The organism is Streptomyces bathyalis (genome assembly GCF_015910445.1).
Taxonomy (GTDB): domain Bacteria; phylum Actinomycetota; class Actinomycetes; order Streptomycetales; family Streptomycetaceae; genus Streptomyces; species Streptomyces bathyalis.
In genome coordinates this window covers 227091-282589 of the sequence record NZ_CP048882.1, presented here as the reverse complement: position 1 = coordinate 282589, position 55499 = coordinate 227091, and the positions used below count along the sequence as shown (strand labels likewise).

At 67.2% G+C, this 55499-nt stretch carries 55 protein-coding genes and 2 pseudogenes (1 of these 57 only partly in view); 33 read left to right on the top strand and 24 right to left on the bottom strand.

The features are described 5' to 3' along the window. Nucleotides 1–355: 355 nt before the first annotated feature. The 4 genes from G4Z16_RS01380 to G4Z16_RS01365 all read right to left on the bottom strand — a co-directional run bounded on the left by G4Z16_RS01380 (nt 356) and on the right by G4Z16_RS01365 (nt 2393). Nucleotides 356–586, bottom strand: a complete 231-nt coding sequence (locus G4Z16_RS01380) for a hypothetical protein (protein ID WP_246530610.1) — start codon at nt 584–586, stop codon at nt 356–358. Between the two features lie 319 nt (nt 587–905). Further along, nucleotides 906–1346, bottom strand: coding sequence for a DUF2267 domain-containing protein (locus tag G4Z16_RS01375; RefSeq protein ID WP_246530609.1), 441 nt, complete (start codon nt 1344–1346; stop codon nt 906–908). 57 nt (nt 1347–1403) lie between these two features. Further along, a complete protein-coding gene (locus tag G4Z16_RS01370) occupies nt 1404–1829 on the bottom strand; it encodes a DUF2267 domain-containing protein (RefSeq protein ID WP_246531192.1) in 426 nt (141 codons plus the stop codon). A gap of 126 nt (nt 1830–1955) precedes the next feature. Further along, nucleotides 1956–2393 (bottom strand): Hsp20/alpha crystallin family protein, encoded by a 438-nt coding sequence (locus G4Z16_RS01365; protein ID WP_197348763.1) that lies wholly within the window; start codon nt 2391–2393, stop codon nt 1956–1958. Between the two features lie 128 nt (nt 2394–2521). Between G4Z16_RS01365 and G4Z16_RS01360 the strand changes: the two genes are divergently transcribed. The 7 genes and pseudogenes from G4Z16_RS01360 to G4Z16_RS01330 all read left to right on the top strand — a co-directional run bounded on the left by G4Z16_RS01360 (nt 2522) and on the right by G4Z16_RS01330 (nt 8648). Next, nucleotides 2522–3178 carry a type III effector protein gene (locus tag G4Z16_RS01360; RefSeq protein WP_197348762.1) on the top strand — a complete coding sequence of 219 codons (657 nt, stop codon included), beginning with the start codon at nt 2522–2524 and terminating at the stop codon, nt 3176–3178. A gap of 1038 nt (nt 3179–4216) precedes the next feature. Then, nucleotides 4217–4351 carry a transposase gene (locus G4Z16_RS33190; protein WP_425508039.1) on the top strand — a complete coding sequence of 45 codons (135 nt, stop codon included), beginning with the start codon at nt 4217–4219 and terminating at the stop codon, nt 4349–4351. Nucleotides 4352–4493: 142 nt separating this feature from the next. After that, nucleotides 4494–4730, top strand: a complete 237-nt coding sequence (locus G4Z16_RS01350) for a P-loop NTPase fold protein (protein ID WP_197348760.1) — start codon at nt 4494–4496, stop codon at nt 4728–4730. Nucleotides 4731–4745: 15 nt separating this feature from the next. Further along, nucleotides 4746–5078: a hypothetical protein gene (locus G4Z16_RS01345; RefSeq protein WP_197348759.1), complete on the top strand. Its 333-nt coding sequence runs from the start codon at nt 4746–4748 to the stop codon at nt 5076–5078. A 717-nt stretch (nt 5079–5795) separates the two neighbouring features. Beyond that, on the top strand, nt 5796–6824 hold the full coding sequence (locus G4Z16_RS01340) for a YaaC family protein (protein WP_197348758.1): 1029 nt from the start codon (nt 5796–5798) through the stop codon (nt 6822–6824). 2 nt (nt 6825–6826) lie between these two features. Further along, nucleotides 6827–7108, top strand: a pseudogene (locus G4Z16_RS01335) (DUF5655 domain-containing protein); the annotation flags it as partial. Between the two features lie 574 nt (nt 7109–7682). Continuing rightward, complete coding sequence (locus G4Z16_RS01330; RefSeq protein ID WP_197348757.1) at nt 7683–8648, top strand: hypothetical protein; 966 nt, start codon at nt 7683–7685, stop codon at nt 8646–8648. A gap of 29 nt (nt 8649–8677) precedes the next feature. Here the strand turns inward: G4Z16_RS01330 and G4Z16_RS32870 are convergent, their stop codons facing one another. The 3 genes from G4Z16_RS32870 to G4Z16_RS01315 form a co-directional block, all read right to left on the bottom strand. Beyond that, nucleotides 8678–9133, bottom strand: coding sequence for a transposase (locus G4Z16_RS32870; RefSeq protein ID WP_197348756.1), 456 nt, complete (start codon nt 9131–9133; stop codon nt 8678–8680). A gap of 796 nt (nt 9134–9929) precedes the next feature. Then, nucleotides 9930–10787 carry a VOC family protein gene (locus tag G4Z16_RS01320; protein ID WP_197348755.1) on the bottom strand — a complete coding sequence of 286 codons (858 nt, stop codon included), beginning with the start codon at nt 10785–10787 and terminating at the stop codon, nt 9930–9932. Further along, complete coding sequence (locus G4Z16_RS01315) at nt 10784–11023, bottom strand: ferredoxin (protein ID WP_197348754.1); 240 nt, start codon at nt 11021–11023, stop codon at nt 10784–10786. The genes G4Z16_RS01320 and G4Z16_RS01315 overlap by 4 nt, the downstream gene beginning before the upstream one ends. Nucleotides 11024–11443: 420 nt before the next feature. Between G4Z16_RS01315 and G4Z16_RS01310 the strand changes: the two genes are divergently transcribed. Genes G4Z16_RS01310 through G4Z16_RS01270 form a run of 9 tightly spaced genes read left to right on the top strand, consistent with a single transcriptional unit; the run spans nt 11444 to nt 22065 of the window. Next, nucleotides 11444–12898, top strand: coding sequence for an aldehyde dehydrogenase family protein (locus G4Z16_RS01310; RefSeq protein WP_197354079.1), 1455 nt, complete (start codon nt 11444–11446; stop codon nt 12896–12898). Next, a complete protein-coding gene (locus G4Z16_RS01305; protein ID WP_197348753.1) occupies nt 12895–14238 on the top strand; it encodes an aromatic ring-hydroxylating oxygenase subunit alpha in 1344 nt (447 codons plus the stop codon). Before G4Z16_RS01310 ends, G4Z16_RS01305 begins: the two co-directional genes overlap by 4 nt. A 48-nt stretch (nt 14239–14286) precedes the next feature. Continuing rightward, complete coding sequence (locus G4Z16_RS01300; RefSeq protein WP_197348752.1) at nt 14287–14802, top strand: aromatic-ring-hydroxylating dioxygenase subunit beta; 516 nt, start codon at nt 14287–14289, stop codon at nt 14800–14802. A gap of 3 nt (nt 14803–14805) precedes the next feature. Then, a complete protein-coding gene (locus G4Z16_RS01295; RefSeq protein ID WP_197348751.1) occupies nt 14806–15078 on the top strand; it encodes a hypothetical protein in 273 nt (90 codons plus the stop codon). Next, the gene (locus G4Z16_RS01290) at nt 15075–15845 is read left to right on the top strand and encodes an SDR family NAD(P)-dependent oxidoreductase (RefSeq protein ID WP_197348750.1); all 771 of its coding nucleotides are present in this window, start codon (nt 15075–15077) and stop codon (nt 15843–15845) included. Before G4Z16_RS01295 ends, G4Z16_RS01290 begins: the two co-directional genes overlap by 4 nt. Nucleotides 15846–15905: 60 nt before the next feature. Then, the gene (locus tag G4Z16_RS01285) at nt 15906–17381 is read left to right on the top strand and encodes an aldehyde dehydrogenase family protein (RefSeq protein ID WP_197348749.1); all 1476 of its coding nucleotides are present in this window, start codon (nt 15906–15908) and stop codon (nt 17379–17381) included. Nucleotides 17382–17412: 31 nt separating this feature from the next. Then, nucleotides 17413–20148 carry a branched-chain amino acid ABC transporter permease/ATP-binding protein gene (locus G4Z16_RS01280; RefSeq protein ID WP_197348748.1) on the top strand — a complete coding sequence of 912 codons (2736 nt, stop codon included), beginning with the start codon at nt 17413–17415 and terminating at the stop codon, nt 20146–20148. After that, nucleotides 20129–20905, top strand: coding sequence for an ABC transporter ATP-binding protein (locus G4Z16_RS01275; protein WP_197348747.1), 777 nt, complete (start codon nt 20129–20131; stop codon nt 20903–20905). The genes G4Z16_RS01280 and G4Z16_RS01275 overlap by 20 nt, the downstream gene beginning before the upstream one ends. Beyond that, complete coding sequence (locus G4Z16_RS01270; protein WP_197348746.1) at nt 20902–22065, top strand: ABC transporter substrate-binding protein; 1164 nt, start codon at nt 20902–20904, stop codon at nt 22063–22065. Before G4Z16_RS01275 ends, G4Z16_RS01270 begins: the two co-directional genes overlap by 4 nt. 93 nt (nt 22066–22158) lie before the next feature. On the opposite strand, the gene G4Z16_RS01265 is transcribed toward G4Z16_RS01270, so the two are convergent. Both G4Z16_RS01265 and G4Z16_RS01260 read right to left on the bottom strand, forming a co-directional pair. Beyond that, nucleotides 22159–23136 carry a dihydrodipicolinate synthase family protein gene (locus G4Z16_RS01265; protein ID WP_197348745.1) on the bottom strand — a complete coding sequence of 326 codons (978 nt, stop codon included), beginning with the start codon at nt 23134–23136 and terminating at the stop codon, nt 22159–22161. After that, the gene (locus tag G4Z16_RS01260; protein WP_197348744.1) at nt 23133–24320 is read right to left on the bottom strand and encodes an NAD(P)/FAD-dependent oxidoreductase; all 1188 of its coding nucleotides are present in this window, start codon (nt 24318–24320) and stop codon (nt 23133–23135) included. The genes G4Z16_RS01265 and G4Z16_RS01260 overlap by 4 nt, the downstream gene beginning before the upstream one ends. A gap of 92 nt (nt 24321–24412) precedes the next feature. On the opposite strand from G4Z16_RS01260, the gene G4Z16_RS01255 reads away from it, so the two are divergent. After that, a complete protein-coding gene (locus G4Z16_RS01255) occupies nt 24413–25105 on the top strand; it encodes a class II aldolase/adducin family protein (protein WP_197348743.1) in 693 nt (230 codons plus the stop codon). Nucleotides 25106–25233: 128 nt separating this feature from the next. Here G4Z16_RS01255 and G4Z16_RS01250 read toward each other — a convergent pair whose 3' ends face one another. The 5 genes from G4Z16_RS01250 to G4Z16_RS01230 are packed head-to-tail and all read right to left on the bottom strand — an operon-like array spanning nt 25234 to nt 28174. Next, a complete protein-coding gene (locus tag G4Z16_RS01250) occupies nt 25234–25434 on the bottom strand; it encodes a Dabb family protein (protein ID WP_197348742.1) in 201 nt (66 codons plus the stop codon). Beyond that, the gene (locus G4Z16_RS01245) at nt 25431–26213 is read right to left on the bottom strand and encodes an SDR family NAD(P)-dependent oxidoreductase (protein WP_197348741.1); all 783 of its coding nucleotides are present in this window, start codon (nt 26211–26213) and stop codon (nt 25431–25433) included. The genes G4Z16_RS01250 and G4Z16_RS01245 overlap by 4 nt, the downstream gene beginning before the upstream one ends. Before the next feature lie 29 nt (nt 26214–26242). Continuing rightward, complete coding sequence (locus G4Z16_RS01240) at nt 26243–26425, bottom strand: hypothetical protein (RefSeq protein ID WP_197348740.1); 183 nt, start codon at nt 26423–26425, stop codon at nt 26243–26245. A gap of 13 nt (nt 26426–26438) precedes the next feature. Next, on the bottom strand, nt 26439–26930 hold the full coding sequence (locus G4Z16_RS01235) for an aromatic-ring-hydroxylating dioxygenase subunit beta (protein WP_197348739.1): 492 nt from the start codon (nt 26928–26930) through the stop codon (nt 26439–26441). Next, the gene (locus tag G4Z16_RS01230; RefSeq protein ID WP_197348738.1) at nt 26927–28174 is read right to left on the bottom strand and encodes an aromatic ring-hydroxylating oxygenase subunit alpha; all 1248 of its coding nucleotides are present in this window, start codon (nt 28172–28174) and stop codon (nt 26927–26929) included. Before G4Z16_RS01230 ends, G4Z16_RS01235 begins: the two co-directional genes overlap by 4 nt. A 271-nt stretch (nt 28175–28445) precedes the next feature. Here G4Z16_RS01230 and G4Z16_RS01225 point away from each other — a divergent pair, with 271 nt between their 5' ends. From G4Z16_RS01225 to G4Z16_RS01210, 4 genes are all read left to right on the top strand, one after another. Then, nucleotides 28446–29351 (top strand): MarR family winged helix-turn-helix transcriptional regulator, encoded by a 906-nt coding sequence (locus tag G4Z16_RS01225; RefSeq protein WP_197348737.1) that lies wholly within the window; start codon nt 28446–28448, stop codon nt 29349–29351. Between the two features lie 500 nt (nt 29352–29851). Further along, nucleotides 29852–30925 (top strand): cupin domain-containing protein, encoded by a 1074-nt coding sequence (locus tag G4Z16_RS01220; RefSeq protein ID WP_197348736.1) that lies wholly within the window; start codon nt 29852–29854, stop codon nt 30923–30925. After that, the gene (locus G4Z16_RS01215; protein ID WP_197348735.1) at nt 30922–32118 is read left to right on the top strand and encodes an FAD-dependent monooxygenase; all 1197 of its coding nucleotides are present in this window, start codon (nt 30922–30924) and stop codon (nt 32116–32118) included. Before G4Z16_RS01220 ends, G4Z16_RS01215 begins: the two co-directional genes overlap by 4 nt. Continuing rightward, entirely contained in the window at nt 32096–33013 is a 918-nt protein-coding gene (locus tag G4Z16_RS01210) for a fumarylacetoacetate hydrolase family protein (protein ID WP_246530608.1), read from the top strand. The genes G4Z16_RS01215 and G4Z16_RS01210 overlap by 23 nt, the downstream gene beginning before the upstream one ends. 64 nt (nt 33014–33077) lie before the next feature. Here the strand turns inward: G4Z16_RS01210 and G4Z16_RS01205 are convergent. Together G4Z16_RS01205 and G4Z16_RS01200 are read right to left on the bottom strand one after the other, a co-directional pair. After that, nucleotides 33078–33451 (bottom strand): annotated as a pseudogene (locus tag G4Z16_RS01205) (transposase); the annotation flags it as partial. Between the two features lie 138 nt (nt 33452–33589). After that, nucleotides 33590–34195, bottom strand: a complete 606-nt coding sequence (locus G4Z16_RS01200; RefSeq protein WP_197348734.1) for a TetR/AcrR family transcriptional regulator — start codon at nt 34193–34195, stop codon at nt 33590–33592. Nucleotides 34196–34279: 84 nt separating this feature from the next. Between G4Z16_RS01200 and G4Z16_RS01195 the strand changes: the two genes are divergently transcribed. Then, nucleotides 34280–34651 (top strand): hypothetical protein, encoded by a 372-nt coding sequence (locus G4Z16_RS01195; RefSeq protein ID WP_197348733.1) that lies wholly within the window; start codon nt 34280–34282, stop codon nt 34649–34651. A gap of 1094 nt (nt 34652–35745) precedes the next feature. On the opposite strand, the gene G4Z16_RS01190 is transcribed toward G4Z16_RS01195, so the two are convergent. After that, complete coding sequence (locus G4Z16_RS01190; RefSeq protein ID WP_197348732.1) at nt 35746–36534, bottom strand: IclR family transcriptional regulator; 789 nt, start codon at nt 36532–36534, stop codon at nt 35746–35748. 230 nt (nt 36535–36764) lie between these two features. Between G4Z16_RS01190 and G4Z16_RS01185 the strand changes: the two genes are divergently transcribed. From G4Z16_RS01185 to G4Z16_RS01175, 3 genes are read left to right on the top strand one after another with little or no spacing between them, the layout of a single operon-like run. Then, nucleotides 36765–37856 (top strand): Ldh family oxidoreductase, encoded by a 1092-nt coding sequence (locus G4Z16_RS01185; protein ID WP_246531191.1) that lies wholly within the window; start codon nt 36765–36767, stop codon nt 37854–37856. Nucleotides 37857–37866: 10 nt separating this feature from the next. Next, nucleotides 37867–39279: an MFS transporter gene (locus tag G4Z16_RS01180; RefSeq protein WP_197348730.1), complete on the top strand. Its 1413-nt coding sequence runs from the start codon at nt 37867–37869 to the stop codon at nt 39277–39279. Nucleotides 39280–39319: 40 nt separating this feature from the next. Continuing rightward, nucleotides 39320–40084 carry an SDR family NAD(P)-dependent oxidoreductase gene (locus tag G4Z16_RS01175; protein ID WP_197348729.1) on the top strand — a complete coding sequence of 255 codons (765 nt, stop codon included), beginning with the start codon at nt 39320–39322 and terminating at the stop codon, nt 40082–40084. Nucleotides 40085–41168: 1084 nt separating this feature from the next. Here the strand turns inward: G4Z16_RS01175 and G4Z16_RS01170 are convergent. The 3 genes from G4Z16_RS01170 to G4Z16_RS01160 are packed head-to-tail and all read right to left on the bottom strand — an operon-like array spanning nt 41169 to nt 43780. Beyond that, nucleotides 41169–42140, bottom strand: coding sequence for a sugar kinase (locus G4Z16_RS01170; protein WP_197348728.1), 972 nt, complete (start codon nt 42138–42140; stop codon nt 41169–41171). Beyond that, the gene (locus tag G4Z16_RS01165; protein WP_197348727.1) at nt 42137–42286 is read right to left on the bottom strand and encodes a hypothetical protein; all 150 of its coding nucleotides are present in this window, start codon (nt 42284–42286) and stop codon (nt 42137–42139) included. The genes G4Z16_RS01170 and G4Z16_RS01165 overlap by 4 nt, the downstream gene beginning before the upstream one ends. An 18-nt stretch (nt 42287–42304) precedes the next feature. Beyond that, nucleotides 42305–43780 carry a mannitol dehydrogenase family protein gene (locus G4Z16_RS01160; RefSeq protein WP_207794540.1) on the bottom strand — a complete coding sequence of 492 codons (1476 nt, stop codon included), beginning with the start codon at nt 43778–43780 and terminating at the stop codon, nt 42305–42307. A 114-nt stretch (nt 43781–43894) separates the two neighbouring features. Here G4Z16_RS01160 and G4Z16_RS01155 point away from each other — a divergent pair, with 114 nt between their 5' ends. From G4Z16_RS01155 to G4Z16_RS01145, 3 genes are all read left to right on the top strand, one after another. After that, nucleotides 43895–44686 carry an IclR family transcriptional regulator gene (locus G4Z16_RS01155; RefSeq protein ID WP_197348725.1) on the top strand — a complete coding sequence of 264 codons (792 nt, stop codon included), beginning with the start codon at nt 43895–43897 and terminating at the stop codon, nt 44684–44686. A gap of 502 nt (nt 44687–45188) precedes the next feature. Beyond that, nucleotides 45189–45347, top strand: a complete 159-nt coding sequence (locus G4Z16_RS01150) for a hypothetical protein (protein ID WP_197348724.1) — start codon at nt 45189–45191, stop codon at nt 45345–45347. 3 nt (nt 45348–45350) lie between these two features. Next, the gene (locus tag G4Z16_RS01145; protein WP_246530607.1) at nt 45351–45674 is read left to right on the top strand and encodes a DUF4190 domain-containing protein; all 324 of its coding nucleotides are present in this window, start codon (nt 45351–45353) and stop codon (nt 45672–45674) included. Between the two features lie 132 nt (nt 45675–45806). On the opposite strand, the gene G4Z16_RS01140 is transcribed toward G4Z16_RS01145, so the two are convergent. Both G4Z16_RS01140 and G4Z16_RS01135 read right to left on the bottom strand, forming a co-directional pair. Further along, the gene (locus tag G4Z16_RS01140; RefSeq protein ID WP_197348723.1) at nt 45807–46514 is read right to left on the bottom strand and encodes a GAF and ANTAR domain-containing protein; all 708 of its coding nucleotides are present in this window, start codon (nt 46512–46514) and stop codon (nt 45807–45809) included. 314 nt (nt 46515–46828) lie between these two features. After that, nucleotides 46829–47530 carry a FadR/GntR family transcriptional regulator gene (locus G4Z16_RS01135; protein WP_197348722.1) on the bottom strand — a complete coding sequence of 234 codons (702 nt, stop codon included), beginning with the start codon at nt 47528–47530 and terminating at the stop codon, nt 46829–46831. Between the two features lie 102 nt (nt 47531–47632). On the opposite strand from G4Z16_RS01135, the gene G4Z16_RS01130 reads away from it, so the two are divergent. The 4 genes from G4Z16_RS01130 (at nt 47633) to G4Z16_RS01115 (ending at nt 52740) form a co-directional block, all read left to right on the top strand. Further along, nucleotides 47633–48421, top strand: coding sequence for an enoyl-CoA hydratase/isomerase family protein (locus G4Z16_RS01130; protein WP_197348721.1), 789 nt, complete (start codon nt 47633–47635; stop codon nt 48419–48421). Beyond that, complete coding sequence (locus tag G4Z16_RS01125) at nt 48418–49983, top strand: acyl CoA:acetate/3-ketoacid CoA transferase (protein WP_197348720.1); 1566 nt, start codon at nt 48418–48420, stop codon at nt 49981–49983. The genes G4Z16_RS01130 and G4Z16_RS01125 overlap by 4 nt, the downstream gene beginning before the upstream one ends. A 35-nt stretch (nt 49984–50018) precedes the next feature. Further along, nucleotides 50019–51383: an MFS transporter gene (locus G4Z16_RS01120; protein WP_197348719.1), complete on the top strand. Its 1365-nt coding sequence runs from the start codon at nt 50019–50021 to the stop codon at nt 51381–51383. A 223-nt stretch (nt 51384–51606) separates the two neighbouring features. Further along, complete coding sequence (locus tag G4Z16_RS01115) at nt 51607–52740, top strand: glycoside hydrolase family 88 protein (protein ID WP_197348718.1); 1134 nt, start codon at nt 51607–51609, stop codon at nt 52738–52740. A 273-nt stretch (nt 52741–53013) separates the two neighbouring features. On the opposite strand, the gene G4Z16_RS01110 is transcribed toward G4Z16_RS01115, so the two are convergent. Next, the gene (locus G4Z16_RS01110) at nt 53014–53436 is read right to left on the bottom strand and encodes an SgcJ/EcaC family oxidoreductase (protein WP_197348717.1); all 423 of its coding nucleotides are present in this window, start codon (nt 53434–53436) and stop codon (nt 53014–53016) included. 68 nt (nt 53437–53504) lie between these two features. On the opposite strand from G4Z16_RS01110, the gene G4Z16_RS01105 reads away from it, so the two are divergent. Continuing rightward, a complete protein-coding gene (locus G4Z16_RS01105) occupies nt 53505–53975 on the top strand; it encodes a transposase (RefSeq protein ID WP_425508143.1) in 471 nt (156 codons plus the stop codon). A 316-nt stretch (nt 53976–54291) separates the two neighbouring features. Here the strand turns inward: G4Z16_RS01105 and G4Z16_RS01100 are convergent, their stop codons facing one another. Further along, nucleotides 54292–55499 carry the 3' portion of a right-handed parallel beta-helix repeat-containing protein gene (locus tag G4Z16_RS01100; RefSeq protein WP_197348716.1) on the bottom strand. Its footprint extends 1 nt past the window's final position, so only the last 1208 of its 1209 coding nucleotides appear in the window; the start codon is cut by the window's right edge — 2 of its three bases fall inside, at nt 55498–55499; it ends in the stop codon at nt 54292–54294.

Below are 55499 nucleotides of genomic sequence, written 5' to 3'. Positions count from 1 at the left end.
GCCGCGCTCGAACGTACAAGAAATAGGAGAATCGCCGGTGCCAAAGATCGGCATGCGAGTCATGCTCGCATTCACTGCTGCTGCATTTATCGCGCTTTCTGCCGGGGTGTGCATCCCCTATCTTGCCCAAAGCGAGGCCGCAGTACACGAAGTGTCGGCGTAGCCGAATCGTACCGGAGTGGAGGAAGATCCACTCCGGTACGCGCATTGCCCTGCGACGAATTCCTTCACTGGTTCTTCAAGTTCCATAGCAGTCGGTCACGCAACTTGTCGATGCCGCCGTTACTGTGAACCGTAATAGCCTTCCGTGAGCAGGTGCGTCATCGATGCTCTCCTCATTGCGCGTCGCCGTGGGTCAGTGGAGCCAGCCGACGTCGCGTACTTCGATGGCCCCGTCGCGGGGCTGGTAGTGGAGCCAGTAGAAGGGGCCGAAAGCTTCCCGGACTTCTTCGATGGCGCCGGGGTCACGGACATCGGGGAAAGCATCGGGCCGGTCGCCCCGTACTGGTCCCACCAGATCCATCACCTCGTCCCGGGCATCGTCGTCGGAGAGTCCGGCCATCACCTCGGTCGCGAGGTCTCCCATCACCAGACCGTGCATCGCTGCCCCGTTGTTGCCGTTCAGGGAACGGTAGGTAGGCAGGACGCCGAGCAGCTACGGGTGTGGATAACCGTCCGGAGGGTCGTAGGACTCGTTCTTGCCGGGCGCCTCGCCCAAACCGACGGCCAGCTGTACTTGCGCGCGGGCCCCGCACCGTGTGCCTCGGCGTGCGGCCCGTCGGGGCAGCGGACGACAGCTCGGCGTGGGGCCGGTCGGGGCAGCGGACGACAGCTCGGCGTGGGGCCGGTCGGGGCAGCGGACGACAGGGAGCCGCCGGATCCCCGGAAGCGTCGTGGACTTCTGCTCAGGCTGCCTGAATGAGTTCGGCGCGGCCGAAGAGGATCGCGTAACCGGAGGGAAGCCGGGCGAGTACGCGGTCGAGTAGCTCCGGGCCCGCCAGTTGGCCCACGACGCCCAGTACGGAACCGACATCCCAGCGGGTGGTGGCAAGGGTGCCGCCGGTGCGCACCGCCAGATCTTTGACGAACGCCCACCCTGTCAGCTGGTCGGATTCGGGTGCCCGGGAGGTGAGCACTGCGGCAGCCTCATGGGGCAGGCGGGCGGCGAGCTCCGCCCTTTCCTCTCCGGTGAGTCGGCGTCCCAGTGCGGCCAGGACGGCGCGGAGCGTTTCCTCCGCCCGCTCCCGGGTGGGGTAGGCGCCGTCGTAGCGCACGCGCTCCAGCATCTGCGCGTACGACATGGCCGGCGTGACGGCGGTCGTCGAGTGTCCCGATGTGGGCGGCATGGGTTGTGCTGCACCTTTCTGGTTGTGGGATCGGCTGGTGTCAGTGGGCCGGTGAGCTCACCGGTTCTGCGGACTGTGTTCGTGGGACGTGGTGTCCTGGGGGCGGCCGAAGAGCAGGTCGTAGCCAGGGGGCAGCTGGAGCAGGACGCGGCGGGTCAGATCCTCGCCTGCGGCGTCGGCGGCCACGCTGAGTACGGCGCCCACGTCCCAGGCTGCCGTCTGCTCGGTTGCTCCCTCGATCCACGCCGCGGTGGCGCGCACGAACCGTTCGGCGGAGAGCGGTTCGGCCGCCTGGAGGGGATTGAGCAGGATCAGCGCGAAGGTCTCCGGGAGCCGGGCGGCCAGCTCGGCCCGTACGTCGCCGACCAAGTGCGCCCCGAGCAGGGCGAGTACGGTGCGTGCCGCCCGGTCGGCGTCCGCACTGGTCGGGTACTCACCGCGTTCCTGCACCTGGTCGAGGAACGCCTCCCACCGCATGGCCACCATGATTGCCCCCTTCCCGTTTCGGCCTCCGTTTTTCAGTTCGTGAGCGGAGGACGGCAGCGGCGGAGGACGGGAGTTGGGGGGAGAGAGCAGTCCGCCCTGCGCCGCTGCCGGTGAGGCTGTGCCTCAGGCCCGGATCTCCTTGCGCCCCGGGGTCGCGCCGATGGCGATCTTGCGCGGCTTGGCACGCTCGATGATCGGGACTCTCACCGTGAGAACCCCTGCGTCGTAGTCGGCGCTGATGTGCTCGGTGTCCAGCGTGTCGGCCAGCACAAGCTGGCGCGAGAAGACACCCAGCGGCCGCTCCGAGAGTTCCACCTTGGTCTCGTCGGTCTTGCTGAGCGGCCGGCGTTCGGCCTGGACCGTCAGCATGTTCCGCTCGACGTTGATGTCGATGGCATCCGGGTCGACGCCGGGGAGGTCGAGAGCGATGACGTACTCGTCGCCCTCACGGTAGGCGTCCATCGGCATCGACGCGGGGCGCGACCAGGTGCCGGATGTGTTGCCGAAGAACTGCTGGGTGAGCCGGTCGAGTTCACGGAAGGGATCGGTGCGCATCAGCATCGTGAAAACACCTCCAATTCAGGTAGTCCATGCCCATGCGCTGGTACCTGTCTCTCTTGTAGCATGTCAACGAGACGATGACAAGCAAGCTCGTCATCTGACGGTTGACGATGGTGGAAGGTGATCGCATGACCGCAGACGATCAGGGATCCGCTTCCTCGCCCGCCTCCTTCCTCGCCGCCACAGCGGCGCTGGAGACCATCGAGGAAGCCGTCCGCAGCGCGCAGACCCGGCGGCGCGCGGAGACGCCCGGCCCTGAAACCAGGTCCGAGCAGGCTCTGGCCGCCCTTCTGCTTCTGCGCGAACTGCGCGACCAGCTCGCCGGGTGGGAGCCCGGGCTGATCGAAACCGCCCGCGAGGCCGGCGCCAGTTGGGCCGACCTCGCCCATCCGCTCGGCGTCGCAAGCCGGCAGGCCGCCGAACGCCGCTATCTGCGGCTGCGTCCCGGTGCTCCCGGGGCCAACGGTGAGGAGCGCATCCGAGCCGTCCGCGACCGCCGCGCGGCCGACCGCAGCGTCAGCACGTGGGCCCGCGGCAACGCCGCCGACCTCCGCCAGCTCGCCGGGCAGGTCACCGCCCTCGCCGACCTACCCGCCGAGGCCCGGGCGCCCCTTGCGCAGGCTCTCGGCAGCAGCGATCCCGCCGCCCTCCTCGGGCCCCTGAACAGCGCCCGTCGTCACCTCACCGGCAGCCATGACGACCTGGCCGCTCAAGTCGACGCCCTCACCCGTCACACCGACGCGCTCCGGCAGGCGAGCGGCGAGGAGCGCCGCCCGGCCACCTGACCCGGCGACCGGACGAGGGTGCGAACCGGCCGGGCCCACCCGCGCGCGGTACGTGCGGCAACCGCCGGGCCGGAAAGCGCTCCGTGTCCTTCAACTGCCATGGAGAGGCCCCGAATTGCCGGTTGCCTTTGGACGGCAGCGGTCAGCAGTGGCGGCGGGTTGGTGAACGTCACGGGAAGGCGATTTCACTCTACGCTGACAGCCGTGAAGGTCCGTGCCCCAAGCAACTCAGTTCAGGGTCGTCGGAGTTGCGGGCACATCGATGGCTGCAGGCAGACGCCGCACAGTGTCGGCTTGGTCGGTCGCGTGTACTGTCGTCATGCCCATCGCGCCAGCCGGTGGCAGGTTGAGCTGATTGTCGTCCACGAACACGTGACGTGGAGAATGAACGTCCAGGCCACATCGCGTCGGTGGTCGCGACTGGCTGCTTCCAGCGCCAGTCGGATCACGCCTCCCGGTCCGGGCTGAGTAACATCGTCCCCGTTGGTTACGGGATTGGTCACGAGACATGGCGACAGAGAGAAAGCCCCACATCAGCCGGTGTCGCGAGGGGACTTGAAGCTGCTGCCCCGGCGTTCGTGGGAGGCACCTCCTGGCTCCACCGCGGACATGACGCATCTGCTGGCGATCAGCGGCGCCAACCTAAGCCCGAGAGATGGGTACCAAGCTGAACGGCGAGAGAAGTGATGACTGCAGGGGCTTTGGCCGAGGTCCCGTAGTCGTCACCTACGCGGGAGCTCCAACCGTGTGCGTGTGACGCGTCGGCTCCGGCAGTGCCGGGAAAGGTTTCGAGTGGTGCCCATTTTCGCTCAAATCGGTTGTGACGCTTGTCACTTGAGGCCTTGGCATTGTGGACTGACTCGTCCAGTAGATCGCATCTGTCCTTTTTGTAGCGCCATTGTGGGCAATATGGCGACGTTGTCGTCGGGATCGGTCGGGGTGATGCGCGTTGGGCGTCTTCTACATGGGCGGTCAGGGAAGCGCTACGCCGACGAGACCTAGGCCGTTTCGTTCGGATCATAGATCATTGGTCTGGGCGTGCCGTTAACCGACGTGCGGTGGGGGCGGATTGAGCCGTTGCTTCCGGACCGGACGCCGAAGCGTGGTGGCCGCTGGCGGGACCACCGCGAGGTGATCGACGCGATCGCCTGGAAGTTCCAGACCGGATCGTAGTGGGTGCACCTGCCGGCTCATCGCGAGTGGTCGTGTTCTCCCGCGTTCGCGGCAACTCGCTCGAGATACTGATGAGTGACATGAACCTCTGACATTGGGCGAGTTCGCGCAGCCGAGCCATCGCCAGAGAGCAAGGCAGGCAATGGCCGCGAAACCTCCGCCGATCCGGCTCTGGGACGACAACCCCAGCACGTTGGACCTCCTCGGGTTCGACGCCGTGGTCGAGCCGATCGTCGCCGCAGTCCGCGAACGCAACATCCACCCGCTGACGCTGTCAGTGCAGAGCCCATGGGGCGGCGGGAAGTCCACGATCTTGAAGTTGATCGAGACAGAGTTCAAGGACGATGACACCTGCTTCGTCGTCTCAACCAACCCGTGAGCCTACGACGACCAGGTGGACGTCAAGGGCACGCTGATCTCTGAGATTCTGCACGGCATCGAGAGTCAGATCCCCGATCCAGGCCTCAAGGCCAAGGTCGCCGAGAAGGCGAAGGAGTTGCTGGGACGCATCAGTTGGAGCCGCGCTGCGGTTGCCATCGCCAAGGGAGCGCTGACCTTCCAGGTCGACCCGCAGCAGATAGCTGACATCTTCCAGCCCAAGGACCCGGGCGGGCCGGACTCGATGGCGAGCTTCAACGATGCCTACAAGGAACTGCTCGCGCTGATACCGAACGTCGAGCGCGTGGTCGTCCTGGTCGACGACCTCGATCGCTGCCGCGGTCGCTGAACTGTCCGGCCCAGTCCTCGCGCATCGGGCCTTCGTCGAATCCGGTGAGTTCTTCGAGCTCGGGTCAGTCCCCGGCTATGTGCAGGCGTCGCACGCCGGACCACATCGCTGCGCCGTAACACATCACGCACGTCCGCCAGTTGACGACGAGTTCGAGGTCCGGGGGCCGCCCTCGGTGCCGAGGTCCCAGGCCCCGAGTCGGGTCTGGGCGAGGGGGAGGGCAACGACCTCCGCGTGGGTCGAGGAGAGCCCGGATGACCGGCAAGGTGGTCTCCACCGGGGTCAACCTCGTCCTGGCGAGCCGGTTGACGAGTCGGATCCGGTCCTCGTCGGTGGGCAGGACGCCCGGAACGTCGGCGAGTTCGGCCGACACCCAGTCGGGTAGCCCGGGCGCCGAAGGAGGTCGCAAAGGCGGAGGTGTCCATGGTGGCCTCGGTCAAGTCGGTGAGGCAACGGGGGCCATGGCGACACTAGCCCGCATGTACGCGGCGGCTGCGTTCGGGCTGCGTGGCCGCGGCCTTGGACGTGTCTGCCAACGCCGTTGCCCGACAAATGTCGTTGACGTCACGTCTAGTCCTCGATTGCTCTCCTCGTCCGGCTGCGCCGAGCCGGGCACTTTTCCAGGCAGGAATCCACGTCGGTCTGGGTGACAACCACCGCCTACGCGAGGGAGGAATCTCCGCGGGGACTGTCTGACGACGGGTAGCGTCTCGGGCCATGTACATCGATGTGGACGCTGATGAGGCGTGGGAGCGGCTACGGGCCAGCCGCTGGAAGCCACCGGGTAAGGCCGGAACCGGCGCCCGCCGCAAGACCTACTCGGCGGCCTTGGAACAGACCGAGCAGATGTTCCGAGCTGCATCTGTCGTGGGTCCCGCGACGCGTCCTCTGCAGGTCTTCTACGGCCTCAGCCAGGCCGGCCGGGCCATCGCGGCCGCCGCGGTGGCACTCAAGGGCGAGGACTGGCGGCTCATCACCCACGGGATTAAGGCCTCGGGGTTCGACAAGCACTTCCCCGACATCGAGATCCGCACCGACCCGCCCGGCACCCACGGCAGCTTCGTTCGGGTGAGCGAGGTGCTCGTCTCACCGGTGTGGGAGAAGGACGCGGTGCGCCTGGAAGACGTGTGGGACTTGCTGCCGCTGAACCTCGGTTACCCGCTCACAGGGCGAGAGCGGCCCACCCCGCTCTTCGCGGCCGCCAGCAGCATCCACTACCAGGACCACCCTTTGCTGAGCATCCCCGTGTGCGACATCCCCGACCGGGTCATCGACGCCGGTACCCGCGACGCGCTGGCCGACTTCCTCACCTCGTACCCCGCCGTCGCTCGGCACGAGAGCTACGAAACTACCTGTGCCCTCAGCCTCGGATCCGAGGCGACACCCGAATACACCCGCTATGACCACGGCGGTGGCGAACTGGTGGTCAACTGGGAGATGCCCCAGGGCTCGGCAACCTCAGCCGAACGCCTCGAGTATCTGCTGACCATGACACGCCCCTACGCGGGCCAGAGGTACTTCCTGCCCGTCCTCACCCCGATGTCCAGCGAACTGCACCCGCTGATGGCCTGGTGGGCCACCCTGTACGCCCTGTCGATGCTCGCCCGCTACGAACCCGCGAGCTGGGTGACCAACATCAGCGTCGACAGCAGCCAGCACGCCGTCTCGATCGAACGTCTCCTGGAACGCGCCATCATCCATCTGCCCGTCCTGATCGCGGACACCATTACCGAGGTGAGTACATGAGGGTCCTGGCCGGCCTGGGCGACGACGTGAAGCGGATCGAGAACCAGACCTACCGGGCCTACCGCAGAACGCAGCACTTCGCGTGCGTCTGCCCTCCGCAGGAGACCAAGCTGCTCGTCTACCTCAAGGCCAACCCGAAGAAGGTCGATCTCGTCCCGGACTTCACCCGGGATGTGACCGGGCGAGGTCACCATGGCACGGGCAATCTTGAGGTTGCGCTGCGTACGGAGCGGGACCTGGAGCGCGCCGGCGATCTGTTCCGCCTGAGCTACGACGTGTCGTAGCCCGTGGGCAGAACTCGTGCTCAAGGGAAATCGCGCGCTTGCGCGAGGAGTTGTGGGCTGTGGGGGTATAGGCGGCCTTTCGACGTGCGGACAGTGGGTGGCGGTGGACCTCCATGATGCGGCGGTTCCCCGGTTTAGCTAACCGGGGAACCGCGGCTATGTTCCGCCGCTTGTCTCGGCCGCTGCCTCGCGGCCGTCGCCGAGAAGTGCGGGCGTTGTGAACGTGCCCACCTCGCAGGGCGATTGAGGACCATGCGGGACCAGCTGCGCCACCTGCTCTACCTCACGTTGCTACCCCTCGCAGGGGATCATGGTCACCCTCACCTCTCTTCTGCTGCACGCCTGGCGGTACCCGCGTTGCCTACGAGCTGACCAGTGCGGGGAGACGCTGCGGGGGTGCGGCCGCCGTCACAACCAGCGTCTGTACGTGGGGGGGCGTCGGTCCCGTTCCGGCGGCCTGGCAGCCTCCGTATACTCCGCTGGGACGGGCACGGCGTGAACTGAGGTCATAGCGCCGGACTTTGGCCGGTCAAAGGGAATCCGCGACCCGGACCCGCGCCACTGGAGGTGGCCGTTGCGAGAGCTGCTCCCGCACCGCCGAAGAGGGTACGCGGCCCTCGCGATCGGCCTTGCCGTCTCGTACCTCCCGCTCGCGACCCTGACCGCGATGGTTCTGTACACCTTCGGCATACGTGAGGGATTCGAGAGCGCAGATTCCCTGTCCCTCTCCGAGATTCCGACGGTGATCGCATTCCTGATGGTCGCCGCGCTGGTCGCCCGGGTGCGCGCCTTCGTCGGCGGCGATGGTCCCGTGACCGGCGCCCGGGCTCGTGCGCAGGCCGGCATGATGGCGGCCGAATGCCTGGGCGTCGCACTCCTGGCGGCATTGACAGGAGACGGCCTCATCGACGCGTCACTCGTCGGGGCCGGGGCGTCGAGCCTGATCACCGCAGTACGGGTGACCGGCTGGGTCCGCACTCTGCCGCCGCCGCCCGCGCCCGACCCGTCCCAGTCGTCGCCCCCACCGCGGCGGGGGCGACCCACGCGCAAGAAGCCGTCACCCAAGTCGCCTCCGTCCACTCCCGGCCCGTCGCGGTCCACCGCTTCGCCGCCGCGCGGGAGGACTGCGCCGGGCCCGGCACGTCCGCGGGGCAGGTTCACTCCTCCCCGCCCAGGCCGTACGGCCTCGCAGGCACCGCCCCGCCATCTGTTCGACGGCCGTACGCCGCCCGCACCCGGCGACATCTGGTTCGCGACGGTCCCGTTCGATGACGACGCGGGGGCGAAGGACCGCCCATGTCTCGTCGTGCGCACGCTCGACCGCCACGCCGAGGTACTGAAGATCACCAGCGTGGACAAGAGCGAACACCACAACTACGCCCGCATACCGACCGCCTCATGGGACGCCAAGGCGGAGCACGACAGTTGGCTCGAACGGTCTCCGCTGCGCCAGGTCTCCTACTGGGAGTTCCGGCGCTTCATCGCGAAGTGCGACGCCCGAGTCTGGCGAGAGGTGCAGGAGGAAAACGGCGTGCCGTGACCTCGAACGCGAGCCAATTGATTACGAGCTCAACATCTTCGTGATAGCGGGTTCCACCTCACGCTTGCAGGGCAAGTGACTGCCCTCGCAGGCCGTTCCACCTCCCTCTCCACCACCTGGCCACGGAAGCGCCGAGCCGGGCACCAGCACGGACGTCTTACGACGCTTGACCCCGCTGCTGACCAGTACGCCAGGACCCCCACCTGCTGGGCGGCCAAGTCAGGCTCCGCCACCAAGAGAAATCGGCGCAAGGAGTCGCTCGTCGGCTCGGCCATTCCTCTCCGCGCGACCGCCGCGCGCGCTGAGGTGTGGTGTCGCGGCATCAAGTCCCATCTCGTAGGGCTGTGCACCGACGGTGATGCGCAGGGCAACCGCTGCCACGTACATCCCGAGATGGCCACGAACACAATCGCAGCGAGGACTTCACGGTGACCGTGCCGACGCCGCCCGCCGCCTTGAGGCCGTGACGGCGACGCCGGCACCACCCGCTGGAACTACTCCCGCAGCTCATCCGGCACCAGCCGCTCAACCATCCCTACACATGCAGACTATCCAGCAGACCAAATGAGATGAGCTGTAAGGGTGCGACGCACTGGTTGGATCTCCTTCGCCTGGCCGCGGGCTCGATGGGCGTGGCGCTGTGGGCGGCGCACCGGTTCCATCTCGAGACAGAGGCAACTGCTGTTAACCGCCCTACTGGCGCTGAGGCCCCTGTATCAGTCGTGGGTTCCTAACGGGCTGATCGGGAAGATGCATTCTCAATACCAGCGTTGGAACAGCGGGCTGAAGCCTTGGCCCAGGCAGTACGTAGGCAGTGGGAGGACGAGGCGAGCCTGCGGCGTCTGAATGCGCCGTACTCAATGCCGGTGTCCTGGCAGGCGGCGTCGGGCGAACTCGTGGAGTCCTGGTCCAAGCTGCGGGCGGTGGCAATGAGATGGCCCTGAGGGCCGCCGACCGATCCCACGGAGTGGGCTGCCGATGACCACGCTCTTGCGGGAACGGAGGGTCAAATCGGTGGCCTGGTATCGAGCATGGTGCCCACTCGGCGCGTGGTGATCCTTGGTGAGCCAGGTTCGGGGGAGACGATGCTGCTTGTGCGCCTTGTGCTGGACCTTCGTTCGGCGTGAGCGGAGCGACGGAGACAGAGTGGTCCCCGTTCTGTTTCCGATGGCTTCCTGGAATCCGAGAATGGGGCCGATCCGGGCCGGCCCCAGCTTGCGCTCGGTCCGCAGAGCGCAGATGCGGGAGTCGGTGGGAGGTCCTGTTCCGGGCCCTCGCCGGTCAGCGCATCGCGGCAGGCATCGGGGTCCCCCATTGTTCGGGTCGTCCTGGCGGCCACACGCGCGGCACCCAGGTCGAGTCGTCGACCCGCAGGACCTCGCAGGTGTATTCGACGATGTGCTGGTCGGGGTCGAAGAAGTACGAGAAGAGGTTGTTTCCCGGACCGTGCCGGCCTGGGCCCCACACCCGCGAGACGCCTGCGTCTCCCAGCACCTTCACCCCGTTCGCCAACGCTGCCCAGTCCTCGACTGTGAAGGCGGTGTGATGCATGGACGGTGCCGGGTTCTCGGACCGGATGAGCGCGAGCGAATGATGGTTGGCGTTGCAGCGCATGAACGCCATGAGGTTCTCGGTCTCGTCGGAGAGACGGAATCCAAGGACGTTCTCGTAGAACTCCCTGCTGGCGTCGTAGTCGGGGACCCTGAGCACGACATGGTCCAGGCCCAGGGGCTTCACGTCGCGGGTGCCGTATCCGTCCGTCCGCACTTCGAGGTCGGTGACCAGCTCCACGAGCACCCCGCTCGGGTCCCGGAACCGCAGCGCCGCTCCGACGCCGGGTTCCAGGTCGCGGGTGGGCGGGACCTCGACTGGGAGCCCGCGCATGCCGAGCGCCTCCTCGGCTCGTCCGAGGTCATCGGAGCTTTCGACGACGAAGGCGATGTGGTCGAGATCCGGTGCGCCCTCACTGAGCACGACGGCGTGGCTGTCGGGCGAGTCCGCCCGGAAGTACCGGTGGCCCTCGTGTTCCTCGGCAAGATCGAGGCCCCACCGATCAGCGTAGAACTCACTGGATCGATCGACGTTGTCGACGCGAAGCCCGACGTGCGCGAGCCGGACGACGTTGATCGAGGTGTTCATGGCAACTCCCGTTGCGTGGTGGACGCTGGGGCCTCACTTGTCGCGGACACGATGGCAAGGGCCGCAGCGGGACACTCGGCGACAGCGTGCTCGACCATCGGGCGGTCTCCGTCGGCGATCTCGTCCTGGAGCACCTTGACCGAGCCGTCGCTGCCGATGTCGAAGTACGCCGGGGCGGCGAACACGCAGTTGCCGTACCCGTCGCACGCCTCGGCGCTGGCAGAAATGAAGCTCATGGCTGACCCCCTCGCGACTGATGCGTATACGGAATATTGCTATCAGAGCCTCGCGTCAGGCGGCTGTCAAGCCCGCGGGCCGGCCCCAGACCCGGCGCAGCTGATCATCGTCGACGCTCCGACGAGGCAGTGGCATCGACTGTGACCTCGCAAATAATGCGCTGCTCGGCCCAAATCGAGGAACGAAGGACCCTTGGCCCCGCCGGCCTTGTCATCGGCTCCGGCGAATCGTTGACACTGGGATTTGGCTGTGCCTAGGATCACAACAACAAGAAACAACGTATACGGACTATCCCTTCCTAGGAGGCTCCTGTGGCGCTATCAACGGCGGATCCGGCGCACGCGTCCCTGAAGCCTGACGGGGGCGGTCTTTCGGCCAACGAGGCTCGAGCACGCGAGGTGCTGAACCGCGACTGGCGCATGCTGGTCGGGGGTGAACTCCGCTCGGCTCAGAGTGGCGCCACCTTCCCGGTGACTGGTCCGTATACCGAGGAACGGATCGCGCTGGTGCCGGACGGAGGGCAGGCCGACGTCGACGCAGCGGTGGCCTGCGCCAAGGAGGCATACACGGCCTGGTCGGCGTGGACAGCGGCCGATCGCGCGAACCTGGTCCTACGCCTCGCCGAGGCCGTGGAGCGCCGGGGCGGCGATCTGGCTCTGCTCGACGCCGTCGACAGCGGTGCGCCGATCGCCGTGATGGCCAACGACGTGGCGTTCGCCGTTCAGACGCTGCGGTACTTCGCAGGGCTCGCGCTCGAGCTGAAGGGCACCACCACGCCGGCCAGCGAGAACCTGCACTTCACGGAGCGCCATCCCTACGGCGTCGTGGCAAAGATCATTCCCTTCAACCACCCTGCGCTCTTCGCGATCAGTAAGGTGGCTGCGCCTCTCGTGGCCGGCAACAGCGTCGTCCTGAAGCCGGCAGAGGCGACTCCGCTGTCGGCACTCCTGTTCGGCGAGATCTGCCGCGACATCCTCCCGCCCGGCCTCGTCAACGTGGTGGTCGGCGACGGACCACGCGTGCCGGACGCTCTCGTTCGGCACCGGGACGTGCACCGCATCGGATTCACCGGAAGCGAAGCCACTGGGCGAGCGATCCAGCGCGCAGCAGCTGAGGTGGCGGTCAAAGAGGTAACGCTCGAGCTGGGCGGCAAGAACGCCCTGATCGCATTCCCGGACGCCGACCCGGATGAGGTCGCCGATGGTGCCGTTCGAGGCATGAACTTCACCTGGTCGGGACAGTCCTGCGGATCCACTTCACGACTGCTCGTGCACTCCGCCATTGCCGACGACGTGATCCGGCGAATCGCGGAGCTCCTCGCTGACCGCGTGTACGAGTCGCCCCTGTCACCCACCGCGGTCCAGGGCACCATCGTGAACCGCTCGCAGTACCAACGGATATTGGACTTCATAGAAGCAGCGGTCGCGGAAGGTGCCGAGATAGTCGTCGGCGGTGGGCCCCCCGGTGGCGATGGTCCGGGCCTGTTCATCGAGCCGACGGTGCTCGATCAGGTTCGACGGGATCACCGGGTGGCAAATGAAGAAGTCTTCGGTCCGGTGCTCTCGGTGATTCGATGGACCGACGAGCAAGAGGCCATCGAGATCGCCAACAGCGTTCGGTACGGGCTGACGGGCAGCGTGTACACGAACGACATCCGTAGGGGTCACCGCGTGACGCGGGCACTCGAGACCGGCTACGTGTGGGTCAACGGGGCGAGTCAGCACTTCATGGGGATGCCTTTCGGCGGGTGGAAGAACTCTGGCACGGGATATGAGGAAGCGCTCGAGGAGTTGTTGAGCTACTCGCGGCTCAAGTCCGTGAACGTGATGCTGCACGTCCCGGCCACCTTGACGGAGAGGGCGAAGAACTCGTGAGCACACCGATCTCTCCGCGCGCCTTGGAACTGCTCGAGGACATGCGCGACAACTTCGAACAGGGCCTGGTCCCGCTCTCCGTCTACAACGACCCAGAGCTGAGCGAGGTCGAGCTCGACCGCGTCTTCAACCGCAACTGGGTGTTCCTCGCCCACGAGTCCGAGATCCCTGAGCCTGGCGACTACGTTCTGCGGACGATCGGTGAGGATCCGTGGATCGTCGTGCGTGACGAGAGCGGTACGATTCGAGTCCTCCTCGACAGCTGTCGGCACCGGGGCGCTCAAGTGTGCCGCGCCGACAAGGGCAACACGTCCCACTTCCGCTGTCCCTACCACGGTTGGACCTACAAGAACTCCGGCGACCTGGCCGGTGTGCCTCACCGCGTGGAGTCCTACCGAGAGCTCGACCTCAAGCAATGGGGCCTCGTCAAGGCTCCTCACGTCGACACTCACCGCGGCCTGGTCTTTGCCTGCCTGGCCGCTGACCCTCCAGAGCTGAGCGAGTATCTCGGCGGCATCGCCTGGTACCTGGACGTGCACCTGGCACTGACCGAGTTCGAGGTGCTGGGGGATCCTCACCGCTGGGTGGTGGGAGCCAACTGGAAGATCGGTGCGGAGAACTTCGCCGGCGACAGCTATCACACGGAGTCGGTCCATCGCTCGGTCGTCGAGGTGAGCCTGTTCCCCAGCATCCTCCTCAAGCACGGGGTCGCGGCACAGGGCAAGCGGCACATCAGCGGGCTGGGCGGTCACGCCGCGAACCTCAATCATGACGTGGGTGCCCCTGAGGAAGCACAGTTCTGGGGCTATCCCTCCGAGGTCACCGAGCAGTTCGATGCCGAAGGGATGGACCCTGCCCAGTACGAGCTCGCCAAGTGGAGCAAGCTCAGCACCGGAACCGTCTTTCCCAACCTCTCCTACCTTTGCTCCGCCTTCGTCGACGCGCCCGGCAGGCCGCCGGGCACCGTGCTGATGCTGCGGCAGTGGCAACCACGCGGTCCCGCGGCCATGGAGCTGTGGAGCTGGATCCTGGTTCCGAAGGGCGCGAGCGATGAGTACAAGGACCGCGTCGCACGGGTCGCCACGGCGTCGTTCAGTCCCTCTGGGAACTTCGAGGAGGACGACACGGCGATCTGGTCGACGATCGCCCGAACCGCTGGGAGCCGCTATGCGCGCAGCGAGAACCTGAAGCTGAACTACCAGATGGGGATGCCGGGCATGGCGGAGATCGAGCGGGACGAGAACTGGCGTGGCCCCGGGGTGGCCTTGATGTCGGATCTGGAGGACGGAGGACAGCGGACGGTACAGCGTCGCTGGATCGAGGAGATGCTTCGCCCATGACCTGCGCAGATGCCGCCGTAAGCTCGCCGGGGCAGGAAGGAGCGGGCAGTGAATGACGTGCTCCTCCAGTGGGAGGCCCGCCAGCACGCGATGGACTTCCTTCACCGTGAGGCTGACCTTCTCGACGGTCGTCGGCTTCCCCAGTGGCTGGAGCTGCTTCACGCAGACCTTGACTACCGGATCCCCGTGCGCACGACTCGGGAGCGCTCCGCGGCGACGACATTCAGCGCTGCGGCTTTCCACATGATCGAGGACCGGTCCACGTGCCAGGCGAGGGTCGACAGACTCGCTTCCGAGTTCGCCTGGGCGGAGGACCCGCCGTCCCGTACCCGCCGGTTCGTCTCCAACATCCAGGCCGTCTACACCGACGAGGACCGCGAAACCATTGACGTACGGAGCAACCTGCTCGTCTTCCGCGCACGCAGCGAAGATGCCGCGATCCACCTGAGCGGCGAGCGACAGGACGTGCTCAGCCGCGTCCTGGAGGGCTGGCAGCTTCGCAGCCGCACGGTCCTGCTCGACCACACGGCACTGCCCACCTTGAACCTCGCGATCTTTCTCTGACCCATGAACCCGGACGAGAGCGCAGGCGAGTGCCACAAAGCGGAGCAGGACATCGTCATCGCCAACGAGTTCGCCTACGTCGTCGTCCGAAAGGTCTCCACCCGGAACGGTGACCGTCTGGAGATCGTCTCGCCGCGTCTTCACTACTCGATCCGGCTCGACGCGTTGATCCTCGAAAGCCTGACCTGGCAGCAGCCAGATGCACTCTCCACTTTTCTGGAGGACCCCCACGGTCCAACCGGCAGCCACGACACCACCGAAGGAACCTCGACATGAGCAAGACCATTTCCCTGGACGGATCCGTTGCCGTCGTTACCGGTGGTGCCGTCGGTATCGGCGCTGTGTACGTCGAAGGCATGGCCCGTGCGGGGGCGTCGGTGCTGGCGACCGACATCGACGAGGTGGCGGCGATCGCGCTGGCCAAGCGCTTGCAGGCCGATGGCCTCCAGGTCGAGAGCATGCGGATGGACGTGACCGACCCCGCGCAGATCGACGAAGCGCTGCGGTTCGCACAGGCGACGTTCGGTGGTGTCGACATCCTCGTGAACAACGCCGCCCTCTTCACGACGCTGCTGCCCATGCGTCCCTTCACCGAGATCGAGTCCGAGGACTGGGCTCGCGTGATGAAGGTGAACGTGGAGGCTCCGTTCCTCTGCGCCAAGGCGGCCCTGCCGTATCTGCGGCAGTCCGGCCGCGGGCGCATCATCAACATCTCCTCGACGACGGCCTTGACGGGGGCACCGACCCTGCTCCACTACATCACCTCGAAGGGAGCGGTGATCGCCTTGACGCGAGCCTTGGCCCGCGAGGTCGGCGGCGATGCCATCACGGTGAACAACATCGCTCCTGGTCTCACCTCCAGCCCGACCGCACTGTCGACCGTCGATGCGGAGCGGTTCGACGCCGCCGCAGCCACCCGCGCGGTGAAGCGGCACCAGCAACCTGAGGACTTGGTCGGAACCCTGTTGTTCCTCGCCTCGGAGGCGTCTTCGTTCGTCACGGGCCAGACCCATGTCGTGGATGGCGGCGCTTTCCTGCAGTAGCCGTCCCCCAACTCCTCACGTTCACCCCCACCTTCGTCTCTCACGGAAGGTCATCGGCGCATGCCCACTTCAGCGACCCCGCGTTCGGCCATCGAAGTCTGTAGCTTCGCCGGTCACACAGCCCTCGGGGGCGAGCGCTACGCGATCCACGATCCCGGTCGCCCGGAGGTCGTCGTCGGGTACGCCCTGGCCGCGTCGGCTGCCGAGGTCGACGAGGTGGTCTCCGCCGCCGTCCGCGTCGCCCCGCGATGGGCTGCGGCATCCCTGGACGAGCGCATCGAAGTGCTGCGGTCGGCCACGCAGCAACTCATCGAGGCCTCGCAGTCGAACGGGTGGGAGGAGCTGCTGACCTCGGAGCAGGGCAAGGTTCGCTCCGAGAGCGCCGGTGAGATCCTTCGCTCCACCCGCCTGTTCGAGATCTTCGCCGAGCAGGCAGATGCGGCGCTGCGTGTGCAGGTGCTCGAGGACGAGCGGGGCCGACGGGAGGTCGACTATCCGCCAATCGGTCCCGTGGCAGCCATCACTCCCTGGAACTGGCCGGTCCTGCTGAGCTTCAACAAGATCCTGCCGGCGCTGCTGGCCGGGAACCCGGTCATCCTCAAGCCGGCACCGAACACGCCCCTGACTGTCACGGCCATGGCTGCCGTACTGGCGCGAGCACTGCCCGACGGGGTTCTCAGCGTACTGGTGGGTGGGGGCGGAGTCGGCGCTGCGCTCGTCTCGCACGCCGACATCCGCAAGGTGGTCTTCACCGGAAGCATCGCCAACGGCCGGCGCGTCTACGCCGCTGCCGCCGACGGGATCCGCAGCGTCACCCTCGAGCTGGGAGGAAACGATCCTGCAATCGTGCTTGAGGACGCCGATCTCGATGCGGCCCAGATCTCCCGGATCGCGGCCTCCACCTTCATCACCAGCGGTCAGGTGTGCTGGGCGATCAAGCGGATCTACGTCCACGAACGTCGCATGGATGAGTTCGTCGAGGCATTCAAAGCAGCAACGGCATCGATCCGCGTAGGCCATGGCTCGGATCCCGAGGCGACGCTCGGCCCGCTCAACAATGCGATGCAGCTCGCGCACGTCACCCGGGTGACGACGGAAGCCGTCGCCGGCGGCGCCCGGACCATCCCACTCGGATCGCTGCTGGCGAGTGCAGGCCCCGAGACCGGAGGCTACTTCCTCCAACCGCAGCTCGTATCAGGGGTGGATGAGCCCTCCGAGCTGGTGCGCGCCGAACAGTTCGGCCCCGTGGTACCGGTGCTCGGATTCCGCGAGAGCGACGAGGTCGTCGCCTGCGCCAACGACACCAGCTACGGCTTGTGTGCATCGGTGTGGTCGGCGGACCGCGACCACGGGTTCGCCGTCGCTCGCCGCCTCGCGGCCGGGCAGGTCTTCGTGAACGCGCACGCGGGCCCCGCGTTCGACTATGCCGCCGGGATCGGCGGCATCAAGCACAGCGGTGTCGGCCGCGCCTTCGGCACCGCAGGCCTGCGCTCCTACACCGAGCCCCGCGTGCTCTCGGATCGGATCCTGCGGTGAGCGCCGTGGCCCCGGGCAGGGAGAGCGCCCCATGATGCAGGCTTTGCTGGGCGGACTGGCGACCGGCTCCGTCTACGCCCTGTTGGGGCTCGGGATCGTTCTGGTCTTCTCCGTCTCCCGGAACGTGAACCTCGCTCAGGGCGAGTTCTACGTGTACGGCGCGCTCATCGCGAGCACCTTGGTCGGCCTCGGGATACCGATACTCCTCGCCGCCGTGATCGCTGTGGTGGCCGTCGCCGCCATCGCCGCGCTGCTCCAGGTCGTCGTGGTCGCGCGGATGGAATCCGCGCCGCACGCGACCCAGCTTCTCGGCAGTATCGGCATCGCGCTGATGATGTCCGGTGTCGCACGCTTGCTCTGGGACACCGACGACCGAAGCCTGCCTGGTCTCTTCGACCGCGACGAACCCTTCGACGTGTGGGGTCTGTCGATCACCCCGCAGACGATCGTTCTGTTCACCGCGCTCGTGGTGACCTGTGCGCTCCTGTGGTTCCTGCTGACCAGGACGATGATCGGTGCGCAGATGAGCGCGGCGGCGGCCCTGTCATCGCGGGCCGGCCTGCTCGGGATCCGAACGAACTCAATGGCGAGGCTGACCTACGCAGTTGCCGGGGGAGTGGGCGCGCTGGCTGGCATCGTCGTCACGCCACTGGTGTTCGTGTCCTACCACGCTGGGCTCGGACTGACGATCTCCGGCTTCATCGCCGCCGCGTTCGGCGGCCTGCGTTCGGTCCGTGGCGCCGTTGCCGGTGGGCTGCTGCTCGGGGTGCTGGAGGCCGTGGCGGTGCACGTCGGGCAGTCCACCATGAAGACGCCGCTCGCGCTTGCGCTACTGATCATCGTGCTGCTTGCCAGATCGGAGTCGGAGACTTCAGGGCGCCGCTGGCGGACGTGGAGACTGTGGAGGGCTCGTCGTAGTGCCGTTCCGTCCCTGCACGCTGTCGTTGGTCGAGCACGTCCACTGGCGTCCGCGGGCCGCAGGGGACGATTCTCGGCGCTGGCCGCCGTCGCGGCCTTCGGTCTCGCCGGGCCCCATCTGCTCGCTCCCTACTGGATGTCGGTGTGGACGTTCGTCGGAGTGCTCGTCGTCGTGGGCGTGGGACTCGACCTGCTCCTGGGCTACACCAAGCAGCTGTCACTGGGCCAGACGACCTTCATGGGGGCTTCGGCGTACCTGGTCGCCCTGGCCGCCAAGTGGTGGGACGCGAGCCCCTTGCTCGCCGTGGTGGTCGCGATGGTGGGAAGCGTGGCCATGGCCGCGCTGGTCGGCGCCGTCGTCCTGCGGCTTCGCGGTTACTTCTTCACGCTGGCAACGCTCGCCGTCGCCATGGGCCTGGAAGCCTTGGTCAACGGCCTGCCGGAGCAGCTGGGTGGCCCCTCTGGCCTGCCGATCCTGACGACACTGGGCATCGGCTCCTTCACTCTCGACACTCCTGAGAAGCTGTTCGCCGCGACGTGGTTCACGGCCGCCCTCGGCATGGCGATCGCGGCCAGGCTGGTGCGAAGCCGCTTCGGTTACGCGATGCGCACCGTCGGCCACGACGAGGCGCTTGCCTCGGCTGTCGGTGCCTCCCCCTTCTCGATCAAGCTGCGAGTTTTCTGCCTGTCGGCTGCGTACGCCGCAGTAGCCGGGGTCTTGACCGCGCACTCGTATCTCTCCGTCTCGCCGTCCGTGCTCGGCTTTCTCGGTGGAATCGACGCGATTCTGGGAGTGCTGCTCGGGGGTCTTGGGACGGTGTTCGGCGCGGTGCTCGGCATCCCCTTGGTGCGGCTGCTGCCCGAGGCCGGTGAGAGTGTCACGTCGTATCAGCTCGTCATCCAAGGCTTCGCGATCGTCGCGATCGTTGTGCTGATGCCTCGAGGACTGATGGGCGGGTTGCGATTCGTCCTTGAGTCTTTGCGGCCACGCAGCAACGCCGAAGCCAGGCCACACTCCCGTGGGGTCGCGGCCGCGGGCGGCCTGGTCGCAAGGGCCGCCGCCTCGGCGGAGGCAGTCACGCGAGAGCCGCAGTCCGCATCCGGTCTGCGACTGACGGCCAGTGATGTCGAGGTGCGGTTCGGCGGAATCGTGGCCCTCTCGGGGGTCGACCTCGAAGCCGCCCCCGGCTTGATCACCGGGCTGATCGGGCCGAACGGTGCGGGCAAGAGCACCCTGCTCGCCGTCCTGGCCGGCAGTCGGCGGCCGACCGCCGGCACCGTCCGGCTCGGCGAACGCGATCTCACGGGCATCGGCGCCGGCACCTGTGCGCAGCTCGGCATCGCCCGGGCGTTCCAGCTCCCCAGGATCCCCTCTCACATGACGGTGCTGGAGGTTGCGATGCTGGGCACGTTCCGCCGCGGCCGCGGCGGCATGCTGTGGTCATGGTGGCGAGGGCAACGTGAGCTCGCCGCGATGGAGGCGACGGCCTACGCACAGCTGCGCCGGGTCGGGATCGCCCACCTGGCCCGGGTCGAGGCGAGCACGCTGTCGACGAGCGATCAGAAGCTGCTCGAGATTGCGCGCGCCCTGGCGTCGGCCCCCGACGTGCTCTTGCTGGACGAACCGGCCGGCGGTCTGTTCGAGGAGGACCTCCCGCGCCTGGCAGGACTCTTGAGGGCTCTGGCCGCAGAGGGGCTGGCGGTCGTGCTCGTCGAGCACGAGATGAGTCTGGTCATGGAGGTGTCCGACCGCATCGTCGTCCTCAACGAGGGATGCGTCATCGCGGATGGCCCGGCAGAGGTCGTCCGCTCCTCACCGGAGGTGATCGATGCCTACCTCGGAGTCTGAGCTCGCGCTCGAGCTCGTCGACGTGACCGCCGGCTATGGCCGACTACGTGTCGTGCACGGAGTGGACCTCCAAGTGCGCCGAGGCGAATGCGTTGCCCTCTTGGGCGCCAACGGGGTAGGCAAGACCACGCTGCTGCGCGCAGTCGTGGGCATGGCGACCCTGAGCAGGGGCACCGTGCGCCTCTTCGGCCGGGACGTGAGCCGATGGTCGACGCACGAGATCGCGCGCGCCGGCGTGGCCGTCGTTCCCGAAGGCCGAGCGCTGATCCCGGAGCTCTCGGTCAGGGACAACCTCCTGCTGGGCACCCGAGTGTGGAACAAGCGCTTCCGGTCGCAGGCGGTGGACGACGCGCTGGAGCAGATCTACCAAGACTTCCCGATCCTCAGCGAGCGTCGGCTCCAGTCCGCCGGTCAGATGTCCGGCGGGCAGCAGCAGATGCTCGCCATCGGGCGCGCCCTGGTCGCACGTCCCCAGGTGCTGATCCTTGACGAGCCGTCACTCGGTCTCGCGCCGCGAGTGGTGTCCGAGGTCTTCGACCGGCTGCACGCCGTCAGCGCTACGGGCGTGAGCGTGCTCGTGGCCGAGCAGAACGCGCGCGCCGCGATGCGTGTAGCCGGTCGCTCCTTCGTCCTGACGGGGGGCCAGATCGCCCCAGGCCCCGAACCAGGCACCGACCTGTCCGATGACTTGTCCACCATCTACCTCGGTCTCGGTCGAGACCGTCCTGGGCTTGGCAGAAGGGAATCATTGTCATGAGAACACACCTTAGACATGCCGGGGTGGGGGTGACCTGCCTGATCCTCGTGGCGGGAATATCTGCCTGCGCGGACGACGGGCGAAGCAGCGGCGATGGCGCCGGCGACGGTCCACGCGTCGGAGTCATCCTGTCCCGCTCAGGGCCGGCCGCTGCCCTGGGCGAAGACATCGAGGCGGCCCTGGACGCCTTCAAGGAGATCGATCCGACGACTGCGGATCTCGACATCGAGTACGTCACCTGCGATGACAAGTCGACACCCGAGGGGGCATCGGCCTGCGCCAGGAAGTTCGCTCAAGAGGACCCGGTCGACATGATCTTCGGCCCCGTCATCGGTGCGATCCATGCCAAGGCGGCACCCATCCTGAAGACGGGTCCGCCCTCGATCACGCCATCGCCGTACGTGATCCCGACTCCGGACAGCCCGATCTTCTCCGTCTACGGCAGTGCCGCAGACATGAACCACACGATCGTGCAGCACGCGGCCGACCGTGGCTACGAGCGGATGGCGCTGCTCGCCACGACGGACGAGACGGGCACCATCGCCGTCAAGAACGTCGAGAAGTCGGCCAAGGAGCTGGGAGTGGAGGTTGCCGTCGAACGCTTCGCCGCCGATGACGTCGACGCCACAGCACAGCTCAACAGACTCCGCGACACCGACCCGGACTACGTCTACGTCGCGGCGTCGGGAGCTGCCGCGGGTGTGGCGTTGAAGGGTCTGAAGCAGCTCGATGCCGATCTCCCCACAGCGCTCGCCGGCTCCAACACCTCTGCGGACTTCTTCGCCGCCGCCGCGAAAGTCCTTCCGAAAGAGACACTGTTCGCCGTGACACCGTCGTGGCTGCCGGACGACCTCGACGATGCCAAGCGTGCAGACCAGGTTCGCGAGTTCCAGAAGGCGTTCGAGAAGGCGTCGGACGCACCACCGAGCTTCGTCGTGCAGAGCGTCTACGACTCCTTCCAGGTGATCGCTCAGGCCCTCGACAAGGCGGGGACCGATCGCGAGGACATCGTCAACTACATGGAAGGTCTTGACGACTCCCAGGGCCTGAACTGGAAGATCTCGTTCTCCAAGAGCAAGCACAACGTCTCGACGCGCGGCAACTGGACGATCGCCCGCTATGACGCGGCTGCTCAGCAGAAATGGAGTCTCGCTGAATGAGCCAAGGAACGCGCTCTCCGGCCGGCCGCTCGGGCCGGCCGGATGTGCGTGTGAAACCCGGCCCCTGGTCCGGCAGGGAAGAGGTCTCCACGCTCAGCTGAAGTGGTCAACGAGGGTGCGCCACCGGCGCGCCGACTCCAGGGCCACCGCTGCGATCTCGTCGGGCACCTGCGAGTACGGCGGACGGATGGGGCCACTGCGGCAGTAGCCGGCGGCGTTGATCCGGGTCCGCTCGAGCTGCAGGTTGTAGGACGCGAACAGCTCGTCGTCCTTGGCCAGTTCAACAAAGGGCTCCGTTGCCCACAGGATGCGCGAGCTGACCTCCTCGAGTGAGGTTTCGTCGCCGGCCGCCAGCGCGTCACGCAGCGCCAGGCAGGGTTGCGGACCCATCGCCGCGGCGGTCGCCCAGAACGCCGTCGTCTCCTCGGCGCCAAGGGCTCGGAACCGGGTGAGCACCATGTCACTGGGGAGGAAGTTGACCCGGTGCCCGGTCACGCGCCGGTTCTCGGACAGGGCGCCTGGACGGGAGCATTTGGCCGCCACGACCGTCGGGGCCGAGGCCGCCACGCCCCGCCAGAAGTCAGTGGCATCGGCGAACGGGAAGCGGAATGCGCGTTGGTTCGCGTAGACCATGACCGCCAGGTCGGGGAAGTAGTGGGACGCCTGCGCGAAGTAGTCGACGGCGCCGCGCTCGGTCAGCGGTTGCCACATGGGCAGTCCCAACAGGGTGCCGTCGACGCCGGCGCGACGCAGGACGTCCATGCGGGCATACGTGTCATAGGCGCCGGTGGTCGTGGCACCGACGAAGAGGGGGACGCGGCCGTCGACTGTTTCGACGAGGCACCGCACCAGGACTTCGTACTCACCCGCGGGGAGGGTGGGGCATTCACCGGTCGTGCCCAGGGCGATCACGCCGTCCACGCCGTCCGTCAGCAGGGCCTCGACCGTCCGCGAGGTCTCGGCGAGATCCACCGTGGTATGCGCGTCCCAGTGGCGTGCATCCGGGAGGGCGGGGGTGGGGATGATCGCGAGCAGGCCCGTGAGGTCGCCGGCCGACACCGTGGGCGTCATGCGTCGATCGTCCCGTGTGCGGCGACGAGCTGCCGTCGGTGGGCGATGAACTCCCGGTTCATGCCCATTCCGACCACGCCGGTCAGTCGCCCGTCCGTCAGGTGCTGGGTGACGAACCTGGGGGAGTCGGGATTGCCTTCCCAGCGATGCTCGGCTGAGTCGTCGAGCTCGCCGGCGGTCTGGAGTCGCAGGCCGTACTGGTCGGACCAGACGTAGGGAACCGGGGTGTAGGGGACCGCGCCGTCGGGGCCGGTCAACAGATTTGCGGCGGCGCGGGAGGCTTGCTCGGTGGCGTTGGTCCAGTGCTCGTGACGGGTGAGGCGTCCCGAGCGCGGGTCGTGCCAGCGTGCGACGTCGCCGGCGGCGACCACTCGCGGAGCTGCGAAGCATGCGCGGTCACACACCACGCCGTCCTCCAGGCGAAGTCCCGATCCCGCCAGCCAGTGGACGGCCGGTGTGGCGCCGATCCCGACTACGACCGCGTCCGCGTTGAGTGTGGAACCGTCCGTGAGGTGCACCGACTCGACCCGGCCGGAACCGCGAACCCCGCTGACCCCGACCCCCAGCCGGAATTCCACTCCGTGTTCGCGGTGCAGGCCCTCCACCATCTCCCCGGCCTGGCGGTCCTCGACCCGGGCCAGTAGGCGGTCGGCCGCTTCCACGACGGTGACGTGGATGTCCATGGACCGCGCCGCGGCAGCTACTTCGAGTCCGATGAAGCCTCCGCCGATGATGACCAGTCGCGCACCGTCGCGAGCGAGGAGGGACTGTCGCAGCTCAACTGCGTCGTCGAGGGTTCGAAGTACGTTGACGCCGGCGAGTGCCTCGGCCCGCAGTGTCCGCGGAGTGGCTCCCGTCGCTATGACCAGGCCGTCGAACAGGATTTCGCGGCCGTCGGCGAGGTTCACTCGCCCTGATTGCAGGTCGACGCCCGTGGCTGCCATGCCCAGGCGCAGGTCGACCTCGAGGTCGTCGTAGTGACTCCGGGGACGCAGTGGCAGGCGGTCAGCGGACCAGTCGCCCGTGAGGAACTGCTTGGAGAGCGGGGGCCGGTCATAGGGAAGGTGGCTCTCTGCGCCGATCAGGACGATGTCTCCGTGGAAGCCCTGTGCACGCAACGTTTCCGTGGCGCGTACGCCGGCGAGTGAGGCTCCGACGACGACGACACGACGAATGGTTTCCACGACGTCCCCTCATGGCGCTTGACCTGACCTGACCTGGCTGGAATCCTACCCGGAAATCCTCCGTATACATACTAATTTGCAAAGGCGTCGCGATGACTGACGGGGTTGACCAGCTCGTGGAGGCCTATCACGCACTCGGCAATGCGGGTCACGGGGACCTGGTGTGGGGGCACATCGCGTTGCGAGACGGATCCACCGGCGGATTTTGGATGAAGGCCGCCGGATGGGGCTTCGAAGAGGTCACTCGGGATCGTCTGGTCCTGCTGTCGAGCGAGGGATCCGTGCTGGCCGGAAAGGGACCACGCCACGTCGAGTGGCCGATCCATGCGGAGATCCTCCGGGCCCGACCCGAGGTGTCGGCCGTGGTCCACACGCACGCCGGCGCGGCCGTCGTCTTCGCCTCCCTCGCGACGCCGCTCAGGGCGATCTCTCACGACGGTGTCCCCTTCGCGACGCCGGACGTGCCGCGCTTCACCGACACCGCAGACCTCATCCGAAGCAGCGATCTCGGAGCCGGGCTCGCCGCGACCCTTGCCGACGCGAATGGCGTGCTCATCCCCGGGCACGGGCTGGTGACGGCTTCGGCGACGCTCGCGGAGGCGGCGATGTACGCCGTGCTCCTGGACCGGGCGTGCGCGAATCAGCTTCGCGCGCTTCAGGCGGGCGGCCCGCTGCTGTGGAGTGACGCCTCGGAGGTGGCGGCGAAACAGGCGATGTGGACGCCCGCGAGCCTCGCGTCGGGCTTCGACTATCTGGTGCGACGCGCACACGAGAGTCGCCGGTGAGTGCTGTCGATGCCTTCGCTAGGGCGCGGCCGGGTCCGAGATCTCCATCACGACCCCGGCGCGCTCGGCAAGGTAGGGCGTCACCGCCGTACGGATCGTCTCCCAGTGGCGCTCGTCCTCGCGGAAGGTCAGGTAGTCCTGGAGCGTGGCGAAGTCTGCCGTGTAGCCGAGTCGTAGTTGTCCGGACGCACGCGCAGGTCCTCGCCCACGCGCATGTCCTTGATCTGCGAGAACTCCGTGCCCAGGGCCAGCAGCGCCGCTGTCATCTTCGGTACGGCGTCCGGCGGAGCGTTGGGCAGCAGCCGCACCAGCACGATTTGGCGGATCACGGGACCGGGCCGCCGGGCGGGCGGATCCCGTAACCGAGCACTCCGCCGTTGACCACCAGGGTCTCGCCTGTCACGAACGAGGCCTGGTCGGACAGCAGGAACGCCACCGCGGCCACTGCCTCCTCCGCCCGTGCGAGGCGTCCGAGGGGGATGTGGTCGATGATCGCTCCTCGCTCGGCGTCTCGGACCGCGGAGCCCTCGTGGTCGCCTTCACGCTCGATGGCCGTGGGTGACATGGCGTTGACTGTGACGCCGTGGGGTGCGAGTTCGACGGCCATGGTGCGGGTCAGGTGCACCACCCCTGCCTTGGCTGCGTGGTAGTGCGGGCCCTGCCACGGCACGTAGCTGAAGGCCGCCTGCGACGCGATGTTGACGATGCGTCCGGACTGCCGCTGGACCATGTGGGGAGCCGCGGCGCGCGAGCACAAGAAGGTCGTGGTGAGGGTCAACCGGAGGATGCGCTCCCACTCCTCGGGATCGGTCTCCCAGAAGGAGCCGGCGTGGCGCACGTACGAGGCCACGTTGTTGACGAGCCAGTCGATGCGGCCCTCGCGGTCGATGACGTGTCCGACGAGCTCGTCGACCGACACGGACGACGAGACGTCGCCCGTGAGCGCGATCGCCTCACCGCCCCTCTCCTCGATCTCGGAGACGGTGCGCGCGGCCAGGTCGCGGTCGATGTCGTTGACGAACACCCGGGCGCCACCGTCGGCCAGGGAACGGGCGATGCTCGCACCCAGCCCACGCCCGGCGCCGGTCACCATGGCAACCTTCCGCACGAATCTCTGCCTTCCTCGCGGGTCGACAGTCAGTCGACGGGGGGCGGGACGAAGTCCTGGAACACGTCGCCCATCCGGGTGATGCTCTCGACTTCGAGGGGGTCCAGCAGGATCTCCCGGCCGCTGTTGAGATCGCGGATCAGCAACCGCGGGCCGTTCGCCGACTGGTCGATCAGCAGTTCTACGCACGCGAACTCGCTCCGCAGGTGCACGGCTGCCCCCTGCCTAGATGATGATCGAGACGTTGAACAAAGGCAGCACGCTGTTTTGCAGCAGCGCCGTCCGGCCCGCGACCTTCCAACCGTCGGCGCCGGGCCTCATGCGATGCAGGTACTGGCCGACGAAGGATCGCTCTTGGCCCTTGCGGATCTCGTGGACAAGGAAGTTCGAGGTGACGAGCACGTCGTCCACGGCCCCAGTGACACGGACGTTGGAGATCAACCGGCGGGTGGTCGAGCGGGGGATCTGAGCGTGGGCGGGGCCGGTGATGAGCCTCCAGACCCGCTCCTCCAGACGTGCGCGGTTGTCGTTGATCAACGCCGCCCGGACAGCGGAGCGCGAGTCGTCGATGCCGTCCGGTACGCGATAGGTGGCGTCCTCGGTGAACAGCTCGAGCCAGTCGTGCAATCGCCACTGATCCAACAGCTCTGCTTCGTGGTATAGCCAGTCCTCGGCGTCGCTGCGGCTCAAGGTGCTGTCTGGTTCCGACATGCTCATGCCTCGCCCCCTCGGCTGCCGCTCCCCATCAGGCGGGCGTACTCGGTGTACATGGCTCGTTGATGGATCTCGTCGGTCGGTGTACCTCGGCGGACGCCATCTCCGAGGTCTTGGTAGTCGTGGGCACCCCGGTTGAGCAGCAGCCACGGTGTCGACATGGCTTGCAGCCCCTCGGTCACCGCCGAGAACACCTCGTAGTCGTCGGGCGTGCCGAACCCCGTAGGTGGATAGAACCCTTCGTGCTCGGCCATCCGTTTCAGATTGAGCGCCTCTGGCGCGCCCGCAAGCAAGTAGGGGTACATCATCACCTCGGTCTCGGCGACCGAGACCGGCTGGACCACGCGGATCTGGTGGCCGATGAGGAAGAGGTTCGGAAAGACGAACACGTTCATGTGCGCAAGGATCTCGAGGAGGCGCTCAGAGCCGTGCTTCGCCTCGAGTGCGCTCGTGTACTCCGGGAACTGACCTCGAAGCACGTCGATGGCTCGCGGGTCTGCGCGCCGGGCGAGCACCGCATGACCGCGCGGGAACGTCTCGGTCCAGCCCTGGTCTTCGCCGTGGGACCCGAACTTCAGCTCGACCTCCTCGGCCCGGGACATGATGCCGATGTACGTCTCGTGAACGAACGCGGTGTGGTAGCCGTCGACGCCGTTCTCCATCTGGAGCTTCCAGTTGCCCGGGTACCGGTGCCGGCTGACGCCGACCGACAGATCGATCTCGCCGGAGAGTGAGAAGTCGAGCGTCGCATCGACGTAGTTGCGCACCGGCCCCAGATAGTCGATGAGGGGCTCGATGTCGTCGTCGAAGCAGGCGAACACCAGTCCTCGATAGCTCTCCACCCGGGGAACGTTCACGAGGCCCAGCCGGCCGAGGTCGAAGTCCCTGGGGTAGCGGCTTCGCTTCGGAACGCCCATGAGTTCGCCGTTGTTGCGGTAGGTCCAGGCGTGGTACGGACACCTGAAGAACTTGCCGTTGCCCTTCTCTTCGCGGCAGACGAGTGCGCCCCGGTGCAGGCACCGGTTGACGAGCACACGCACGGCTTCGTCCTCGCCGCGCACCAGGATGACCGGTTCGCTGCCGATCTTCGCCCGCTTGTAGTCGCCTACGTGGCGCACCTCGGACTCGTGCCCGACATAGATCCAGGCGCGCCGGAAGAGGGTGCGCATCTCTTCGTCGTAGATCGCTGGGTCGGTGTAGAGACGGCGGTGCACCCGGTCGGGGAGCAACAGCTCATCTAGGTTCACAGGACCTCCGGAGGCGTTCGTCGAGACCCGGGCAGACACCGCTCGGATGGCGAGCCCCGGCAGAGCACGTGCGTCGGTCGGCTCGGCGATGTGAATATCTGGTCACCCTACCGAGCAAATTCGAACGTATACGGATGAACCTAGAGTCTACGAAGAGGCCGTGTCAACGGCAGCATGCAGCCGCCGTTAGTATCTGTACGTAGGAAAGGGAGTGGGCTCGGCTGATCGGGGTGAGGAGTCGGTGATGGGGAAGTCCGGCCGCGGGGGAGACGTGACGTCCGTGCTCACGGGTGGCGAAATGCTCGCCCTGGACGAGGCTCCGGGGCATCTGGTGAGAAGGGCGCAACAGCGTCACGCGGTCCTCTGGACCCGCGAGTTCGGCCAGGATCTGGACATCACCGGGCCTCAGTACGCCTTGTTGTGCGCCGTTGCGGCCGCCGACGGTCTCGACCAGGGCGCCGCGGGGGAGCGCGCGTCGCTTGACAAGTCGAGTACGGCGGACGTCGTGGCCCGGCTGGCGGGCAACGGCTGGCTACGAGTGTCTCCGGACGTGCGTGATCGGCGTCGTAAGGCTCTGTCGATCACCCCGCTGGCCCGCACTGCCCTCGAGGTCGTCACTCCCCGCGTCGCCGAGGTGCAGACGCGACTCTTGCGCAACATCCCCACCCGTGACCGATCCGCCTTCCTGGACGCGCTGCGCGTCGTGGCCTACGCCGGCCACGTGCCGAAGGCCGACTCGGGGGGAGTCGGTCCGTTCCATGCGCTTCGCGATACACCAGGACACCTGCTGCGCAGGGCGCATCAGGTGCACACCGTGATTTGGGGAGAGGAGGTCGGTCCGATGCCCACTGCTCCCCAGTACGCCGTTCTCAGTGCGTTGTGGTCGCACCCGGCCGGCATAGACCAGAGCACCGCCGGCGAGCTGGCGTCCCTGGACAAGTCGAGCATCGCCGACGTCGCGCGACGACTTGTCAACCGCGGTTGGGTCAGTCGAGAGCGAGACCATGCCGACAGTCGGCGCTGGGTGCTCCAGCTCACGCACTCGCTCCGAGAAGACTTCACCAAGTACACTCCCGCGGTTCGCCGCGTCCAGGAGCGCATGTTGGCACCGGTGGAGGGCGCGCAGCAGAAGCGGGCGTTCGTCGAAGGCTGTCGTGCCCTGGGCAACGCGGACTGAGCCTCAATCACCGAATCGGTAAGGGAGCAGCCGTAGCGGCGTCGAGTTGGGGGCGGGGCCGAACGGCCGGTCGATCCGGCGCTCAGCGCGTTGATGTCCCCGATGCCTTGCCGCCGCCCGCGGCGAGTGGATCACTGTGAGGCTCTCCCGATACGGGTTCGCGCCGGGGAACCCGTGCGGTGCACGCAGCAACGGCCCGAACCTTCCTGTGAACTGCCGTGATCTCTGGTGCGGTAACCGCACTCGTGCACGTCAGGAGCACCCTCCTTGCTCAGCACGCCGGTCAGCGCCTCAACGGACCGGCGATTCGAGGTCCGGCCTCCCGCGGGCCTTCGCTCGCATTGTCTTGGAGCGGGGCCATTCTCTGGCAATCCTCCGTATACGTTACGACCTTTCGGACGTCCGCCCTGAGGGAATGCGCAGTGACGGTTGACCGAACCAAGTCGGGGAACATACGATCAACGAAATAGTCCGTATACAGAATATCGAGGTGATCGTAGGTGGCGACTCGTCGGTTCAGGACGGACAACCGGGCCGTGGACGCCTTGTACGACCGGCTGTCGGCCACGGACTTGCAGCCCCTGTGGGAGCTGACCGGCCTACTGACGCCTGAACCGGTCGTCGGTGCTGTGCCCTACCGGTGGTCAGGGGAAGATCTTCGGGCGCTCGGCGAAGCCTCTGGCGAGCTCGTCCCGGTTGAGCGAGGGGGAGACCGCCGGGTGCTGGCCTGCTGCAACCCCGGACTCGACGGCGCGCCGTACGCCGTCCCTACGCTCTGGGCAGCGGTGCAGTACCTCCGCGCGGGAGAGGTCGCGCCGGCCCACCGCCACACACCGGCGGCGCTGCGATTCATCACCCAGGGTCAAGGCGTGTGGACCCTCGTCGACGGCGACCCGGTCCACATGAGCGAGGGGGACTTGGTCCTGACGCCGAGCTGGACGTTCCACGAGCACCACAACCCGTCCTCGGAGGCGATGACCTGGATGGACGTGCTCGATCTTCCGATCGTCGCCGCGCTCGGCGCCGTCTTCTTCGAGGACGGGCCGACAGACGAGGCTTCGACCGCCACGGCTCCGCGGTCAATGTCCGAGAGCTGGTACGGCGGAGGACCCGGTCTCGTGCCGGTAGCCGGGCCTTCGGCCCCAGGGTCGAGGTCCCCACTCTTGGCCTATCGCTGGGCCGACACCGACCGTGCGCTGGCGACGCAGCTCAAGGCAAGCGGCCGCGGTGTGGCCGTCATCCGGTTCGCAGACCCGGTGCGCGGCGGGGACGTGATGCCCACGTTGCGATGTGAGATGCACAGGGTGGAGTCCGGCCGCCGGACCGACCGGACACGACAGACAGGTGGAAGGGTCGCGTGCATTCTTCACGGCACCGGGTCCATCGCGATCGGCGGCGAGACGTTCGACATCGGACCCGGCGACATCCTGGCGATCCCCTCGTGGTCCCCTTGGGATGTCCAGGCTGAGACCGAGCTGGACCTGTTCAGCACGAGCGACGCACCGGTGCTCGAGGCACTTGGTCTGATGCGTCACGACGCCGTGGATGCGGCGGATCTGGTGGCGGTCCCGTGAGCGCGACGCACCAGACCTTGGTCGTGGGGGGCGGCATCGGAGGACTGGCCACCGCTCTGGGGATCGCCCGCTCCGGGAGACAGGTGCGTGTCCTCGAGAGAGCAGATGCCCTCGTCGAGATCGGCGCCGGCCTCCAGGTCGGGCCGAATGCGAGCCGCGCGATGGACGAGCTGGGGATCCTCGACGACATCCGGCCCCATGCCGTCTTTCCTCGGCGCGGCGTCATGCGGGACGCGAAGTCCGGCAAGGTGCTGACCACCCTCGACCTCAGCAGCTTCGACCATCGCTACGGCTACCCCTACATCGTCTTGCACCGAGCGGATCTGCTTGAGGCGCTGGTCCTGCATTGTGCGGCGCATGACCTGGTCACCATCGAGACCGGACGCCACGTGACCTCGGCGACCGTGGATTCGGGCCGGGCTCGCGTCAAGTGCGCCGACGGTGCTGAGTACGAGACCCGCGCTCTGATCGCGGCCGACGGCCTCCATTCCACCTTGCGGAAGCGCGTGATCCAGGACGACGTCGTGCCGAGCGGCTATGCGGCCTACCGAGGGACGCTCCCGATCGATGAGTTGCCCACGGAGATCGACGACGACGCGGTGGTGCTGTGGGTGGCACCGGGACTTCACCTCATGCAGTACCCGGTCCGCGGGGGAGCGGTCTACAACCAGGTGGCCGTCGTGCGGACGGACCTCGCCGCGGAGGGCCTCGATGTCGCATTCGCCAATACCTGCACCCAGGTGCGGACCGCGGTCGCCGCGATCGGGCAGGACCGCAACTGGCCCATGTTCGACAGGGCTCCGGCATTGACGTGGATCCGCGGGTGCCTGCTGCTCGTCGGTGACGCGGCGCACCCGATGCTGCAGTACCTGGGCCAGGGGGCCTGCCAGGCGCTGGAGGACGCCGTCGAACTGGAGCGCCAGTTCCGAACCCACCACGACGACGTCGAGGAAGCGTACGCGGAGTTCCAGCGGACGCGCATGCCGCGGACGCACCGATGTCAGACGAGTGCCCGACCGTGGGGCGAGCTCTGGCACACCGACAACCCCCTGACCGTGGCGATCCGCAACCGGTACTTCGCGCTACGGCGGGCCGATGACCTGTCAGAGCTCGACTGGCTCTACGCACGAGCGGATGTCCAGTCCGACCGACTCCGCGAGGAGGACCGCCGTGCGATACGTCAGCTTCCGTGACACCCACGATGCGCTGAGAGTCGGCGCAATCGCCCGTGACGACCCCACGGTGGTCCTCGACCTGACGGCAGATGTTCCGAAGGGGCCGCACGGACCGATGCGTCGGCTCATCGAGGCCGCGAGCGTCGGCGCCTGGACGGCAGAGGAGGCTCTGCGTACGGCGACCGAGCTACCACGTGCTGACGTCGTTCTCATCGCTCCCGTCCCGGAACCGTCGAAGATCGTTGCTGCGCCGGTCAACTACCGGAACCACCAGGAAGAGATGAGTTCTGACAGCCAGATCGACGCACTCGGCGTCTTTCTGAAGGCGCCCTCATCGGTGACCGGCCACGAATCCGTCGTACGCCTTCCCTATACCGACCGCCGGTTCGACCAGGAAGGCGAGTTCGCTGTTGTGATCGGCCGCCAAGCTCGGCATGTGCGCGCTGCCGACGCTCTCCAGCACGTGTTCGGTTTCACGTCGCTGCTCGACATGACGATGCGCGGCGGCGAGGATCGCTCGGTCCGCAAGTCGTTCGATACCTTCACGCCGATGGGGCCGACGCTGGTCACGCCCGACGAGGTGCAGGAAATCGACGAGCTGGAACTCAAGTTGTGGGTCAACGGCACGCTTCGCCAGAGAGCGGATCTGGCGGACCTGATCTGGGACGTGCCACGACTCATCGCCTACGCGTCATCCGTGATGACTCTCTTTCCCGGCGACGTAGTCACCACGGGCACCCCGGAAGGGGTTGGGGGGGTGCGGGACGGCGATCGGATCGAGTTGGAGATCACCGGCTTGGACCGGCTCGCGGTGGGGGTATCGAGCGCAGGCGCCGTCGCCTGTCCCACCCTCGGGGCCGGTCGCGGGCCGCGGCCCCCCTCGGAACTCACTCCAGTACGTCCGCGCACATGATTCGCTGCTCCGGCGCTTCACCTGTAGAGGTCACACATCGCGGCCGCCGGATCGCAGTTGACAAAAGTTCGGTCTGGCCGGGTGCTCTGCGGTGCGGGATGACCAGGCCGGTGCCCGGATAGCCGCCGTCCGCGATGACTGCGGTGCGGTCGACGGCGTCTTTCGCTCCGGACAGTTCCCACGCCTTGCAGTCGTGGCGATTGCCGGGCAGCGCTCGGCCGACGGCGACGACGAGCAGGGAATCGTCGTCGATGACGACCTGATGGTTGGTGGAGTACCGGTAGTTCTTTGACTGCTCGGCGACAGTGTGGTCGCGCGAGGGGACGAGGGTGCCGTCCACGATCAGCACGGTGTGTTTGCGGAATCGCTTGTGCTGTTGGAGTGGAGCGTGGGTCCGAGGTGGTCGATGATGCGGCCAGCCGCCGACTTCGAGACGCCTAATGCGACGTGGGCTCAGACCGGTGAACTGGTCTACCCAGGACGGCTCCAAGCCGTGATCACACCAGCCACATCAAGATCATTTCACCCGCGATCGGCAGCGCCCAACTATGGGACTCGATGCATCGATGGGGCCGGTCAGGCGGTGGGGGCGTTCGTCGCGAGCCCGGACAGTAGGCTCCGAACGACAGCCTCGACGGCCCGGCGGTTCGCCGCGCGGTCCCGGTCCTGGGCGTGCGTCATAACGAGAACTGCTTCGGCCAGTGCGGCGCTCAGCAGGCGTGCGGTGACGTCGGCCGAGTCGAGTTCCATGGCTCCGGCTTGGGCTGCGGTGCGCAGTTCGGTGGTGATGGCGCCGAGGCTGTATCGCTCCTCGATCTGCCGGCACCGTTCCCAGCCCAGGGCGGCCGGCCCGTCCTCGACGAGGATACGGGCCACTTCGGGCCGGCTCGCTTCATCGAGCCAGGCGAGAGAGCCGGCGACGAGTCGTTCGAGCGGGGCGGCATCACGGTCCAGCCGGTCCCTGGCGCGGTCTACGGCTTCGGCGGCGACTTCCTCATACACCGCGGCGACCAGGTCGTCACGCGAGGCGAAGTGGTGGTACATGGCGCCCCGGCTGGTCCCCGCCGCCTCGAGCACGGCTTCCGTGCTCGTGTCCTCGATGCCCTCAATGGCGAAGAGCTCCCGGGCAGTGTCGAGGAGCCGGCGCCGGGTGGCCCGCCGCCGTTCTTTCTGAGTCGCCATGGCCTCTACTTTACAGACAGGCTGTCGGTTTCTTACAGTGGGCCAATTACCGACAGGCTGTCTGTAACTGGAGGGGGCTTCATCATGCGCACGACGCCCGAGGCGTTCACCCACTACCTGGCCGCCTGGAACGAACCGGACCCCGACCGGATCCGCGGTCACCTCGACGTGGCAGTCGGCGAGCACGTCGCGTTCGTCGACCCGGCCAATACGGCCATGTGCCCGGACCGACTCGAGGCGCTGATACGCGAGGCGCATGAGGGCCTGCCCGCGGCCGAGTACGTGCGCACCAGCGGCATCGACGGCCACAACGGCCGCTACCGGTACCGGTGGGAGGTGCGCATCGACGGCGAGACTGTCGCTGCGGGAATGGACTTCACGACGGTCGACGCGTCGGGCCGGCTTCAGCGCATCGACGGCTTCTTCGGGGATTTCCCGGACAGGGAGGGGGAGTAGCGCTAGGGATGAAGGCTGCGACGCATTGTTGATGGCATTGCCTAACCCTGCCACCGTCAACAGGCCTGCTCCATGGCTCAGTTATGCGGCCTTCCCGGGGCAGGGCGCGCATGTCACGCGACTCCGGGCAGTTCACCGATCCAACACCCATGCTGGGTCGTTTCGCTGGAAGCGAGCGCACCTCCAGCACACATCAAGGGCGCCGTACGCGACAGGGGAATTGACATGCTGTCAGGCATCAACAAAGCCCCCGAGAGATGGGTCACTATGATCCGGATTCGGAGGTGGGCAGCCGGTTGTTGACCTCTTCCGGAAGGGCCGGTCTCCTTTACGATGGGTTCCCGAGGAACCTCCGCCATACACAGGCAATCGGCGGGAACTAGGTTGGACGGCCCCGCTGGAGGGCCATCCATTGCCACCCCTCGCAGGGACGATGAGGCCTCCGCGGTTCGCGGCCATCCCCAGCAAGACGGTGTTGTTGTCCCTTTGCAGGGACGATAGGGACAGAGTGGGGCTGGTGGTGCGCCGAAGTCCTGTCGTTTGCTACCCCTTGCAGGGGCGAACCCTTACCACTTAGCCATACGATCCGGTCGCACTCACCCATCAGGTCGGCTGCCTCCGCAGCGGGTACGCATTGGGCATGCCGGTGGAGGCTGCATGACGACAGACGGAGGTTTGCGATTCGCCCTCGGTCACAGGCATCCAGTCCTCGCCACCCATGCTGAGCAGCCCCTGTGATGCGGCCTGAGTGCAGGAGTGATCGATCATGGCGGCAACTCTAGCCAGCCCGGCACTCCCAGCTCGGAGCCGTAGAAGCCTCGCACCGGCCACAACTGGCATGCAGCAGGCGTGATCCGAACGAAACGGCCTGGCCGTCCACGACCACGCAACGGGCTAGATGTATTGGTAACGCATCAGGTCAATACAGCTAGACGCAGACGGCCCAGTCTCGGTCAACGGTGCGCTACGGCGGTATGAAAGGGGTCTCTGGTCACCAGTGCAGATGTGGCAGTCCACATCAGGCCAGAAGGCCCTCACCCATTTCAAGATCACCTACCCGTGATCACCGCTGCCGACCTCCACGGTTGGCACACCTAGCCCGGCCGGCTCCGGGTGAGATGGCAGCGGTGCTGCGGGGCGCCGAGCGTCAGGGAGAAGTGCTTCGCTGCGGCGGCGACCGCCTGGCCGCACCTGGCCATGTTCTCGGCGTCCGAGAACATGGCCAGGGTGGCCGCGCTCATGCCGCCGACCGCCTCCCCGGCGTGGTCGAAGACGGGCGCGCCAACGGCGATCACGCCGGACTCGTTCTCCTCGTGGTCCTCCGCGTATCCCCGCTGGCGGATCGCGGGGAGTTCGGTCAGCAGCTTCGTTGGGTCGGTGCATGTGCGGTCAGTTCGGGCGGGCATGCCGGTGCGTTTGAGGAGTGCGAGCACGGACTCTTCCGGCAGCGTGGCCAGTATCGACTTGCCCACGGAGGTGGAGTGCAGCGCAAGGCTCATGCCCACCCGTGAGGCGAGCCGGTAGGGCTTGTCTCCATCCGACTTGGCCGCGTAGACGGCTTCGTCACCGGTCAGGAGCGTGAAGTGGACCGTCCAGTCGGTCTCTTCGCGGAGCTTCTCCAAGGTTGGCCGCACCTGGTTCGGGAGGTCCACCTCGCGCTGGTGGCGGCCGACGAGGGTGAGGATGCGAGGGCCGCTCGCATAGCTGCCGTGGCCGAGGTAGCGGGCGAAGCCGCGCTCGACCAGGGTCTGGAGAATCCGATGGGCGGTGGGCTTCGGGAGTGACGTGACCTCGGAGATCTCCGCGATGCTGCGGTGCTGTCCCAGTGCTTCGAGGACGTCGAGCGTCTTGTCCGCCGCCGTACGCCGCACCTCTCTGGCCATGGCGACAGTCTAGCCAGTGCCGTTGCGATACCAGATTGAGTAAGTCGCAGATGGATCAGCAGTTTTGCGTGGATATTTCCGTTCCGATGGCCTGCGGCCGTCTTCTTGTGCGCGGTGGGTTCCCAGCCGGTGATTGCTGTGGCAGCATCTCCGAACCAAGGAATTATGGAACGCAATTCCGTCAGGCAGAATTTTGAGCTGCGGCGATGAGGTGGCAGGGGTTGACGAGCATGCAGGCCGAGGGGCACCGGGAGCGGATGATCGGGGCGCGGGAACTGGCGGATCTGGCGACCGAGTTGCTGGAGGGTGCCGGCCTGCCGTCGAGGTCTGCGCGCCACGTGGCGGGCTCCCTGGTTGCGTCGAACCTGCTCGGGCACGACTCGCACGGTGTGCGCCGGCTGCCCGGCTATATCGCGGCGGTACGTGAAGGGCTGATCGCCCCGTCCAGGACCGGCCGCGTTCTCTCACGCCACGGTGCCACCGCTGTCGTCGACGGTGAGCGCGCCTTCGGGCAGCTCGCCGCCGGCCTGGCCTCGGACGAACTGATCTCCCTGTGTGAGGAGTTCGCTGTCGGCGTCGTCACCGTCCAGGACTGCAACCACATCGGGCGGCTGGGCGAGTACACCGCCCGCATGGCAGACGAGGGCCTGGTAGCGCTGGCACTGTCGAACGCCGACGCGACGGTGGCGCCGTACGGCGGCCGGGAACGCCGCATGGGCACCAACCCCATGTCCTGGGGACTCCCGCGCGGTGAGGGCAGGCCGCCGCTGGTCATGGACTGGGCGACGGCCGCCGTCGCCGAGGGCAAGCTCGCCCTCGCCCGTACACGGGGACTGCCCGTCGCCGATGGGCTGCTGCTCGACTCAGAAGGGGCGGGCTCACGCGACCCCGGTGACTTCTACAAGGGTGGCGCGCTTCTGCCCTTCGGGGGTCACAAGGGCTACGGGCTGAGCGTCGTCATCGAGATCGTCGGAGGGCTGCTCAGCCGGGCGGGGATCTCCAGCAGCCCCGGCTACGAGGGGCACTTCGGCACGGTGCTCATCGGCGTACGCATCGACGCGTTCGTCCCGCTCGCCGAATTCCGTGCGGAGACCGAGCAGTTCTGCGCCGCGCTGGCGGCGACCGCGCCCGCGCAGGGCGAAAAGGAAGTTCTGGTTCCGGGGGAGCCGGAGGAACGCACACGGATGCACAGGCGCCGGCACGGCATCCCTCTCCCGAGCAGCACATGGGAGGAACTGCTGGCGCTCAGGGGCGATACCGCCGGTCTTGGTGGCGGGCAGCCCGGACCATACAGCAATCAGGGGGACCTGGCAGATCCTTGAGGAGACGACGATGTCCCAGCAAGCACTATCAACGCCGGCCACCAGGAACATACGGACCGACAGCGAACTGCGGCGCGTAGTCACCGCGTCCGTCGTCGGGACGGCTCTTGAGTGGTACGACTTCTTCATCTACGGCACGGCGGTCGTGCTGGTCTTCAACGACCTCTTCTTCGTCCAGGACGACCCGGCCATGGGCACGCTGATCGGGCTGGCCACGTTCGGTGTCGGCTTCATCTTCCGCCCCGTGGGCGGCTTCTTCTTCGGTGCGCTGGGGGACCGTATCGGCAGGCGCTCGACGCTGGTACTGACGACGCTGGTCATGGGCCTGTCCACCGGCGTGATCGGGCTGCTGCCGACATACGCCTCGATCGGCGTGGCCGCCCCCGTGCTGCTCACTTTGATGCGCGTGTGCCAAGGGCTGGGCGCGGGCGCCGAGTTCGGCGGTGCGTCGACACTGCTCGCTGAGCATGCCCCGCCACGGCGGCGCGGATTCTACGCTTCCTTCGCGCAGATGGGCGTGCAGATCGGGCTCGTGCTGGGGATGGTCGTCTTTCTTCTGGTGGGGCTGCTGCCGCAGGGGAGCCAGCAGAGCTGGGGATGGCGGCTGCCGTTCCTCTTCAGCTTCGTACTGATCGCGGTTTCGCTCTATCTGCGGCTGCGTGTCGCTGAGTCCCCGGTGTTCAAGCGGATGAAGGAGAAGCAGACCGTGGTGAAGCTGCCGGTGCGGGAGGCGCTGCGCCGCTACCCGCGCAGCTTCCTGGTCGGCATCGGCGCGCACATCTGCGACACCTCGGTCGTGTACATCTACGCGACGTTCTCCGTGTCGTATCTGACGGTCCAGGTCGACCAGCCCAAGTGGGTCGCCCTCACGGGCGTGATCTCCTTCGGACTCGTCGTGATCGCCCTTCAGCCGGTATACGGAGCGCTGTCCGACCGCATCGGACGCAGGCCGCTGAACCTGTTCAGCGTGATCTTCACGGGGCTGTTCGCCTATCCGTTCTTCCTGCTGCTCGACACCGGCGTGCCCGTCGTGATCTGGCTGGCCATGATCGTGGCGACCTCGCTCGGGCTGGCCCCGATGATCGCCGTCCAACCCGCCTTCTACGCCGAGCTGTTCGGGGCCCGCGTGCGCTACACCGGGTTCGCGGCCTCCCGCGAGATCGGCGCGGCCCTCGCCGGCTTCTCGCCGTTCATCGCCGCGGCGCTGCTCGGCTACGCGGACGGCGACCCCTGGCTCGTCGCCGTCTTCATGGCGGGCACGGCGATCATCTCGCTGGTCGCCTTCCTGTACTCCAGGGAGTCCCGGGAGACGGACCTCGCACTGGAAGAGCACGCTCCGGCCGCTCCTCCCGCGGCGCCGTCCATCGCAGAGGGGACGGGCAGTACGACCGAGCCAGGTGGCGGGGTCCGGGACAGCGTCTGAGCCGAACTTCAGGGAATTCAGGACCGAGTAGGGGCTGCACATGGATCTCAAGGACACCGTCGCCGTCGTCACCGGCGGCTGCACCGGCATAGGCCGTGCCACGGCCCTGGCACTTGCAGACGCCGGGGTAGGCGGCATCGCCGCGAGCTGGACCCGCTCGGCGGACGCCGCCGAAGCGCTGGTCGCGGACCTGGCCGAGACGGGCTGCCAGGTCCTGACGGCACAGGCGGACGTGTCCGAGGACCCCGCCGTGCGTGCCTTCGCCGGCAGCGTGCTCGAGCGCTTCGGGCGGGTGGACGTACTGGTCAACAACGCAGGCACCACCCGCCCCGTTCCCGAGTCCGACCTGGAGGGACTCGATGACGCCGTCTGGCATGAGCTGCTGAACGTCAACGTCGTCGGAGCCTTCCGCAGCGCCCGCGCTTTCGCGCCGGCGCTGCGCGAAGCCGCGGGTGCGGTCGTCAATGTCTCCTCCATCTCCGCCTACCGTGCGGGCGGTTCGTCCATCGCGTACGGGGTGAGCAAAGCGGCCATGCTGCAGCTCACCAGAAACCTGGCCAGCGCACTCGCCCCGGAGGTCCGCGTCAACGCCGTCGCCCCGGGCACCGTCGCCACCCGCTGGCAGACAGCTCTGCACGGCGAGGACGGCTTCGCGGAACGGGCACAGGCCGAGTCCAGGAACGTACCGTTGCGCAGGACTTCGGCGCCCGAGCACGTCGCACAGGCTGTCCTGGGCCTGCTGGGAATGGACATGGTGACGGGAGAGACGGTGATCGTGGACGGAGGCAAGCACATCCGGTATTGACAACTAGCAGGACCCGCACACCCGTTACGGGTAGTGGCGGATGCCCGCTTCGGTGCATTCGCAGTGTTGGGCTCGGGCGGCGGAGGTTGCAGGGTTCGACGCAGCGATACTCGCCGACGCATCGTGCTGGAGCCGGACTCCGGGGCTCGGGGTGTGATGTCCAACCCTGCGAATACGCGCTGCCGGGCAGCCCGGCTCCCGGACTGCGTGGCCCAGCACCCAGTTCGGTTGCACTGCTGTCCGCCCGCACTGTTGTAGCCGAGGGCGTGCGACTTGCGGCCGCAGCGACCCTCGCGTCCTTGGCCATCCGCTGCTGGTGGCCCAGGAGATGGCCACTCTGATCAGCTCTGCAGCGGGCGCGTGCGCTCGCCGTCCTGCCCACTGGCACTTGTGAGCCGGGATTAATACCCCGCGCTTCAGGTACCGTTCGCGTGCTGCGACCGGTTGCTGGACTGGCCTCTCGTCGGCTGGGAGAAGTTGTGGTGCCGGGCCCCGCCACCTGCGAAAGGCGAGCATCAGGCCTTCCGCTGTGCCTGCCTGGAGCCAAGCCGCCCCGCCTGACGGCCCGCGCGAGCGGTTCGGCGAGGTGCCTTCCTGATGACCGCTCTGTCGCCGACTTCGGCCGCGCCCTGGACGGTGTGCCGGAACGGCTGGCGGAGGGCTTCACCGCGTTCTGCATCGAACCTTCAGTTCACCGGCGATCCCATAGGCGTGGACGGATTCTGCGTGAGGTGGTGCACCGCGTGCAGCATCTTGTCTGAACCGCGCAGCTGTCGAGGGTGGTTCCGTTGCTCACGGACCGCAAGCGGTCACCGCTGCACCAGGCATGAGCAGGGGGGGCTCGATTCTCGCTGCGCGTGCACGTGTCGCTGGCGTCGTCCGTGTCGGTGCTGCGGCTGAGCGCCTCCCACCCGCCGTCGTTCTCGACGCGCTTGCTCCAGGCCTCGCGTCCGTCTTCAAATGGCGTCGCAGCTGGCGAGCAGGCGAAGGGGAGGCTCGTTGAGATCCGCGAGACGCGGCACGAGCGCGGCGACCTGGCGACACCTTCGCCGAGGCGGAAGGAGCTCACCCGCAGCGGACCGGCTCAGCGCTGGACCGGGTCGCCGTCGGCACCCAGGAAGGCCTCGAGTTCGGCGGGGGTCGGGGCCGCCTCCCAGTCGCCGGGGGTCGTGCACATCGCGGCGCCACAGGTGTTCGCCCGAGCGAGCTTCTCCGTGGCACTCCAGTGTTGCAAGTCACCACTGAGGTAGCCGGCCACGAAGGCGTCCCCTGCTCCTACCGTGTCGACGACGTCGACGCGATGGGCAGGAGCGTGGACCACGCTGCCCTGGGTGTACGTCGACGCACCGTCGGCGCCTCGCTTGACGACGATCTCGCGCGCGCCCGTGGGGTCGAGGGTGCGTGTCAGCTCGTCGACCGTCACAGAATCATCCGTCACAGCACCGGGAACCACGTACGCCAGCTCCTCGGGGGAACCGAACACGAGGTCCGCCTCCCTGACGAGTTCGCCCAGCACGTCCGCGGCAACGTCCGCGGGAGCGAGCGTCGACCGGTAGTTCACGTCGAAGCTCACGCGCACGCCGCCGGCCCGGGCCCGCTGTACGACGGAAAGACACGCCTCGTGCGCGGAGTCCGACAGCAACGGAGTGATGCCGGTGAGGTGCACGAGCCCGACGCTCTCGACGAGATCCGCGGGCACGTCCGTGGCGGCCAGCCTCGAACCCGCGGAACCCGCACGGTAGTAGTACACCCGCGACATCCCCGGCCCTCTTAGCTCCTTGAGCATGAGGCCGGTTGCCGCCTCCGGGTCGAGCAGTGCCCGCGCGTCGACGCCCTCGCCGCGGATCTCGCGCAGGACCCGTCTGCCCAGCGAGTCGTCTCCGACCCGGCCGATCCACGTGACCGGAACCCCAAGCCTGCTCAGGCCGACGGCGACGTTCGTCTCCGCGCCACCGATCCCGATGTGTGCTTCGGATACGTGCGCGAGCGAACCGATGCGCCCGCCGGTGAGCAGACCCATGGTTTCGCCCAGTGTCAGAACCCGAGGGGCCGTCATTCGGTTCCCCTCCCCGCGCACACCCGGACATACCGCACGCGCAGCAGCACCTCGCTGTCGGCGGGTTCGAGGACGGCGACGTCCTCGAGCCGCATGTCCCGGGTGCCGTGGATGCACAGGACCTTCATCGTGGTGATCAGCTCCAATGGGTCGGCCAGGGAGGCTCAGCGGGAGGCGGCGACGTCGGCGGCCGCGGCGCGCGCACCGTCGCGGATAATGAGCGTGAGCAGGTCGGCGACGCGGGTGGTGAAGGCGTCCTGCTCGGTGAGGGCGTCCGGGAAGAAACCGCCGTTCATGATTCGGCGCACGTGGTCGGGAACGGTTACAGCACCGTCGACGGCGGCAGCGAGCCGGCCGCGGGCGGGTTCGACGATGCACTCGGCGAGCGGCTGCGGGGTGAAGCCTGCCGGTGGGGCGATGCACGCGATCCACGCGGCGGTGCACAGCGCGAGGTGGTGCGGCATGTCGCCGCGCCGGAGGTGGAAGAGCGCCGCGTCGGGGATGCGCTGGAGGAGCTTGACGGATCCGTCGGATCCCACCTGGGTGGTCGCGTGCCCGATGAGGGGATTGCGCCACCGGGCGTCCAATTCGGATACGTACGCGTCGGCGTCGAATCCTGTGGGTGGGGTGAACGTCGGAAGGTAGTCGTCGCTGATCTCGTTCAGGACCGCCTCGCGTACGAAGTCCTGTCGCCACGCGACATCGATCGTCGGTGCACCGGAGAGGATTCCGAGGTAGGCGATGAGCGAGTGCGATCCGTTGAGCAGGCGCAGCTTGACCATCTCGTACGCCTCGAGCTCGTTCGAAAACCTTGCGCCGGCCTGATCCCAGGCCGGACGGCCGCCCGCGAAGTCGTCCTCGAGAACCCACATGGTGAAGTGCTCGGCGGGAACGGGGCACATATCCGTGACGCCGAGCAGATCCGCGACGAGACGTGGGTGCTCGTCGGTCGTCCCCGGCACGATGCGGTCGACCACCGCGTTCGGAAACGACACCGACGAGGACGCAAAGGACAGCACATCGCTGCGGACGCCTGCCGCCTGCAGGAACTCCTCAACCACGGCACGCGTGACGTCGCCGGAGGACTGGAGGTTGTCGCAGGACAGGACGGCGAACGGCGCACCTGAGAGGGCGCGTTTCTCGAGACCGCGAGCGATCATGCCCACCACGGTGCGCGGCGTCGAACCTGCCATGAGGTCTGCGGCGACATCGAGGGCGTCGAGTGCCAGCCTGCCGGTTGCAGGGTCGCGTGTGTAGCCGGCCTCGGAGACGGTGAGCGTGACGATGCGGTGCGCCGGATCCGCGATCGCGTCCACGACCGCAGCGGGATCCCGGGCGGCTACGTCGATGTCGCGGTGGACGTCGATCACACCCGCCTCGGCGCCGCGTTCGGTGAGCTGAAGGACCGAGTACAGATTGTCCTGGGCTCGCATCGCAGCCACGACCCGGTCCGACGAGTGCGCGAAGCCGCGGATGCCCCAGTTGCCACCGGCGGCGGCCATCGCGTGCGCGGTGTAGACCGCGCCGTGCGCGCGATGGAAGTTGCCAAGGCCGAGGTGGACGATTCCCGTCCGGTCCGGCGCGGAGGCTCCCAGGAGCGATCCCGCTGGCACACACTTCCGGCCCAGTGGCTGTGGCATGACATCCCTCGCCTCTATGCGTTTCACATCGCGAACCGCCTATTTTGCATGTCGGACCACAAGTTAATCTCACGCTGAGCGCGATGCAAAATCGGCCGGGACGATAATGGGGCTATGAAGACCGAGCCCGCATCGGAGACGCCGCCCGTCACGAGCCTCGACCGCGCACTCGTCGTGCTCGAGACGGTCGCGACAGCGGGCCCTGAGGGACTGGCTCTCGGCGAGATTGCGGCGCGCACGGGGATCAACAAGGGGTCGGTCCACCGACTGCTCCGCGGCCTCGCGCACCGCGGATACGTGGTGCGCGACGGCGACGACCGCAACTACATCCTCGGCGAGGCGCTCAGGCGGATGGTGCGGACATTCGGCGCGGGCGACAACCTGCCGCGGCTGTTCCGGCCGCTGCTGCTCGAACTGTCGCGCAGGACGGAGGAACTCGTCCACCTTGGAGTGCTTGACGGGCGCCGCGTCGTCTATCTCGACAAAATCGAGCCGGAGCGCTCCGTCCGCGTGTGGTCGCGTGTCGGCCGACGCGCGCATATCGCGAGTACGGCCCTCGGACGCGCGCTGGTGGCCGCGGCTCCCCCGAACGAGTCACTCCTGACCAGCTACGTCGAGGAAGCCGACGCCGACCACGTGCACGCTACGCTCGGCCACCGGTTCCGCGACGCAGTGGACACCGCACGCACGCGTGGATGGGCGATCGACAACCAGGAGAACGAAACCGGGATCGCCTGCGTCAGCATCGCCCTCACGTCCACGACCTCGCAGGACGTCGCGATCAGCGTCACCGGCCCCGCCGAGCGCATGACCACCGACCGGCTCGCCGAGATCGGCGCACTGCTCCGCGAACTCGCCACCGACCTCGCCCCAGAGGAGTACACCCTCACGCCGACAGCGGGGTGACCGAGCGCCGGACGACTCGCGGCGGAAAGGCGTCGCCCGGTCTGGATCACGTGACCACGAAGAGCGAACAACGCACATCCTCGACGCACTGGAGGCCGGGCGGCCTCCCTGGCGGCGTTGACGGCCACCGAGCTCGCGCAGCTCATGGCGTGGTTCCCGGGCGTGCGGGATACCGGGAGACCGGCGATGGCGAGCCTTAGCCAGATCGCATCGCGTGGCCGTGGGTGAGGCGGATCATGGCCTGGGCCGTGTGCTGGTGCTGAAGTAGGAGGCGTCCAAGCCAGCGATCACTAGGGCCTCACGGCGGATCTTGCCATCCCATGATCCCAAGCCGACCCTCCCGTCGGGTCCTGTACGTGCGGAACTGCGGGCGTGACTCAGGTCATCCAGCAGGCAAGTGTCGCCAGACCAGGACAAGGTACACAGGAGCTCAGTGAACAAATGGTATTCCAAATGTTCACTGATAGAGAGTTGAACGGCCCCGTACGACGAAAGGCCATAGATGCTCTTCCTGGTCGCCGCATTTCTCCTGCTGGGACTCCTGGTGGGCACCGCGGCACACATACCGGTCCCGGCCACGTTCGCCGCGGCCGCAGTCATCGGAACCTGGCTGCTGATCTTCGCCGTCCGCGAGCGCAGGCATCACAGTCACGGGAGGTGACGCATGAACGCGATGAACACCCTCGATCGCCCCGGTCATCACGACCGGGGCGATGAGCAGCCCCCGCCCGAGCGGCGCCGCTGGAGTGCCGTGGTGCGCGAAGCCGACTCCATGGCTGTGGCGGCCTTCGTCCTGGGCCTCGTCGGACTGCTGGTCTTCAACGCGGTCCTCGGCCCCTGTGCACTCGTGTTGGGCAGCCTCGCCCTGCTGCGGAATACCAGGCGCCGCCTGCGTGCCGTACTCGGCATCACCCTGGGTGCGGCCGACCTGATCGTGCTCGCTACTGTCGCCGGCGCCGATCAGACATTCATCTGGGGCGTCGGCTGAGCCCATGCGGCTGCTTCATCGGAAGCAGCGAAAGCCGCGAACGAACCGTGTGGGCGGTGTCGTGATGTACGCACCGCCCACAGGTGGTGAGCCCTCAGACGGGCTCCGACAAGCGGGGGCCAGTCCACGAGCTCAGCCGATCCTGGACCCGGGGATCTCCCCTGTTTCCGCAATCGTGCGGGCGACATCGCGCAGTCTGGTGTTGGTGTTCTGCGAGCTCTTCTTCACTATGACGAAGGCTTCGCTTTCGCTGACCTTGTAGCGCTCCATCAGGATGCCCATGGCCTGGCCGATTACGTTCCGGGTCTCGATCGCGCTGGTCAGCTGGGCGTGGCTGCGGGCGCTGGAGAAGGCAACCGCGGCGTGGGAGGCCAGGAGCCATCCCACTTGTTCGGATGCTTCGGTGAATGCTCCAGGCTGGGAGGAGTACATGTTCAGGGCGCCGAGATTGTCATCCTCGGTGTACAGGCAGAAGCCCATGATGCTCCCGATCCCGAGTTCCTGAGCTCTGGGGGCGAATCGTCTCCAGCGGCCCGCGGTGCTGGTGATGTCGTGAATCCGGTAGACCACCTGGGCCCTCCGTGTGACATCGAAGCACGGGCCTTCCCCCAGTTCTTGCTGGAGCTTGTCGGAGGCGCGGACCAGAGCACTGTGTCCGGCGATCGTCCTTACCCCCTCGTTGCCCTCGATGACCAGGACGCCGGCGTCCTCGCACCCGTCGACCAGATCCACGGCGTGCGCCACTATCTGGTCGAGGGTTCCCTGCACAGACTCCTGGGTCAGTAGGTTCCGGGCCATGTCGGCCAGGCCTGCGGCGAGCTCGCCCGACACATACGTCATCGCCCACACCTCCAGCCAGCCATCGGGGTTCCACTCTCCGGAAGCAATTTATCGGGCGTCAGGCCGGAACCGGATGCCCCCGGCGCCAGGTGAAAGGTACCCGTGACCTGTAGGGGCCTGCCTCCATCTCAGTACGCTCCCGGAGGATGGCGCGGTCCGAGCTGGGTGCTTGACTCTCCAAAGGGGACAGGGGGGCGGCACCGCGCCGCCCCTTCCCACGGTTGGCCATGCAGTGAGTCGGCTGCCGCCGGCCGGCCAGAGACCCTTGTCAGTCGCCATGAGATCGCTCCGCGTCGGGCTTCATCGATCTGGGGTCAGCTGCGGCGTCCTTGTTCACCGAGTCCGGTGATGTGCCGGCGCATGAGGCGTTCGGCCTCTTCGGTCTGGCGGCGCTTGAGCGCGTCGAGGATGGCCAGGTGTTCGTGGTGCAGGTGGCTGCGGTTCGCGATGGCGCCGCCGAGCGTGATCCAGGCGTGCAGCCACAGTTCGTGGATCGCCTGCTGGAACTCGACGAGCACGGGATTGCCCGTGGCCCTGGCCAGTCCGGCTTCGAAGCTGGGGTCCAGACTTCCCTGCTCGGAGGCGGCGGCCAGTTCCTTGCCGGCCCGTTCCAGGGCAGCTTCGGCGTGCGTGAGGTCGAGCGGATCCTGTGTGGCGAGCAGGCGCACAACCTGGCACTCGATCCCGGCGCGGACTTCCGAGAGTTGCTGGACGTGCGCTTCGTCGACGTGCTTCGGCGGTGTGAGGGACAGCAGGGTGTGCGGGACCGGCTCGGCGACGAACGTGCCGCTGTTGCGCCGGATGTCAACCTTGCCCATGCCTTCGAGAGTTCGTAGGACCTCCCGGATGGTGACCCTGCTGACGCCGAGTTGTTCGGCGAGTTCCCTTTCCGACCCGAGCCGGTCGCCGGGCTCCATCTGCTCGACCAGGTTGGAGAGCTGATCCAGGGCAGAGCGGAAGATCTCGATCTTCCGAATCGGCTGCAGTCGGAAGGGCAGGCTGCGGTCCTCACTCACAGCAGTTGTTCTATCACATCAGACCTCTGGCACCTGTCCGCAGTGGACTGTGGACAGTCCAATCTGTTGACAGTGGTCAGTGGACAGACCAATATCTTCGCCATGCCTCAATCCCATGACGTGAGCAGCGAGGAACTCGACTGCCGAATCGAAGGCGGAGTGGCGCGGCTCCGGCTCAACCGTCCGGCGGCGCGGAACGCGCTGAACGGTGCCCTCGTCGACGAGCTCGACGGGCGGCTCGCCCTGCTCGACGACGACGAGTCCGTGGGTGCCGTCGTGCTCGCCGGCGCCCCGCCCGGATTCAGCGCCGGTTCCGACGTGAAGGAGCTGGCCGGGATGACGGTGGCCGACATGGCCCGCCACGAGGCGCGGACCGCTCGCGTCGCACGGTCGATCCAGCAGCTCGGCACTCCTGTGATCGCCGCAGTGGAGGGCTTCGCGCTGGGTGGCGGTTTCCTCCTGGCGGTCAGTTGCGATCTGGTGGTCACAACCGCAGACGCACGGTGGCACCTCCCCGAAGTGCAGCTGGGATGGGTACCTCCGTGGGGGCTTCAGGCGCTCGCGGCACGTTGCGGGCCGGTGTTGACGAAACGTTTCTCCTGGGGTGAAACGAGTACGACCGGTGCCGACCTGCACCGGCTCGGCGTGGTGGAGGAACTGGCCCATTCCGGTGGTGCCGAGTCCGAGGCGCTCACGATCGCCTCCCGGCTGGCGGCCCTGCCGACGGCCGCCGTCGGGGCGACCAAACACGCACTGGCCGACGCCGTTCTCGCCGGAGCCGAGGTCCTCGACGCCCGTGCCAACCGGATGTTCGCCGAGAACTGCCGGACCCCCGAAGCGCGCACCAGCCTTGATCGATTCGCACCGACGACAGCCGAGGAGAGCCGATGAACAAGATCTGTGACGTGTCCGCCGCCGTGTCCGTCATCCGCGACGGCCAGACCGTGGGCAGCACCGGCGTGATCGGGTGGCTGACACCGGACGCGGTCCTGGCGGCCCTGGGGCAGCGATTCGAGGCGACTGCCTCGCCCCGCGACCTCACCTTCTTCTTCCCCGTCGGAACCGGCGACGCCGTCGGCATCCCGGGCATGGACCACGTGGCGAAGAAGGGCCTGATGCAACGGATCGTCTCCGGCTCCTACATCAACCCGCGGCACCCGCAGACGGGCCGGCGACCGGCCTTGATGGAGCTGATCCAGAACGACCTCATCGAGGCCTACAGCTGGCCGATCGGCGCGACCATGCACTGGCTGCGCGAGGTCGGACGGCGCAGTCCGGGATATCTGACCCGCATCGGGCTGGGCACATACATCGACCCCCGACACGGAGGGGGCAAGTTCACCCGGCAGGCCACCGAAGACCTCGTCGAGGTCGCTGAATTCCGCGGCCGGGAGCACCTGTTCTACCCCTCCTGGCCCCTGGACGTAGGCATCATCCGGGCCAGCAGCGCCGACGAAGCCGGCAACCTCTCCTTCGAAGAGCAGCCGCTCACCTCCAGTTCACTGGCACTCGCCCTGGCGGTGAAGGCGAGCGGCGGGACGGTCATCGCCCAGGTCGGCAAGGTTGTGCCTCGCGGCTCCAGGCCCGCCCACGAGGTGCGGATCCCTGGCGTGCTCGTCGACCACGTCGTGGTTGCCCCGGACGAGATGACCGGCACGGACGTGCGCCAGGACCCCGGCTATCTGCGCCCCGTCGACGACGTGGCCGGGAGCCTCCCGCGGTTGCCTTCCGGAGCGGACAAGATCATCGCCCGTCGCGTGGCGCAGGAGATCCGTCCCGGCGAACCCTCGATCTTCGGATTCGGAGCGGCCTCCGACGCGGTTCTCGCGATGGCCGAGGACGGCCGCTTCGAGGACGGCGCCCTGGACGACTACGTCTTCACCACCGAACACGGGCCGTTCGGAGGTGCCGTCATGAGCGGGTGGCAGTTCTCAGCCAACTACTCCCCGGAGGCCCTCCTGGACGGGGCCTACCAGTTCGACTTCATCGACGGCGGCGGCTGTACCTTCGCCGCCCTGGCCTTCGCGCAACTCGACGCCGCGGGCAACGTCAACGTCAGCCGATTCGGAAACGCCAATCCCGGAGCGGGCGGCTTCATCGACATCGCGCACAACGCCCGGCGGCTCGTCTTCGCCGGGACCCTCACCACCGGCGGGCTGGACATCGACACCAGCGGCGGTGTCCTGCATATTCGCCAGGAGGGGAAGGTCTCCAAACTCGTCGACCAGGTCGACCACATCACCTACCGCATCGCAGACGGCATCCGCGACCGGGGGCAGGAAGCCCTCGTCGTCACCGAACGGGCCGCCTTTGAGCTCACACCCGCGGGTCTGCGCCTCACCGAGGTGGCCCCCGGCATCGATGTCCGACGAGACGTCCTCGACCTCATCGGGTTCGACGTATCCGTCTCCGACCGACTCACGACCTGGGACGCGTCACTGCTGCGCCCCTGATCCCCATCAGGACTTCCCTCTACCGGAGAGACACCATGAGCAGCAACACCGAGCCACTGCGGGAGACCGCGCCCCGGACCGGCGTGGACCAGCAAACAGACACACAGCGCATACGCCCCGTCATCACCGCCAGCGTCGTCGGCACGATCATCGAGTGGTACGACTTCTTCATCTACGGCACCGCTGCCGCCCTCGTCTTCGGCAAGCTCTTCTTCCCGGCCTCCAGCTCCCTGGCCGGAACGATGGCCGCCTTCGCCACGTACGCCGTCGGATTCGCTGTCCGGCCGATAGGCGGCGCGGTGTTCGGGCACTTCGGCGACAAGCTCGGCCGCAAGACGATCCTGATCACCACACTCGCCGTCATGGGGGTCACCACGACGCTCATCGGGCTGCTGCCCACCTATGCCCAGATCGGGATCTGGGCACCCGCACTCCTCGTCGTGCTGCGCATGGCGCAGGGCTTCGGTGCCGGCGCGGAGTTCGCCGGCGCCGCGATCATGGCAGTCGAATACTCACCCGTCGGGCGGCGCGGGTACTTCGGAAGCTGGCCGCAGATCGGAGTGGCCATCGGCCTCGCCGCCTCCAGCGGCGTCTTCGCCCTGGTCGGCCTGCTGCCCGAGGAAGCCTTCATGTCCTGGGGCTGGCGCGTCCCATTCATCGCCAGCGCCCTGGTGCTGCTCGTCGGCACCTGGATCCGGATGCGTATCAGCGAGACACCGGTCTTCCAGGAGGTCCAGAAGGAGAGGAAGGTCGCCCGCTCACCACTCACCGAAGTCCTCCGGAACCACCCCAAGAGCTTCCTCGCCGTGCTCGGCATGCGATTCGCCGACAACGCCGTCCTCTACATCCCCGTCGCCTTCACCCTGACGTATCTGGCGGAACGAGGAGTGGAGAGCAGCGTAGGCCTCACCGCGGTCCTGCTCGCCTCCGGCGTCCAGGTCGCCACCATCCCCCTCTTCGGCGCATGGTCGGACCGGGTCGGGCGGCGCATGGTGTATGGAGGAGGAGCCGCCGTCTCGGCGCTGCTGCTGGTGCCGTACTTCCTCCTCCTGGACACCGGAAACACCTGGCTCATCTGGCTCGCAGTCATGCTCCTCGGCGGCCTCGCCTACTCCGCCATGGCCGGAAGCCAGCCCGCCTTCTTCAGTGAACTCTTCCACCCCCGCGTCCGCTACACCGGAGTCGCCGGCGCACGCGAACTCGGCGCAACCGTCGGCGGGTTCACGCCGCTGGCCGCGACCGCACTGCTCGCCGCCTACTCGACCGGCCTCGCCGTGGCAGCGCTGGTCATCGTGATGTGTCTGATCAGCGTCGTCTCGGTGCTGTGGGCGCCGGAGACGCGTGGGCGCCGCTTCGACGTCGAGAAGCCCGGGAGCTCAACTGACGATCCCCTCAACTGACCGCCCTGGCCGCGGCGTTGGAGAAAAGCCAAACCCTCTGCGGGTTACTCGCCGCCGACGCGGGGCGGGCCACCGGCACCGTGAACACACTCCGCTGAACACCTTGTTCCCACATCGCATCCGCCTCTGCATCCCGTCCACTCATAGACCTCACACCAGCCGCCACACACCGTGAACCGGCGGGACCCACCAGTTGAACGGCACCACCAGAAGGAGCCCCACCTTGACCAGCCAACCCGCCCTTGACTTCGACAGCGCGATCACAGCCGTACTGGCCCGTGGACAGCACACGGCCGCGCTCCCCGAGCCCGGCTTCCCGCACTACGCCGACATGGCCACCGGGGAGTGGACACGGTCACCGAACGGCGACTGGACCGGAGGATTCTTCGTCGGACAGCTTTGGCTGGCCGCCGCCACCGGAAACGGTCCGGTCGAGACGGCACGCACGTGGACGGAGCGCGTCCGCCCACGTGCCGCCTCCGACACCATCTTCCGCGGCTTTCTCTTCTGGTACGGGGCTGCCATCGGGTACCGGCTCACCGGCGACGAATACGCCAAGAAGGCGGCGCTGGAAGGCGCGTACGCACTCGCCGAGAGCTTTCACCCCGCCGCCGGGCTGCTGCCCCTCGGCTCCACCGCGGAGGAGGCACACAGCGTCGGCGCGGACGAGACGAACATCGACGGCGTCCCCGGCGGCGCACCCCTGCTGTATTGGGCGGCCGACCTCACCGGCGACGAATCGCTGCGCCTCAAAGCCCGCTCCCACGTCGCCCGCCACCTCGAACTCCTCGTACGCGAGGACGACTCCGTCGTCCAGTCGGCGAGCTTCGACGCGAACACCGGCGCACTCATCAAGACCTACACACACAAGGGCATACGTGACGACAGCACCTGGGCGCGCGCACAGGCATGGGCCATGCTCGGGACCGCACAGGCGGCCCGCTACGAACCCGACGCCTTCACCGCGGACGCCGTACGGGTCTGCGACTGGTGGTGCGACCACCTCCCGGAAGGAAAGGTCGCTTACTGGGACTTCGACGCACCTCAGCACGAGCCGGAGCCCTTGCTGGACACCTCCGCGACCGCCATCGCCGCCGCAGCCCTGCTGAAGATGCGAACGGTCAACCCCGCCCGGGCAGATGAATATGAACGGACCGCCCGCGACATGGTCGCAGCCATGGTCGAGCATCACCTGAGCCCGCCCTCGGCGGACGGCCCTCCGGCAGGGATCCTCGGCGACGCCTGCTACAACCACAGGATCCAGCTGGCCACCAAGAACGAACTCGTCTGGGGCACCTACTTCCTGCTCGAGTCGCTCCTCACCCTGACAGGCCAACTGGCAACCCACGAACTCTAGGCAGCGCCTCTCGGATTTGCTGAGTCGTTGGACAGTTCAAGGTGGACTGCACCCTGAGCAACGCATGCCCGGGGGAGGGGCAGAAGGTGGCACTGACCTGCCAGGGAACGCGGGAGGAGATCAAGAGCGGTGACGTGCTGTCGCAGCGCATCCGTCAGAAGAGGCGCTCTCGACCTGCGAAGTGGCCATGCCCGCCTGAGAACGCTGATGGATTGGGGTTTCAATCGACGTGGAATTTGCGGCAAATAGCGCTTGGGTCGGCGCAGCCGCCACTCAGCGGACCGGTGTCGTCTGGGCCAGGGCGATGCGCCAGTCGTCGCTCTGGCGGGTCAAGACGTAGGTCATGGCACCGGCCGAGGGCAGCCTGGACGAATCCTCCGCCTCGAACCGTTCGTCGTGGACGGTCTTGGTGAGGCTGACGATGGCGACGTCTGGGGTGGTGAACCGGATGTCGTCGACCGCCAGCGAAGTCCGGACGTCCTTGAGCGGGGAAGAGAGCGCTTCTGCCATGGCCGAAGCAAAAGCCTCACGCCCGAAGAGGCGTCGCCCAGCCAAGTTGACGATCACCAAGTCTGCGGTGTGCAGGGCAGGCAGCACGTCCGGGTCGGTCTGCGCCACCTGGGACCGCGCGACCAACTCGCGAATCCTCTGCTCGTCGGCGTCGTCGGCGGGAAGAGTAGAGCTCGTGGTGTCCATGGGGAAAACCTAGAACCTCAACTTAAGTTGAGGTCAACTCCTCTTGCTGGCCTGACGGTTGTCAGGGGATCTCACAGGCAGCAACCCGGGTCTTCGCCGGGCATCAAGCAACTCAACAGCCAGATCGATGCCATCGTGCGAGCGACTGCACCGGAATTGATCCAGCTGCACGGCGTCGGCATCGAACTCGCCGGCCAGTACTCGTCACCGCGGGTGACAACCCCGAGCGGATCCGCACCGAAGCAGCCTTCGCCAAACTCTGCGGTGTCGCCCCCCAACCGGCCAGCAGCGGCCGCACCTCCGGCCGCCACCGACTCAGCCGCGGAGGGGACCGAGCAGCCAACAGCGCGCTCTACATCGTCACCATCGTCCGCATGCGCCACCACCAACCCACCCGCGACTACTTCGAACGCCGCACCGCCAAAGGACTGAGCAAACGCGAAATCATCCGCTGCCTCAAGCGCTACATCGCCCGCGAGATCTACGCCCACCTCCCGCACCCAGCCTCACCACCAGCAGCCCATCCCACCGCAGCTTGACAAACATAGGAGCATCGAGTGCTACAACCGCATTCTGGCCGAGGAGTTGCTCTACGCCCCCGCGTGGAGCTCAGAACAGGACCGCCGCTGTCGGATTCGACCGAGGACTGATTCCCGGCCGGAACTCTTCGTCCCGAAGCAATTGGGCGGGCTGGCCGATGTGTCGGTTCTTCCATGTTGTCCTGGGCGAACCGTTCCTGTGCGTCCGTGGGTGTCCGGTTCAGTACGCAGCTGTTGTGACGCAGTCAGACACTCAGCCCTCACCGGTGGTGGGTTGAACCTGAGCCCCCGGACAACTCATGCGGGACGCCCGGCTCTAGACGCAGATCCCGGGCGGGGCGGCATTAGGGCCGACGTTGCCGACCCAAGTGTTGGCTGTGCCATCCGTGCCGGTGCCGGTGGTGCTGTCACGGCAGTCGAGCATGGCGTTGCGACGGGCGACGTTAGACCGGAAGGTGTTGCTCCCATTGCCGCCTGCGTCGATGTGGATGCCGTCACCCGCGTTACGGTCGGTGACGTTGCCAGAGATGCGGGAGTTCGTGAGGGAGTTCGGTGCCACGCTGATGCCGTGGCCCACGGTGCTCGATTCGGAATTTCTGATGACGTTGCCGGTGATGGTGACGTTGGTGCTGGGTGAAAGGCCGAAGGCGTTGCCGCGGACTCCTAGGAAGCCCCTGTCGATGCGGTTGGAGGTGATCTTCATATTCGTGTTGTTGTCGCCGAAGAAGATCCCTGGGGCGTCAAAATTGTCCTGGATGACGTTACTCGTCACGTCGACGTTGGTGGATTTGAAGATGAAGGCAAATGCTCTGTCTTCCAAGGATGTGTTCCTGTTTACGTTGACCTTGTCAACGGCTCCGGGCGCCGGTGCGTCCAGGAGGACGCCAGAGTTCTCGTTTCCGGAGAAGGTGTTTGTCTCGATATTCGCATTCTTCAGTCCCACGTCCGTGTAGATTCCGTTACCACTCGCGGATCCGGTTTCGTTGTTGTTTCGGATGCAGTTCTGTTCCGCCTCGGAAAGGCTTGTGCCGCTGGAGCTGAAGTACGCCCCGAACACGTTGTTCTCGATCCGGTTCTGCCGGACCTGATAGCCGGAATGTGCGGCGCTGGTGGCGATGCCATAGCTGGCGGTATTGTTCCGGACGGCGAACCGGGAGAATCTGATGCCGTCTTCGAGCAGGCGGACACTGCCTGAACCGCCCGTCGACTGAATGATCGCCTGTCTCGTCGGATCCGGAGCCCCGGCAGTGCGGCACGCTGTCCCTGTGGGGGCGACGGCCGGTCCGACCAGCCGCAAATTCGCCTTATTCACGGTCACGACCTCGTTGTACGTTCCAGCGCAGACTCTGATCTCATCTCCCGGAGAAGCTGCGGTGATCGCTGCCTGGATCGTCGTGAAAGGGGCGCTCGGGCATTGCGCTCCGTTGTCGTCCACCACGAGTACGGCCTCAACCGCCTGACTGGGCACTGCCGGGAACGCCGTAGCCGCCACCACACAGGCCGCGACAAGAATTGCCTTCTTCA

What these genes read in the sequence shown, in the direction of transcription:
- G4Z16_RS01275 (WP_197348747.1), top strand. Translation starts at nt 20,129, where the DNA reads ATGCCTACCTCGGAGTCTGAGCTCGCGCTCGAGCTCGTCGACGTGACC.
- G4Z16_RS01195 (WP_197348733.1), top strand. Translation starts at nt 34,280, where the DNA reads ATGCGCACGACGCCCGAGGCGTTCACCCACTACCTGGCCGCCTGGAAC.
- G4Z16_RS01170 (WP_197348728.1), bottom strand. Translation starts at nt 42,140, where the DNA reads ATGACGGCCCCTCGGGTTCTGACACTGGGCGAAACCATGGGTCTGCTC.
- G4Z16_RS01185 (WP_246531191.1), top strand. Translation starts at nt 36,765, where the DNA reads ATGCAGGCCGAGGGGCACCGGGAGCGGATGATCGGGGCGCGGGAACTG.
- G4Z16_RS01290 (WP_197348750.1), top strand. Translation starts at nt 15,075, where the DNA reads ATGAGCAAGACCATTTCCCTGGACGGATCCGTTGCCGTCGTTACCGGT.
- G4Z16_RS01180 (WP_197348730.1), top strand. Translation starts at nt 37,867, where the DNA reads ATGTCCCAGCAAGCACTATCAACGCCGGCCACCAGGAACATACGGACC.
- G4Z16_RS01340 (WP_197348758.1), top strand. Translation starts at nt 5,796, where the DNA reads ATGTACATCGATGTGGACGCTGATGAGGCGTGGGAGCGGCTACGGGCC.
- G4Z16_RS01270 (WP_197348746.1), top strand. Translation starts at nt 20,902, where the DNA reads ATGAGAACACACCTTAGACATGCCGGGGTGGGGGTGACCTGCCTGATC.
- G4Z16_RS01190 (WP_197348732.1), bottom strand. Translation starts at nt 36,534, where the DNA reads ATGGCCAGAGAGGTGCGGCGTACGGCGGCGGACAAGACGCTCGACGTC.
- G4Z16_RS01130 (WP_197348721.1), top strand. Translation starts at nt 47,633, where the DNA reads ATGCCTCAATCCCATGACGTGAGCAGCGAGGAACTCGACTGCCGAATC.
- G4Z16_RS01110 (WP_197348717.1), bottom strand. Translation starts at nt 53,436, where the DNA reads ATGGACACCACGAGCTCTACTCTTCCCGCCGACGACGCCGACGAGCAG.
- G4Z16_RS01140 (WP_197348723.1), bottom strand. Translation starts at nt 46,514, where the DNA reads ATGACGTATGTGTCGGGCGAGCTCGCCGCAGGCCTGGCCGACATGGCC.
- G4Z16_RS01160 (WP_207794540.1), bottom strand. Translation starts at nt 43,780, where the DNA reads ATGCCACAGCCACTGGGCCGGAAGTGTGTGCCAGCGGGATCGCTCCTG.
- G4Z16_RS01235 (WP_197348739.1), bottom strand. Translation starts at nt 26,930, where the DNA reads ATGAGCATGTCGGAACCAGACAGCACCTTGAGCCGCAGCGACGCCGAG.
- G4Z16_RS01375 (WP_246530609.1), bottom strand. Translation starts at nt 1,346, where the DNA reads ATGCCGCCCACATCGGGACACTCGACGACCGCCGTCACGCCGGCCATG.
- G4Z16_RS01350 (WP_197348760.1), top strand. Translation starts at nt 4,494, where the DNA reads ATGGCCGCGAAACCTCCGCCGATCCGGCTCTGGGACGACAACCCCAGC.
- G4Z16_RS01255 (WP_197348743.1), top strand. Translation starts at nt 24,413, where the DNA reads ATGACTGACGGGGTTGACCAGCTCGTGGAGGCCTATCACGCACTCGGC.
- G4Z16_RS01295 (WP_197348751.1), top strand. Translation starts at nt 14,806, where the DNA reads ATGAACCCGGACGAGAGCGCAGGCGAGTGCCACAAAGCGGAGCAGGAC.
- G4Z16_RS01120 (WP_197348719.1), top strand. Translation starts at nt 50,019, where the DNA reads ATGAGCAGCAACACCGAGCCACTGCGGGAGACCGCGCCCCGGACCGGC.
- G4Z16_RS01175 (WP_197348729.1), top strand. Translation starts at nt 39,320, where the DNA reads ATGGATCTCAAGGACACCGTCGCCGTCGTCACCGGCGGCTGCACCGGC.
- G4Z16_RS01155 (WP_197348725.1), top strand. Translation starts at nt 43,895, where the DNA reads ATGAAGACCGAGCCCGCATCGGAGACGCCGCCCGTCACGAGCCTCGAC.
- G4Z16_RS01125 (WP_197348720.1), top strand. Translation starts at nt 48,418, where the DNA reads ATGAACAAGATCTGTGACGTGTCCGCCGCCGTGTCCGTCATCCGCGAC.
- G4Z16_RS01365 (WP_197348763.1), bottom strand. Translation starts at nt 2,393, where the DNA reads ATGCTGATGCGCACCGATCCCTTCCGTGAACTCGACCGGCTCACCCAG.
- G4Z16_RS01360 (WP_197348762.1), top strand. Translation starts at nt 2,522, where the DNA reads ATGACCGCAGACGATCAGGGATCCGCTTCCTCGCCCGCCTCCTTCCTC.
- G4Z16_RS01150 (WP_197348724.1), top strand. Translation starts at nt 45,189, where the DNA reads ATGCTCTTCCTGGTCGCCGCATTTCTCCTGCTGGGACTCCTGGTGGGC.
- G4Z16_RS01380 (WP_246530610.1), bottom strand. Translation starts at nt 586, where the DNA reads ATGGGAGACCTCGCGACCGAGGTGATGGCCGGACTCTCCGACGACGAT.
- G4Z16_RS01310 (WP_197354079.1), top strand. Translation starts at nt 11,444, where the DNA reads ATGCTGGTCGGGGGTGAACTCCGCTCGGCTCAGAGTGGCGCCACCTTC.
- G4Z16_RS01200 (WP_197348734.1), bottom strand. Translation starts at nt 34,195, where the DNA reads ATGGCGACTCAGAAAGAACGGCGGCGGGCCACCCGGCGCCGGCTCCTC.
- G4Z16_RS01280 (WP_197348748.1), top strand. Translation starts at nt 17,413, where the DNA reads ATGATGCAGGCTTTGCTGGGCGGACTGGCGACCGGCTCCGTCTACGCC.
- G4Z16_RS01265 (WP_197348745.1), bottom strand. Translation starts at nt 23,136, where the DNA reads ATGACGCCCACGGTGTCGGCCGGCGACCTCACGGGCCTGCTCGCGATC.
- G4Z16_RS01320 (WP_197348755.1), bottom strand. Translation starts at nt 10,787, where the DNA reads ATGAACACCTCGATCAACGTCGTCCGGCTCGCGCACGTCGGGCTTCGC.
- G4Z16_RS01315 (WP_197348754.1), bottom strand. Translation starts at nt 11,023, where the DNA reads ATGAGCTTCATTTCTGCCAGCGCCGAGGCGTGCGACGGGTACGGCAAC.
- G4Z16_RS01285 (WP_197348749.1), top strand. Translation starts at nt 15,906, where the DNA reads ATGCCCACTTCAGCGACCCCGCGTTCGGCCATCGAAGTCTGTAGCTTC.
- G4Z16_RS01145 (WP_246530607.1), top strand. Translation starts at nt 45,351, where the DNA reads ATGAACGCGATGAACACCCTCGATCGCCCCGGTCATCACGACCGGGGC.